Annotated in this window: 63 protein-coding genes and 1 pseudogene (2 of these 64 running past the window's edge); 32 read left to right on the top strand and 32 right to left on the bottom strand. The window is 65.2% G+C overall.

What is annotated here, in order from left to right:
* The 4 genes in view from ABIC51_RS01330 to ABIC51_RS01315 are tightly spaced (at most 18 nt apart) and all read right to left on the bottom strand, a layout consistent with a single transcriptional unit that may run on beyond the window.
* Positions 1-32, bottom strand: the beginning of a protein-coding gene (locus tag ABIC51_RS01330; protein ID WP_027790116.1) for an SDR family NAD(P)-dependent oxidoreductase. Its footprint begins 691 nt before the window's first position; the window shows 32 of its 723 coding nt (coding positions 1-32); its start codon is at positions 30-32; its stop codon lies off the left edge, out of view.
* Positions 10-1,131, bottom strand: coding sequence for a 2,3-butanediol dehydrogenase (locus tag ABIC51_RS01325; RefSeq protein ID WP_146254238.1), 1,122 nt, complete (start codon positions 1,129-1,131; stop codon positions 10-12). Before ABIC51_RS01325 ends, ABIC51_RS01330 begins: the two co-directional genes overlap by 23 nt.
* 1 nt (position 1,132) lies before the next feature.
* A complete protein-coding gene (locus ABIC51_RS01320) occupies positions 1,133-2,437 on the bottom strand; it encodes an MFS transporter (RefSeq protein WP_027790114.1) in 1,305 nt (434 codons plus the stop codon).
* An 18-nt stretch (positions 2,438-2,455) separates the two neighbouring features.
* A complete protein-coding gene (locus tag ABIC51_RS01315; RefSeq protein WP_060193141.1) occupies positions 2,456-2,989 on the bottom strand; it encodes a 2,4'-dihydroxyacetophenone dioxygenase family protein in 534 nt (177 codons plus the stop codon).
* Positions 2,990-3,173: 184 nt separating this feature from the next.
* Here ABIC51_RS01315 and ABIC51_RS01310 point away from each other — a divergent pair, with 184 nt between their 5' ends.
* Positions 3,174-4,154 (top strand): helix-turn-helix domain-containing protein, encoded by a 981-nt coding sequence (locus tag ABIC51_RS01310; protein ID WP_021157569.1) that lies wholly within the window; start codon positions 3,174-3,176, stop codon positions 4,152-4,154.
* Positions 4,155-4,245: 91 nt separating this feature from the next.
* Here the strand turns inward: ABIC51_RS01310 and ABIC51_RS01305 are convergent, their stop codons facing one another.
* From ABIC51_RS01305 to ABIC51_RS01290, 4 genes are all read right to left on the bottom strand, one after another.
* Positions 4,246-5,811 (bottom strand): GMC family oxidoreductase, encoded by a 1,566-nt coding sequence (locus tag ABIC51_RS01305; protein WP_226128274.1) that lies wholly within the window; start codon positions 5,809-5,811, stop codon positions 4,246-4,248.
* Positions 5,812-5,956: 145 nt separating this feature from the next.
* The gene (locus tag ABIC51_RS01300) at positions 5,957-6,937 is read right to left on the bottom strand and encodes a helix-turn-helix domain-containing protein (protein WP_027790110.1); all 981 of its coding nucleotides are present in this window, start codon (positions 6,935-6,937) and stop codon (positions 5,957-5,959) included.
* Between the two features lie 203 nt (positions 6,938-7,140).
* Positions 7,141-7,929 carry a hypothetical protein gene (locus ABIC51_RS01295; protein WP_146254235.1) on the bottom strand — a complete coding sequence of 263 codons (789 nt, stop codon included), beginning with the start codon at positions 7,927-7,929 and terminating at the stop codon, positions 7,141-7,143.
* Positions 7,930-8,149: 220 nt separating this feature from the next.
* A complete protein-coding gene (locus ABIC51_RS01290; protein ID WP_060175074.1) occupies positions 8,150-9,097 on the bottom strand; it encodes an aldo/keto reductase in 948 nt (315 codons plus the stop codon).
* A 409-nt stretch (positions 9,098-9,506) separates the two neighbouring features.
* Between ABIC51_RS01290 and ABIC51_RS01285 the strand changes: the two genes are divergently transcribed.
* The 4 genes from ABIC51_RS01285 to ABIC51_RS01270 are packed head-to-tail and all read left to right on the top strand — an operon-like array spanning position 9,507 to position 15,371.
* Positions 9,507-11,957: a type VI secretion system Vgr family protein gene (locus ABIC51_RS01285; protein WP_226128272.1), complete on the top strand. Its 2,451-nt coding sequence runs from the start codon at positions 9,507-9,509 to the stop codon at positions 11,955-11,957.
* Between the two features lie 13 nt (positions 11,958-11,970).
* On the top strand, positions 11,971-12,876 hold the full coding sequence (locus ABIC51_RS01280) for a DUF4123 domain-containing protein (RefSeq protein ID WP_059699212.1): 906 nt from the start codon (positions 11,971-11,973) through the stop codon (positions 12,874-12,876).
* A gap of 56 nt (positions 12,877-12,932) precedes the next feature.
* On the top strand, positions 12,933-13,610 hold the full coding sequence (locus ABIC51_RS01275; RefSeq protein WP_146254232.1) for a DUF3304 domain-containing protein: 678 nt from the start codon (positions 12,933-12,935) through the stop codon (positions 13,608-13,610).
* A 36-nt stretch (positions 13,611-13,646) separates the two neighbouring features.
* On the top strand, positions 13,647-15,371 hold the full coding sequence (locus ABIC51_RS01270; RefSeq protein WP_027790105.1) for a T6SS phospholipase effector Tle1-like catalytic domain-containing protein: 1,725 nt from the start codon (positions 13,647-13,649) through the stop codon (positions 15,369-15,371).
* A gap of 63 nt (positions 15,372-15,434) precedes the next feature.
* On the opposite strand, the gene ABIC51_RS01265 is transcribed toward ABIC51_RS01270, so the two are convergent.
* Positions 15,435-16,055, bottom strand: coding sequence for a LysE/ArgO family amino acid transporter (locus ABIC51_RS01265; protein ID WP_175898565.1), 621 nt, complete (start codon positions 16,053-16,055; stop codon positions 15,435-15,437).
* A gap of 110 nt (positions 16,056-16,165) precedes the next feature.
* Between ABIC51_RS01265 and ABIC51_RS01260 the strand changes: the two genes are divergently transcribed.
* Positions 16,166-17,059, top strand: a complete 894-nt coding sequence (locus ABIC51_RS01260) for a LysR family transcriptional regulator ArgP (RefSeq protein ID WP_039344521.1) — start codon at positions 16,166-16,168, stop codon at positions 17,057-17,059.
* A gap of 56 nt (positions 17,060-17,115) precedes the next feature.
* Here the strand turns inward: ABIC51_RS01260 and fnr are convergent, their stop codons facing one another.
* The 3 genes from fnr to ABIC51_RS01245 all read right to left on the bottom strand — a co-directional run bounded on the left by fnr (position 17,116) and on the right by ABIC51_RS01245 (position 19,427).
* Positions 17,116-17,862, bottom strand: coding sequence for a fumarate/nitrate reduction transcriptional regulator Fnr (fnr, locus tag ABIC51_RS01255; RefSeq protein ID WP_059523493.1), 747 nt, complete (start codon positions 17,860-17,862; stop codon positions 17,116-17,118).
* 103 nt (positions 17,863-17,965) lie between these two features.
* Complete coding sequence (locus tag ABIC51_RS01250; protein WP_060193157.1) at positions 17,966-18,433, bottom strand: universal stress protein; 468 nt, start codon at positions 18,431-18,433, stop codon at positions 17,966-17,968.
* Positions 18,434-19,016: 583 nt separating this feature from the next.
* Positions 19,017-19,427: a DUF3005 domain-containing protein gene (locus tag ABIC51_RS01245; RefSeq protein ID WP_059684808.1), complete on the bottom strand. Its 411-nt coding sequence runs from the start codon at positions 19,425-19,427 to the stop codon at positions 19,017-19,019.
* Between the two features lie 278 nt (positions 19,428-19,705).
* Here ABIC51_RS01245 and ABIC51_RS01240 point away from each other — a divergent pair, with 278 nt between their 5' ends.
* Positions 19,706-19,939 carry a hypothetical protein gene (locus ABIC51_RS01240; protein WP_011356723.1) on the top strand — a complete coding sequence of 78 codons (234 nt, stop codon included), beginning with the start codon at positions 19,706-19,708 and terminating at the stop codon, positions 19,937-19,939.
* 137 nt (positions 19,940-20,076) lie between these two features.
* A complete protein-coding gene (epsC, locus tag ABIC51_RS01235) occupies positions 20,077-20,997 on the top strand; it encodes a serine O-acetyltransferase EpsC (RefSeq protein WP_021157582.1) in 921 nt (306 codons plus the stop codon).
* A gap of 42 nt (positions 20,998-21,039) precedes the next feature.
* On the opposite strand, the gene ABIC51_RS01230 is transcribed toward epsC, so the two are convergent.
* The 3 genes from ABIC51_RS01230 to ABIC51_RS01220 form a co-directional block, all read right to left on the bottom strand.
* Positions 21,040-21,843 (bottom strand): SDR family oxidoreductase, encoded by an 804-nt coding sequence (locus tag ABIC51_RS01230; RefSeq protein ID WP_060083160.1) that lies wholly within the window; start codon positions 21,841-21,843, stop codon positions 21,040-21,042.
* On the bottom strand, positions 21,843-22,475 hold the full coding sequence (gene folE, locus ABIC51_RS01225; protein WP_021157584.1) for a GTP cyclohydrolase I FolE: 633 nt from the start codon (positions 22,473-22,475) through the stop codon (positions 21,843-21,845). The genes ABIC51_RS01230 and folE overlap by 1 nt, the downstream gene beginning before the upstream one ends.
* Before the next feature lie 89 nt (positions 22,476-22,564).
* Positions 22,565-23,491: a LysR family transcriptional regulator gene (locus ABIC51_RS01220; RefSeq protein WP_059489708.1), complete on the bottom strand. Its 927-nt coding sequence runs from the start codon at positions 23,489-23,491 to the stop codon at positions 22,565-22,567.
* A 116-nt stretch (positions 23,492-23,607) separates the two neighbouring features.
* Here ABIC51_RS01220 and pobA point away from each other — a divergent pair, with 116 nt between their 5' ends.
* From pobA to ABIC51_RS01185, 7 genes are all read left to right on the top strand, one after another.
* Positions 23,608-24,840, top strand: coding sequence for a 4-hydroxybenzoate 3-monooxygenase (gene pobA, locus ABIC51_RS01215; RefSeq protein WP_060206197.1), 1,233 nt, complete (start codon positions 23,608-23,610; stop codon positions 24,838-24,840).
* 143 nt (positions 24,841-24,983) lie between these two features.
* Positions 24,984-25,700 carry a 3-oxoacid CoA-transferase subunit A gene (locus ABIC51_RS01210; protein WP_021157587.1) on the top strand — a complete coding sequence of 239 codons (717 nt, stop codon included), beginning with the start codon at positions 24,984-24,986 and terminating at the stop codon, positions 25,698-25,700.
* A gap of 13 nt (positions 25,701-25,713) precedes the next feature.
* Positions 25,714-26,370, top strand: coding sequence for a CoA transferase subunit B (locus ABIC51_RS01205; RefSeq protein ID WP_006482308.1), 657 nt, complete (start codon positions 25,714-25,716; stop codon positions 26,368-26,370).
* 88 nt (positions 26,371-26,458) lie between these two features.
* Complete coding sequence (locus ABIC51_RS01200; RefSeq protein ID WP_027790096.1) at positions 26,459-27,817, top strand: 3-carboxy-cis,cis-muconate cycloisomerase; 1,359 nt, start codon at positions 26,459-26,461, stop codon at positions 27,815-27,817.
* A 14-nt stretch (positions 27,818-27,831) separates the two neighbouring features.
* Entirely contained in the window at positions 27,832-28,617 is a 786-nt protein-coding gene (gene pcaD / locus ABIC51_RS01195; RefSeq protein WP_027790095.1) for a 3-oxoadipate enol-lactonase, read from the top strand.
* 10 nt (positions 28,618-28,627) lie between these two features.
* Positions 28,628-29,014, top strand: coding sequence for a 4-carboxymuconolactone decarboxylase (pcaC, locus tag ABIC51_RS01190; RefSeq protein WP_021157590.1), 387 nt, complete (start codon positions 28,628-28,630; stop codon positions 29,012-29,014).
* A gap of 299 nt (positions 29,015-29,313) precedes the next feature.
* Positions 29,314-30,672 (top strand): MFS transporter, encoded by a 1,359-nt coding sequence (locus ABIC51_RS01185; RefSeq protein WP_354006310.1) that lies wholly within the window; start codon positions 29,314-29,316, stop codon positions 30,670-30,672.
* Positions 30,673-30,732: 60 nt separating this feature from the next.
* On the opposite strand, the gene ABIC51_RS01180 is transcribed toward ABIC51_RS01185, so the two are convergent.
* On the bottom strand, positions 30,733-30,981 hold the full coding sequence (locus tag ABIC51_RS01180; RefSeq protein WP_027790093.1) for a hypothetical protein: 249 nt from the start codon (positions 30,979-30,981) through the stop codon (positions 30,733-30,735).
* Positions 30,982-31,088: 107 nt separating this feature from the next.
* On the bottom strand, positions 31,089-31,706 hold the full coding sequence (locus ABIC51_RS01175; protein ID WP_091923880.1) for a LysE family translocator: 618 nt from the start codon (positions 31,704-31,706) through the stop codon (positions 31,089-31,091).
* Between the two features lie 457 nt (positions 31,707-32,163).
* Here ABIC51_RS01175 and ABIC51_RS01170 point away from each other — a divergent pair, with 457 nt between their 5' ends.
* The 4 genes from ABIC51_RS01170 to ABIC51_RS01155 all read left to right on the top strand — a co-directional run bounded on the left by ABIC51_RS01170 (position 32,164) and on the right by ABIC51_RS01155 (position 34,359).
* On the top strand, positions 32,164-32,349 hold the full coding sequence (locus tag ABIC51_RS01170) for a hypothetical protein (RefSeq protein WP_027790092.1): 186 nt from the start codon (positions 32,164-32,166) through the stop codon (positions 32,347-32,349).
* Positions 32,350-32,616 carry a DUF1488 family protein gene (locus tag ABIC51_RS01165; RefSeq protein WP_034195990.1) on the top strand — a complete coding sequence of 89 codons (267 nt, stop codon included), beginning with the start codon at positions 32,350-32,352 and terminating at the stop codon, positions 32,614-32,616. It begins immediately after the preceding gene.
* A gap of 572 nt (positions 32,617-33,188) precedes the next feature.
* Positions 33,189-33,920: a Crp/Fnr family transcriptional regulator gene (locus ABIC51_RS01160; RefSeq protein WP_006480091.1), complete on the top strand. Its 732-nt coding sequence runs from the start codon at positions 33,189-33,191 to the stop codon at positions 33,918-33,920.
* 229 nt (positions 33,921-34,149) lie between these two features.
* Positions 34,150-34,359 (top strand): hypothetical protein, encoded by a 210-nt coding sequence (locus tag ABIC51_RS01155; protein ID WP_226113257.1) that lies wholly within the window; start codon positions 34,150-34,152, stop codon positions 34,357-34,359.
* A 536-nt stretch (positions 34,360-34,895) separates the two neighbouring features.
* On the opposite strand, the gene ABIC51_RS01150 is transcribed toward ABIC51_RS01155, so the two are convergent.
* The 3 genes from ABIC51_RS01150 to ABIC51_RS01140 all read right to left on the bottom strand — a co-directional run bounded on the left by ABIC51_RS01150 (position 34,896) and on the right by ABIC51_RS01140 (position 35,866).
* Positions 34,896-35,180 (bottom strand): hypothetical protein, encoded by a 285-nt coding sequence (locus ABIC51_RS01150; protein ID WP_059699230.1) that lies wholly within the window; start codon positions 35,178-35,180, stop codon positions 34,896-34,898.
* A 77-nt stretch (positions 35,181-35,257) separates the two neighbouring features.
* Complete coding sequence (locus ABIC51_RS01145) at positions 35,258-35,545, bottom strand: hypothetical protein (RefSeq protein WP_027790089.1); 288 nt, start codon at positions 35,543-35,545, stop codon at positions 35,258-35,260.
* Positions 35,546-35,593: 48 nt separating this feature from the next.
* On the bottom strand, positions 35,594-35,866 hold the full coding sequence (locus ABIC51_RS01140) for a hypothetical protein (RefSeq protein WP_027790088.1): 273 nt from the start codon (positions 35,864-35,866) through the stop codon (positions 35,594-35,596).
* A 798-nt stretch (positions 35,867-36,664) separates the two neighbouring features.
* Between ABIC51_RS01140 and ABIC51_RS01135 the strand changes: the two genes are divergently transcribed.
* The 3 genes from ABIC51_RS01135 (at position 36,665) to ABIC51_RS01125 (ending at position 37,630) form a co-directional block, all read left to right on the top strand.
* Positions 36,665-36,982, top strand: coding sequence for a hypothetical protein (locus tag ABIC51_RS01135; RefSeq protein ID WP_060083184.1), 318 nt, complete (start codon positions 36,665-36,667; stop codon positions 36,980-36,982).
* 147 nt (positions 36,983-37,129) lie between these two features.
* Positions 37,130-37,390 carry a hypothetical protein gene (locus ABIC51_RS01130; protein WP_027790085.1) on the top strand — a complete coding sequence of 87 codons (261 nt, stop codon included), beginning with the start codon at positions 37,130-37,132 and terminating at the stop codon, positions 37,388-37,390.
* Positions 37,391-37,465: 75 nt separating this feature from the next.
* A complete protein-coding gene (locus tag ABIC51_RS01125) occupies positions 37,466-37,630 on the top strand; it encodes a hypothetical protein (RefSeq protein ID WP_155253141.1) in 165 nt (54 codons plus the stop codon).
* Positions 37,631-37,661: 31 nt separating this feature from the next.
* Here the strand turns inward: ABIC51_RS01125 and ABIC51_RS01120 are convergent, their stop codons facing one another.
* A complete protein-coding gene (locus ABIC51_RS01120) occupies positions 37,662-37,901 on the bottom strand; it encodes a hypothetical protein (RefSeq protein ID WP_175898569.1) in 240 nt (79 codons plus the stop codon).
* 68 nt (positions 37,902-37,969) lie between these two features.
* Positions 37,970-38,119: a hypothetical protein gene (locus ABIC51_RS01115; protein WP_226128268.1), complete on the bottom strand. Its 150-nt coding sequence runs from the start codon at positions 38,117-38,119 to the stop codon at positions 37,970-37,972.
* Between ABIC51_RS01115 and ABIC51_RS01110 the strand changes: the two genes are divergently transcribed.
* On the top strand, positions 38,109-38,258 hold the full coding sequence (locus tag ABIC51_RS01110) for a hypothetical protein (RefSeq protein ID WP_226128266.1): 150 nt from the start codon (positions 38,109-38,111) through the stop codon (positions 38,256-38,258). The genes ABIC51_RS01115 and ABIC51_RS01110 overlap by 11 nt on opposite strands.
* A 676-nt stretch (positions 38,259-38,934) precedes the next feature.
* Positions 38,935-39,138 (top strand): cold-shock protein, encoded by a 204-nt coding sequence (locus ABIC51_RS01105; protein ID WP_011548695.1) that lies wholly within the window; start codon positions 38,935-38,937, stop codon positions 39,136-39,138.
* A gap of 230 nt (positions 39,139-39,368) precedes the next feature.
* Here ABIC51_RS01105 and ABIC51_RS01100 read toward each other — a convergent pair whose 3' ends face one another.
* Entirely contained in the window at positions 39,369-39,524 is a 156-nt protein-coding gene (locus ABIC51_RS01100) for a hypothetical protein (RefSeq protein WP_175898571.1), read from the bottom strand.
* Between the two features lie 156 nt (positions 39,525-39,680).
* On the opposite strand from ABIC51_RS01100, the gene infA reads away from it, so the two are divergent.
* On the top strand, positions 39,681-39,947 hold the full coding sequence (infA, locus tag ABIC51_RS01095) for a translation initiation factor IF-1 (protein WP_027790083.1): 267 nt from the start codon (positions 39,681-39,683) through the stop codon (positions 39,945-39,947).
* A 73-nt stretch (positions 39,948-40,020) separates the two neighbouring features.
* Positions 40,021-40,305 carry a hypothetical protein gene (locus ABIC51_RS01090; RefSeq protein ID WP_027790082.1) on the top strand — a complete coding sequence of 95 codons (285 nt, stop codon included), beginning with the start codon at positions 40,021-40,023 and terminating at the stop codon, positions 40,303-40,305.
* A 636-nt stretch (positions 40,306-40,941) separates the two neighbouring features.
* On the opposite strand, the gene ABIC51_RS01085 is transcribed toward ABIC51_RS01090, so the two are convergent.
* Positions 40,942-41,130: a hypothetical protein gene (locus tag ABIC51_RS01085; RefSeq protein WP_034195989.1), complete on the bottom strand. Its 189-nt coding sequence runs from the start codon at positions 41,128-41,130 to the stop codon at positions 40,942-40,944.
* Positions 41,131-41,622: 492 nt separating this feature from the next.
* Between ABIC51_RS01085 and ABIC51_RS01080 the strand changes: the two genes are divergently transcribed.
* Positions 41,623-41,778 carry a transposase domain-containing protein gene (locus tag ABIC51_RS01080; protein ID WP_226128264.1) on the top strand — a complete coding sequence of 52 codons (156 nt, stop codon included), beginning with the start codon at positions 41,623-41,625 and terminating at the stop codon, positions 41,776-41,778.
* A 278-nt stretch (positions 41,779-42,056) separates the two neighbouring features.
* Positions 42,057-42,956, top strand: a complete 900-nt coding sequence (locus tag ABIC51_RS01075) for an MBL fold metallo-hydrolase (protein ID WP_175860543.1) — start codon at positions 42,057-42,059, stop codon at positions 42,954-42,956.
* A 156-nt stretch (positions 42,957-43,112) separates the two neighbouring features.
* Here ABIC51_RS01075 and ABIC51_RS01070 read toward each other — a convergent pair whose 3' ends face one another.
* The 5 genes and pseudogenes from ABIC51_RS01070 to ABIC51_RS01050 all read right to left on the bottom strand — a co-directional run bounded on the left by ABIC51_RS01070 (position 43,113) and on the right by ABIC51_RS01050 (position 46,875).
* Positions 43,113-43,427 (bottom strand): hypothetical protein, encoded by a 315-nt coding sequence (locus ABIC51_RS01070; RefSeq protein ID WP_060172440.1) that lies wholly within the window; start codon positions 43,425-43,427, stop codon positions 43,113-43,115.
* A gap of 108 nt (positions 43,428-43,535) precedes the next feature.
* On the bottom strand, positions 43,536-44,714 hold the full coding sequence (locus ABIC51_RS01065; protein WP_060172438.1) for a chromate transporter: 1,179 nt from the start codon (positions 44,712-44,714) through the stop codon (positions 43,536-43,538).
* The gene (locus ABIC51_RS01060; RefSeq protein WP_091924843.1) at positions 44,711-45,688 is read right to left on the bottom strand and encodes a chromate resistance protein ChrB domain-containing protein; all 978 of its coding nucleotides are present in this window, start codon (positions 45,686-45,688) and stop codon (positions 44,711-44,713) included. The genes ABIC51_RS01065 and ABIC51_RS01060 overlap by 4 nt, the downstream gene beginning before the upstream one ends.
* Before the next feature lie 236 nt (positions 45,689-45,924).
* A pseudogene (locus tag ABIC51_RS01055) lies at positions 45,925-46,154 on the bottom strand (hypothetical protein); the annotation flags it as partial.
* Positions 46,155-46,269: 115 nt separating this feature from the next.
* Positions 46,270-46,875 (bottom strand): TetR/AcrR family transcriptional regulator, encoded by a 606-nt coding sequence (locus ABIC51_RS01050; RefSeq protein WP_146254223.1) that lies wholly within the window; start codon positions 46,873-46,875, stop codon positions 46,270-46,272.
* A 110-nt stretch (positions 46,876-46,985) separates the two neighbouring features.
* Between ABIC51_RS01050 and ABIC51_RS01045 the strand changes: the two genes are divergently transcribed.
* Genes ABIC51_RS01045 through ABIC51_RS01035 form a run of 3 tightly spaced genes read left to right on the top strand, consistent with a single transcriptional unit; the run spans position 46,986 to position 49,899 of the window.
* On the top strand, positions 46,986-48,041 hold the full coding sequence (locus ABIC51_RS01045) for a sugar phosphate isomerase/epimerase family protein (protein WP_059695217.1): 1,056 nt from the start codon (positions 46,986-46,988) through the stop codon (positions 48,039-48,041).
* 32 nt (positions 48,042-48,073) lie between these two features.
* Positions 48,074-48,958 carry an alpha/beta fold hydrolase gene (locus ABIC51_RS01040; RefSeq protein WP_175898573.1) on the top strand — a complete coding sequence of 295 codons (885 nt, stop codon included), beginning with the start codon at positions 48,074-48,076 and terminating at the stop codon, positions 48,956-48,958.
* Positions 48,959-48,960: 2 nt separating this feature from the next.
* Positions 48,961-49,899: an alpha/beta hydrolase gene (locus ABIC51_RS01035; RefSeq protein WP_175898575.1), complete on the top strand. Its 939-nt coding sequence runs from the start codon at positions 48,961-48,963 to the stop codon at positions 49,897-49,899.
* Between the two features lie 72 nt (positions 49,900-49,971).
* Here the strand turns inward: ABIC51_RS01035 and ABIC51_RS01030 are convergent, their stop codons facing one another.
* Genes ABIC51_RS01030 through ABIC51_RS01020 form a run of 3 tightly spaced genes read right to left on the bottom strand, consistent with a single transcriptional unit; the run spans position 49,972 to position 52,441 of the window.
* The gene (locus tag ABIC51_RS01030; RefSeq protein WP_146254220.1) at positions 49,972-50,706 is read right to left on the bottom strand and encodes a polysaccharide deacetylase family protein; all 735 of its coding nucleotides are present in this window, start codon (positions 50,704-50,706) and stop codon (positions 49,972-49,974) included.
* 23 nt (positions 50,707-50,729) lie between these two features.
* Positions 50,730-51,296 (bottom strand): hypothetical protein, encoded by a 567-nt coding sequence (locus tag ABIC51_RS01025; protein ID WP_226113248.1) that lies wholly within the window; start codon positions 51,294-51,296, stop codon positions 50,730-50,732.
* A complete protein-coding gene (locus ABIC51_RS01020) occupies positions 51,296-52,441 on the bottom strand; it encodes a glycosyltransferase (RefSeq protein ID WP_027790071.1) in 1,146 nt (381 codons plus the stop codon). Before ABIC51_RS01020 ends, ABIC51_RS01025 begins: the two co-directional genes overlap by 1 nt.
* Before the next feature lie 613 nt (positions 52,442-53,054).
* On the opposite strand from ABIC51_RS01020, the gene ABIC51_RS01015 reads away from it, so the two are divergent.
* Positions 53,055-53,181, top strand: partial view of a dicarboxylate/amino acid:cation symporter gene (locus ABIC51_RS01015; RefSeq protein WP_027790070.1) — the 5' end (the start) only. Its footprint extends 1,178 nt past the window's final position; 127 of the gene's 1,305 nt are visible here — the first part of the coding sequence; its start codon is at positions 53,055-53,057; the stop codon falls past the right edge of the window.

The following is a 53,181-nucleotide window of genomic DNA, read 5'->3' as shown; positions in this document are numbered from 1 at the left end:
GTCCTTCCCTCAAATAACCACTGGCGACTCATGTTCGACACTCTCGACGGCGTGGGCGGAGCGCGCATGCCGCTGCGCGGGGGAAACCAGGATCTTGATCTGCGTACGATCGGCGAGCAGCGCGTCGAAGCCGTCGGCGACGGCGTCCTCCAGCGACACGGTGCGCGTGACGATCGACGTGAGATCGAGCGCACCCGACGCGACGATGCGCAGCAGGTCCTCGTACGCATGCCGGTAGCCGACGCTCGCCGTGAAGGTCAGCTCGTCGTTGACCGCGCGGAACGCGTCGAAGCCCGCCTGCGGCATCAGGCCGACCATCACGACGCGGCCGCCCTTACGCAGCGCCTGCATCGCCGCCTCGAACGTGGCCGGCAAGCCGGCCGCCTCGAAGCTCGCGTCGACGCCGAGCCCGCCCGAAGCCTCGTGAATCGCATCGCGCAGCACGGACGCGTCGAGCGTGCGCGCATTGAACGTGTGCGTCGCGCCGAAGCGCGCGGCGGCCGCGAGGCGCTCGGTCGACACGTCGACCGCGACGAGGGTCGTCGCACCCTGCAGCTTCGCGAGCTGGATCAGCAGCAGGCCGATCGGCCCGAGCCCGAATACCGCGCACGTGTCGCCGAGCCGGAGCTCGGCGCGGCGCAGCGCGTGCAGCGCGACGGCCGCGGGTTCCATCACGGCGGCCTGCTCGAGACTCACGCCGTCGGGCAGCCGGTGCAGCATGTAGGCGGGCACGACCGCGAAATCGGCCATCCCGCCGTCGCCCATCAGCCCGGCAAAGCCCATCGACACGCACAGGTTGTACGACCCCGAGCGGCAGTACGCGCACTGGTGGCAGCGATATTCGGGCTCGACGGCGACACAATCGCCCGGATTCAGCGTCGTCACGCCTTCGCCGACTTCGACGACGGTGCCGCAGAATTCGTGGCCGAGCGTCAGCGGCGCGGTACGGCGCGACAGCGGATGCGGCGTGTCGACCGGAATCGCGTGCGGGCCGTCCGCGTATTCGTGCAGGTCGCTGCCGCAGATGCCGCAATACGCGACCGCGATGCGCACCTCGCCCGGCCCGGGGCGCGGCGTATCGATTTCCACGAGACGGACGTCGCGCGGGCCATGCCATTGAAGTGCACGCATGTCAGCGTCCTCCGAGGTTCTGCGTATCGAGACGGTTCGCGGCCGTGCCGGCGAGCGCGCGCTTGCGCAGCACGGCGGGCGCGGTTTCGACGAGGCCGAACGACAGCACGCACGCGAGGATCGCGCCGGTGGCCGACGTCCACATCGCGAACTGCAGGCCGTACTTGTCCGCGGCGAAGCCGGCGACGGTCGGCGCGACGAAGCCGCCGATCAGCTCGCCGGCGCCCATGATCAGCCCGAGCGCGCTGGCGATTGCGCGCGGCGGCACCGTTTCCGCCGGGATCGTCGCCATGAACAGCGTGAAACAGCCGAGGCCCGTGTAGGTCGCGAGCACGAGCGCGCAGAGCGCCCACAGCGAATTCGCGTGAATCATCGCGACGGGGCACGCGGCGGCGACCAGCGCGAACACGATCATCGTCGGCTTGCGGCCGATCCGGTCGGAGATCGCGGGCACCGCGAAACCCCAGAACACCCACGCGGCGCCGAGGCAGGTCATCACCACGCCCATGTCGGCAGGGGACAGGTGGCGGCTGTCGACGAGGAACACCGGCGCAAACGAGATGATCACGATGAACCACGTGAGGAAGAAGCAGCTGATCAGCACGCAAAGCAGGATGTTGCGTTCCTTCAGCAGCGCCCAGCGGCTGATCGCCGCGCCGCCCGCGGCCGGTGCGCCGACGGTGTCGGCCTGCGCATGCCGTGCGCCGCCGGGCGGCACCTCGCGCACCCAGCGCCAGATGCAGAACGCGATCAGGAAGCCGGGAATGCACGATACGAAGAACGCGTGGCGCCAGCCGTGCGCGGTCGCGATGCCGATCACGACCGGCGGGCCGATCATCGCGCCGAGCAGGCCGGCGGCGGAGCCTTGCAGCAGGCCCATGTTCAGCCCGCGGCGGCTCGGCGTCGAACTTTCGACCATCAGCGACTGCGAGAGCGGCAGCACCGGGCCTTCGGCGATGCCCATCAGCGCGCGGAACGCGATCAGGCTCGCGAAACCGCCGACGAGCCCCGACAGCGCCGAGCACACGGAAAAGCCGATCACGGCGGCGATCAGCAGCGGCTTGCGCGTGCCGCGCGCGTCGGACCACGCGCCGGTCGCGGCGCCCGACAGCGCCCACGTGAGCGCGAGCGCGGACGACACCATGCCGAGCTGCGCATTCGTCAGGTGCAGCTCGGCGGACATGAACGGGAACAGGAACGACAGCGCGAGGCGGTCGAAGAACACGAAGCCGAACGTCATGAACAGGATCAGCAGCAGCCTGTTCTCGTACGTCCAGGCGGGCCTGGAGGAGGAAGGGGATGTCATGGTGAGCCTCGCCGCGCGTCAGCGGAACAGCTTCTCGATCGCTTGCGCGCCGAGGCCGACCTTCTCGTAGTGCGCCTTGCACATCGCGATGTACGAGTGCACGTCGAAGTAGCCGTCGGGCTGGCCTTCGTCGTCGAGCCAGATCAGCGGCCCCTTGACGATGAAGAACGCGCGCATCGGCTCGGGGTGATCGAATGCGACGAGCGTGTGGCCTTCGCCCGGCGTCTCGTAGACGAAATCGCCGCGCGTCGCGGTCCATTCATGCTCCAGGTAACCCCACTTGCCCGACAGCGTGTAAGCGAACACCTCGTGCGGGTGATAGTGCCGGTTCACGAGCCCGGCTTCCTTCGCCATCAGGATGTCGCACCATTTGTTCTGCGACGGCGAGATCCACAGCGGCCGCGACGAAACCGTTTCGGTGAACGGAACGTAATAGCGCTCGTCCTCGGTGGCCGCGTTCGCGATGTAGGCTTCCGGAAGCGCATCGGGCTTGAACGGATTGGCGATCGGCGGGATGTTTTGCCAGAATTCGGCTACGGCTTGGTCGACCACGGTTCGTCTCCTTGTGTTTGGATGTCGTGGGCTCGACTTTAGCCAGCAGGTGCGCGCCGCTCTTGACTGGGCTGGACGAATTGCTTGATCGGGCCGGACATCGCACCGCACGACGTTTGAACGATCCATCCCCCAATTTCGCAATGCATGGCGCTCCGCACGACGGGCGCCAGCAGGAGGCGACGTGACGAATTCGACCGTTTTTTCACGCACGCGAGGCTCGACGGCCGACGTGCCGGTGCGCGACCGGATGGCGTACTGGGACGCGTTCAATGCAGAGACGCTGGTCGGCCTGCGCTGCTCGTCGCTGTCGCCGGCCGGGCTCGAGGTCGAGAAGACCGACATCGCGCTGCCGGGCCTCGGCATCGCCGACATCAGCGGCCAGGATCACGTGATCGAACGCAGCCCCGCGCTGGTGCGCCAGTTGCCGAAGGAGTCGTTGTTCGCGTGCCAGATCCTGAGCGGGCGTGCGTATTTCATCCAGCACGACCGGTGCCTGCTCGCGGAAGCCGGCGATGTCGTCGTCTACGACACGCGTGTGCCTTATCTGTTCGGATTCCTGACACCGATGCGGCAGTTGCTGATCGATATCCCGGTCACGACGCTCGACGACCGGCTCGACGCGGAACTGGCGGCGCTGCCGCTGCGGATCGCGCCGAAGCCGGGCGCGGGCGCGATGCTCGGCGCAACGTTGCGCGCGAGCGTCGAGCGGTTCATGAAGGACCCGGTCGAGCGCGATGCCGCGCGATTCGCCGAGCACACGCGCACGCTGATCGCGGAACTCGTCGACGCGGAAGTGAACGGCGCGGGCGCGTCGCGCGCGTCGCTGTCGTACCTGCTGACCGCGAAGCAGTACGTCGCGACGCACCTGGGCGACCCGGAACTCGGGCCGCAGGCGGTTGCCGACGCGGTCGGGCTGTCGCTGCGCCACCTGAGCCGGCTCTTTGCGGCCGAAGGCGAGTCGATCACGCAGCACATCTGGTCGGAGCGGCTGGCGCACGCGCATCGCGAGCTGACCGATGCGCGGCTGCGCAAGACGAGCATCGGCGAGATCGCGTTTCGCTGGGGTTTCTCGAGCCAGGCGCACTTCAGCCGGGCGATTCGCGAGCGCTACGGCGCGTCGCCGATGGCGTTGCGCGACGCGGCGCACGCGGCCGGCCGCTGATACCGGCAGTCGATGCGGATGGAGCGGCGGCGCGTGTCCCACGCGCCGTTTTTTCGTGCAGCGAACGACGGCGCAAATGCGCCGCGCCGCGTCATTCCGCCAGCATGAATTCGGCGCAGCGCTCCGCGATCATGATCGTCGGCGCGTTCGTGTTGCCGGACACGATCCGCGGCATCACCGACGCATCGCAGATCCGCAGGCCGTCGACGCCCTGCACCGAAAGGCGCGGCGTCACGACCGCGTGTTCGTCGTTGCCCATGCGGCAGGTGCCGGCCGGGTGATAGACGGTTTTCGCGCGGCGCCGCACGTAGTCGGCGAGTGCCGTCTCGGTCAGCGTCTCGGCTTCGCGCACGATGCGCGCGAGCGACGGCGCGCGGATGATCCGCCGTGCGAGCGCGACGCCGCGCACGAGACCGTCGACATCGGCCGGGTCGGACAGCGCGCTGCTGTCGAACAGGATCGGTGCGGCCGGATCGTTGCCGCGCAGTTGCACCGAGCCGCGCGAGCGCGGCCTGAGCAGGCACGGGTTGATCGACAGGCCGTGGCCGGGCAGCGGCTCGCGATCGACGTCGCCGACGAGCGTCGGCAGCACGTGGAACTGGATGTCGGCGCGGCCGCTGCCGGTCGTGTCGACGAACGCGCCGGATTCGACGACGTTCGACGTCAGCAGGCCCGTGCGGCACAGCATCCACTGCAGCCCGTGCCGCAATGCCTTCAGCCCGCGATCCTCGCCCAGCAGGCTCACGGGCGCGTGGCTGCGGCCGTAGATCGAGACTTCGAGATGATCCTGGTAATTCGCGCCGACGTCGCGGCTGTCGTGCAGCACGTCGATGCCGTGCGTGTGCAGGTGCGCGCCGGGCCCGATGCCCGACAGCATCAGCAGCTTCGGCGTGCTCAGCGCACCGGCTGCGAGCACGACGTCGGCGCGCGCGGCGGCCGAACCCGTCGCGCCGCTTGCCGTCCGCCATTCGACGCCGGTCGCACGCCGGCCGTCGAACAGGATGCGCGTCACGCGGCAGCCGGTCAGCACGCGCAGGTTCGGATGCCGCAGCGCGTCGGCGAGATAGGTGGCCGCGGTACTGCCGCGCCGGCCGTCGAAGATCGTCGTGTGGTAGAACCCGACGCCCTGTTGCGCGGCGCCGTTGAAATCGTCGTTGTAGGCGATGCCGGTTTCCTGCGCGGCTTTCACGAACGCGAGGCTCAGCGGATGCCTGAAGCGCGTGTCGCCGACCTTCAGCGGCCCGTCGGTGCCGTGAAACGGCTCGGAGAGCCGCAGGTGCGATTCGGCGCGCCTGAACACGGGCAGCACGTCGTCCCAGCCCCAGCCCGTGCAGCCGAGCGCGGCCCAGTCGTCGTAGTCGTCGCGCGTGCCGCGCACGTACAGCATCGCGTTGACCGAACTGCCGCCCCCGAGCGTGCGGCCCTGCGGCACGTAGGTCCTGCGTCCCGCCGCACCGGCTTGCGGCTCGCTCTCGAACGTGACCGTGCGGCGCGTGCCGAGCACGCGGATGAACGTCGCCGGTATCCGGATGAACAGGCTGTCGTCCTTCGGGCCGTCCTCGAGCAGCAGCACGCGCCTGCCGGCCTTCACCAGCCGGTGCGCGACCGTGCAGCCGGCCGAGCCGCCGCCGACGACGATATGGTCGTACGTCTCCATCCCGCTTCTTCTCCTTGCTGTCGGGCGGCGAAACGAGTGCCGCCGCGCAGGAAGCCAGCTTAGCGGCCGCCATGCGGCCCCGTTTGACCGGGACGGACGTGGTGTTTGCCTCGCAGGGACACGGCGGCGGGTGGACGGTGGCGGGCTACCGCGCGTCGGCCGGCGCCGGCGCCGACGCGCGCGACTCGCTCGGCGTCTCGCCGAAGCGCGCGCGATAGCTGCGGCTGAAGTGCGCGCTGTTGTTGAAGCCCCAGCGGAACGCGATTTCGCTGACCGTCAGGTGCTTCAGCGACCGGTCGCGCAAGTCGGCGCGGCAGCGTTCGAGCCGCCGCGCAAGGATGTAGCGCGTGAGCGGCGTTCCTTCGATCTCGAAGACGCGCGCGAGCTGGCGCGGCGACAGGTTGATCGCGCGGCTCACCGACTGGCTGTCGAGATCGTCGTCGGCGAGATGGCTGTCGATGAACGCTTTTGCGCGCGACAGCGTGTGGACGGTCGACTTGGTCGGCGACGCGTCGCCGTCGCGCAGCCGCAGCATCGACTGCACGAGATCGAGGATCGCGGCGGCGCGCCGTTCGCGCGCACCGGGCGTCGGCTCCTGCGGCGCGGCGAGCAGCGCATACACCTGCCGCACGGCCCACGATGCGACGCCGTCGTCACGGTCGATCTTGACGAGGCTGCGGTAGCGCCACGGGCCGACGCGCGCCTCGAACACGTCGCGCGGCACGTCGAGCACGGTCATCGCCATGTCGGCGGGAAAACCGTGACCGTACGGCATCGACGTGTCGTAGAGCACGAGGTCGCCGGGTCCGTGCTGCATGCAGTCGACGTCCTGGAACGTATAGCCTTGCCCTGCGTGCATCAGGCAGATGAACACGGCATCGCGCTGGTCCGCATGGATGTTGTGCGGCGTGCGCACGACCGCGTGCCGGTTCGCGACGATGTCGCAGGCGCCGAACAGCCCGAGATCGCGCTTGCGCAGCGTCGCGTCGATGCCTTCCGACGACTTGCCGCTGCATTCGATCCGCACGAGCGTGCGCGCGACATGGTCGACCCAGAAGTCGACGCGTTCGTGGCCGCGCACGGCGCGCGTCGAGATCGTGGCGATCTCCGTGCTGGTGTCCGGCATGACGTTCTCCCGATGACCGCCTGAGCGGCGCAGTCTCGGGTACGTCGGAGCGCGTGGTCAATCCGTGAAAGACCCGGGACACGCCTGTGACGCCCTTGCAGCGGGGCATGGCGGGCGCAGGCGCGATCGATGTCCGGCCGAGTCAAGGGAAGCGGCCGCGTGAGTCAAGACACGTGTGCGATTTCGGGTTAGGTCGTGCCGGGTTACTTCTTCGAAGACGACGGCAGCCCGAGCGACACGTCCTGCTCGTAGCCCATCTTGCCGCCGCGATACTCGACACTGACGTAGCCGGCCCGCCGCGCGTCGGTGACGTTCGCGTAGATCGACGTCATCACCATTCCGGCGTCGCAGTCGAGCGCGATCGTGCGGTCGATGCGGCCCGTCGCGATGTTCACGGCCCGCAGCGACTGCATCGCGAGGCCGCACTTGTCGGACAGCGCATAGACGCCGACCAGCATGTGCGTCTTCGTGCGATACCACATCGGAATATCGACGGCGCCGTCGAGCCGGATGTGATCCTGATCGTTGTCGTTCAGTCGCCCGACTTCATTCAGCGTGACCGGCAATGTCTTGCGGCCGTCGTCCCAGGTGCCGGTTGCCGTTTGACCGGCGACGTTCAGCGCGATCGGGCAGGGCTTCGGCCGCGACGGCGATGCGGCTGGCACGACCGGCGAGTCGGCGTTCGATGCCGGCGGCGATGCTTCGCACAGCGTCATGCGGCCATCGGGCTCACGGCGGCCCTGCAACGGGATCGGCTTGCGATGCGCATCGTAGTAGTAGCTGCCGTCGACGCGCCAGCGGCCCGCGTCGTTGCGGTTGATTGCGTCGTAGGTCTGCAGCGACACGTGGACCGGCGCGGTGCCGATCGTGCCGGTGTAGTTGACGACCTCGTACCAGCCTGCATAAGACGCGGCCGGCGCGCAGGCGAGCGGCACGGCGAGCATGGCGGCGAACGGGCAGGCGTAGCGGGCGCGACGGGTGTTCCGGGGCATGGGCGTTTTTTGTGCGTGGTGTGGGTCCGGGCGTCACGGATTTCGGTCCGGCCGTGTCGAGCCGTGCGGCGGGCCGCCCGTGCGCCGCCATTGTATCCATCCGCCTCACCCGAATGCCCTGCCTCCGCGCAGGCGGTGACAAGGGCGCGCACGCGACACGCGCCGGTCGCGGAACCGCGCAGGCCGCGCGATCCGATCGACCGGCCCGCTGCCGACGACTTCAGGCCGCGCTGGCCTCGTCGATCCGGCGGATGTCGTCCTGATCGAGCGTGACGCGGATCGCGTCGCCGAGCGATTCCAGCTGCGCCAGCGACGTCGCGCTCGCGATCGGTGCGGTGATTGTCGGCCGCGCGATCTGCCAGGCGAGCGCGATCGCGGCCGGCTGCGTGCCGTGTTTCGCGGCTACCGCATCGAGTGCCGCGAGGATGCGCAGCCCGCGTTCATTCAGGTAGCCGGCGACGCGGTCGCCGCGCACGCTCTTCTTCAGGTCGGCCTCGCTGCGGTACTTGCCCGACAGGAAGCCGCTCGCGAGCGCGTAGTAATTGACGACACCGAGCTTCAGGTCGCGCACGACCGGTTCGAGATCGCGTTCGTAGTCGGCACGATCGAACAGGTTGTATTCGGGCTGGATGACCTGGTACGCGGGCAGGCCGTCGCGCTGGCTGATGTCGGCGGCTTCGCGCAGCCGCGCGCCGCTGTAGTTCGATGCGCCGATGATCCGCACCTTGCCCGCTTCGATCAGCGTTTGATACGCGCCGAGCGTTTCCTCGAGCGGGGCCGTATCGGCGAGATCGCTGTGCGAGAAATACAGGTCGATGTAGTCGGTCTGCAGGCGGCGCAGCGAATCGTCGGCGGCTTTCAGGATGTTGTCTTTCGTCAGCCCCGCGCGCGCGGCCAGCAGGCCGACCTTGGTCGAGATCACGACCTGTTCGCGCTTGCCGGAGCGTTTGAGCCACTTGCCGATGATCGTTTCCGATTCGCCGCCGCTGTTGCCGGGGGCCCAGGCCGAGTAGACATCGGCCGTGTCGATGAAGTTGATGCCGGTGTCGGCGAGCGCGTCGAGCAGCGCAAACGACGTGTTCTCGTCGACGGTCCAGCCGAAGACGTTGCCGCCGAACGCGAGCGGCGAAACCTGGATGTTCGATGTGCCGAGGGGGCGGTGTGCCATGTTTCTCTCCGGGTGCTGCGGGATTAGGGGATTGGACTGCGGGAGATGAAGCCGGTCGCGTTGAGACGGCGAAGCGCAGCACGAGGTTCCTCCTGCAGCACGCAAACCGACGTGTTCGGAGGCCGTGTGTCGGGATGCCGGATCAAGCGGCATCATCATGGATGCGCCATCCGTTCGAGCGTCGCCCGGTACGCCGCAAGATATTGTATTTGTTACCGATTTCTTTCGAGAGGCGAAGAAATTACCGGGTCGTGTCAGCGTTGTCGCTGGTCGCGCTCTACGATATCCTTTCATCCCAAAAATAGGGAGGCAGCGCGCCGCTGCCATTCGAACGAAAGATCATTCTGAGGCGGTCATGGCTGACCTTGCAGCATTTATTCGCCCTCCGTTTTTCCTGCAAGACAAGCGCTTGCTCACGCTGTCTTTCCCCCACGACGACGCGCCTTCGGTCACCGACTCGTACGGCCGGCATCGTCCGGCGCGGCTGGTTGTCGAGCGGCTCGTCGCGCACGAGGGGCTCGGGATCGACTTCACGTTCGAACTGACGCTGCTGTCCGGCGAGGCCGGCGTCACGCTGGACGACATGCTGGGCAAGCTGCTCGCGGTGTCGATGGTGCGCCCCGATGGCGGCCTGCGTTATTTCACCGGTTACTGCACCGAGTTTTCGCTGGTCCGCAACGACGATTCGATTGCGGAATATCGCGCGGTGCTGCGCCCGTGGAGCCATTTCCTGCGGACCCGCGTGAACAACCGCCTGTTCCTCGGCCAATCGCTTCAGCAGCAGATCGGCACGCTGCTCGCCGATTACCAGGGGCTCGCGCCGTCGTGGGAGTGGCGCGTGCGCGGCGACGATCCCGCGCGCACGATGAACGTCCAGGGCGGTGGGCTCGGCGAAAGCGACTGGAACTACATCGTCCGCCATCTGGAAGCCGTCGGGTGCCTGTACTGGTGGGAGCACGACGAGAAAGGCCTGAAGCTGATCGTCGGCGACGACAGCACGGTGCAGTGCCCGGCCGTCGACGGTCGCTCGCCCGTGATCCGTTTCCAGACGCACGACGGTCCGATGGCCGCCGACGCCATTTCGCAATGGTCCGCGGTGCGGTTGCTGTCCGCCGGCAGTTACAGCGCGACCGCGTTCGATTTCAAGGCGCCGCATGCGGCCAATGCGCAGATTCCGACGCTGCATCCGCCGGGCGTCGCGCCGCAGGTCGAGCATCACGAATACGTGGGGCACTACGGTTTCGCGAAACAGACGCGCGCCGGCGATGCGCTCGCACGCGTGCGGATGGAGGAGATCGAGGCGGCCGCGACGCGTTTCGACGCGGCCGGCAACCATCACGGCATCCTGCCCGGACGCTGGTTCCAGCTGTCCGATCACTTCAGCGCGGCGTCGGGCAGCCCGCAGGATCACGAGTACCTGATTCTCGAAGCCCGTCACGAAGCAGCGAACAACTACCTGCAGGCGGACGGCAAGCCCGAGTATCGCAACCGCTTCGTCGCGGGCCATCGGCATACGCCCTGGCGCCCGGGCCGTGGCTTCAACAGCGAACCCGTGCGCGTGCTGGCGCCGCAAACCGCGACCGTCGCGGGCGCGAAGGGCGCCGGCAGCGTTGACGTCGACGAATACGGTCGGGTCTGCATCGTCTACCACTGGGATCGTGCAGCGCAGACCAGCGCACGGATTCGCGTGGCTGCCGGCTGGGCCGGCGGCGAGAAGGGCATGATCGCGCATCCCCGCGTGGGCAGCGAGGTGGTCGTGATGTGCCTCGACGGCAATCCCGACCGGCCGATCGTGGCGGGTACCACATACAACGCGGAACGGATGCCGCCATGGGCGCTGCCCGACCAGCAGGTGTTGACGGGGCTGCGCAGCCGCGAGCTGTCGGGCGACGCCGGTAACGCGGCGGGCGGCCGCTCGAACCACGTGCTGCTCGACGACACGCCGCAGCAGCTTCAGTTGAAGCTGCGCAGCGATACCGACGCCAGCGAACTGACCCTGGGACACAACGTCCGCATCGACAATACGCAGGGGCGCACCGATCAGCGCGCGCGCGGGTTCGAGTTGCGGACCGACGCGCACGGTGCGGTTCGGGCGGCCAAGGGCCTGTTGGTGACCAGCGAAGCGCGCTACGACGCGCGCGCCCATGCGACGGACATCGACGAAACCGTCGCGCGCCTCGACAGGGCGCACGACCTGCACGAATCGTTGTCGGGTTCCGCGCACGACGTGAAGGCGCAGGAGTCCGGCGACCAGGATGCCGTCCATCAGGCGCTCCGCATGCAGAACGACGGCCTGAGAGGCACCGGCGGCAATCCTCAGCAAGGCGAGTTTCCGGAATTCGCGCAGCCGTTTCTCGCGCTCGCCAGCCCGGCCGGGATCCTGGCCACGACGACGGGGTCGACCCATGTCGCAAGCGACCAGCACGTCGCGTTGACGAGCGGCGCCCATACGAGCATCGGCGCGGGCAAGAGCATGCTGGTCAGCGCGCAGGAGGCCGTGCGCGTCGCCGCGTTCGAAAAAGGCATCCGGCTCGTGGCCGCCGCCGCCGACATCGACATCCAGGCGCTGAAGGACAGCATCAACGTGCTGGCCAAGCTGGACGTGAAGGTCGATGCGAACCGCATCACCATCACCGCGAAGGAAGAAGTCCTGATCAACGGCGGCACCAGCTATACGCGCTGGAACGGCAGCGGCATCGTGCACGGGACCAAGGGCGGATTCACCGCGCATGCCGCGTCGCATACGTTCATCGGGCCGGACAGCCTGCCGGTGCCCGCGCGCGCGTTCCCGGGCACGGCGTGCGCGCCGTGCATGGTCAACGCGGCATCGATGGCGTCGCCGTTCGCGGCCAAGGTGTGAGGCAGGGCAGCGCATGACGAATGACCTGATTGCCGCGCAGGCGGCCGACGCGCTGCAGGCGGCGCTGTCGTCGCAGGACGGGCTGCGCGCTTACGTCCTGATCGATGGCGCATTGCTCGATACCTTGCCGGACGATGACAAGGCGTCGTGGCCCGCGTTCGTCGCGGCCTCGTTGCTCGACGACGCCGCCGACGACGAGGCGAGAATCGTCGGGCCGCTGCTGTTCGAATGGCAGCCCGGCGCCGACGGTGCCGATGCCGCGGACGCGATCGAGCCGCGCAGCATTCCGTGGCCGGCAGCGAGCGTGCTCGTGTCGCCGCTGTCGCTCGAGCGACTGGCCGCGCATCTGGCGCCGATGGTGGACGTCCAGCTCGAGCAGATGGAGAGCGTGATGCTGATGCGCTTCTTCGATCCGCGCGTGCTGCCGTTCTGGCTCGACATGCTGCCCGCCGCGCATCGCGCGTATCTGGCGCAGGGCGTGCGGCACTGGATTCACCGCGATACCTCGCTGCAGCTCCGGACGGCGGACATCGCCGCGCCCGCCAACGTCAGGCAGGCCGCCGAATTTCCGCTGCAGTTGACCCAGGCTCAGGAAGACGATCTGCTCGCCGCCTGCTATCCGTACACGATGCTCGAGCGGCTGCGTACCGAAAAGCCCGCGCTGCTCGCGTCGTTGCCGGCCGCACAGCACTACGGCTTCGTGCGCGATCAACTGGCGCGCTGCCGCGCGCACGGCGCCGACAGCGCGGCGTCGCTGCTGATCTATTGCGAACTGGCGTTGCGGTACGGCGCGCGCTTCGACGAGGATCCGGCGATGGCCGCCGTGTTCGACGCGGTGGCGCAGGGGCAGGCGTTTCCGGAGGCGCTGGCGCTGGTGCCGGCGGAAGACTGGCGGCGAATGCAGGAAGCGGCCGCGTGATGGCGCGTGCGCGACGCGACTCGAATGAAATCGACTGGAAGAGAAGGAAGTTCAATATGAACCGCTGCTGGATCACCTTGCTGTCCGTGATGGTCTTTTCCACGGCTGCGTGCAGCAAAACCACGGGCGATGCTGAAAAGGAAAGCCTGGCCCCCGGCGACGCGAGCAAGTGGAATGACCCGAATTACGACGTCATAACGGCGGGGTCTTTCAACTATACGGATTACGATATCTACGGCGTTTACCTCCTGCCGCCGGACAAGAACAGCCTCGACGATGCGGCGAGCGCCGATGGGAAGAGCGCGACGCCGCGGAGCGCGACACGCTGGACAGGCGGCGGCGGGCAAAGACCGAGCCTCGCATGGGATTTGCGATGGGCCACGCCTCGCAAGTTCAAAGTGTGGTGGGAGCGCGTGGTCGACAAGCGCGCATTGGAAGCTTCGTCCCCCGATTACGACGAGTACACGCATCGAGAAACCCGACCCGGGATGGCATGGTGTGAAGGCGAGATCACGATCACGCGCCCGCCCGTGAAGGGCAAGAGCGGCGGTATCGTGTTGCACTTCTTCCCCGATGGCCGTGTGGAAGGTGATATGGACTTCCACGTCGATGGCCCAGTCCCGAAGGTGGCGCTTTCTATGCGCGACGAGCAGCGCAAGCTGACCGGTCGTGCCTGCCTGAAGGAAATTCCCAATCCGTTCTATGGGCGCAAGAAGCCGGCCCAATGGAACTGACGCTGGGCACATTGCCGAAACAGGAGCGAAACTGCCGTGAGCAATCCCCCCATTGTCAGACGCATCTCGGATCTCACCCCCGCCGAGGACGCCATCCGCAGTGCCCAGCGAGAAATTCTTGATCCGCTGCTGATCGAGCAATGCAAGGAGTGCCCGAAGCCCGTGTGGTTCACGGCATTCTTCGACGGAACGGGCAACAACTTCGACCTGGACGGCCGTGGTTTGAAGGATGTCAAGCTGACCAAGTACAGCAATATCGCGAAGCTCTGGCGGTTTGCGCATGCTGAAGACAACGCGTTCCCCCGGACCGTTGCACGCTATGTCGAAGGTGTCGGCACGCCGTGCGACAAAGTAGGAGATACCGGAAAAGGTCTCGACAACGCACTCGGTATGGCTGCCGCGAGAAAAGGCGAGTTGCGCATCCGATGGATGCTCAACGAACTCGACAGGCATGTCACCGGTCACATGCCCGCTGTGAGCCAGATCAACCTGGCCGTATTCGGTTTCTCGCGGGGCGCGACGGAAGCGCGTGCCTTCGTTCGCATGCTGACCGAGCAACTCGCCGAGAATATCGGCGGGAGGCTTTGGTGGAACAAGAAGAACATGAAGGGGCATCGCCCCGAAGTGGTCGTTTATTTCCTTGGAATTCTTGATACGGTTTCGTCAACGGGCTTCGGCGGCAGCCGCGTCGAGGCTGCGGGACCGGCCATCGCTACCATTTTTTTCGGACCGCTCGCCGGCGGTTACCTCTACTACATCGACAAAGGCGGTCACGCGGAATGGGCGAACGATATTCGCATTCCGGGCTACGTGCGGCAATGTGTTCACTATGTGGCGTCGCAGGAGGTGCGGGAAAAATTCCCCGGTGACTCGGTGCGGGAAGACCAGAAGATTCCCGCGAACTGCCGCGAGGTGTACTACCCTGGCATGCACTCGGACGTGGGCGGTGGTTACGAGCACAACTACCAGGAAGGTCGAACCAACGAGTTGGCCAACGTTGCGCTGAACAATCTCTATATCGAAGCATGGAAGGCCGGCGTCCCGTTTCGTTCACCAAAGGAACTGCTTGCGGACGCAGGGCAACAGTTCGAGATTTCCAAGGAGCTGGAGGCCGCATGGAATGTCTACATGGGTCAGGGGGGCGGCAAAAGTGCGGGCGTGGCGCCGAACAGCGACAGGCTCGAGGCGCAGGTCATTTGGCACATGAACCGCTATTATCAGTGGCGCGCCAGCAGAAGCCGACGCCTGAAGGACGGCCGTCTGAAGCCACCCGGTGGCGTGGACGATCATATGGTCATTACCGATCGCGAGTGGAATGAAGATACGGATCGCTTGCGTCATGCAAACGGCGGATACCTGACTGTCTCTGTTTCGGAACAGGAAAAAGCCATCGACGCGGCCGTCCGGGTTGCCGGCAACTGGCTGGGTAGCCTCGATCCAGCGACGCGCGCGGCGTTCGACAAGTTCTTCGACCACTATGTGCACGATTCGATTGCAGGTTTCAAGAAGCAGATGGAAGACGGCTACGTCGGCGCTGCGGAATTGAGCCGCTGGACGGTCAACCGCCAGTACTTCATGGGCAAGCGCGGCAAGAAGTTCCTGTACTGGCGCTACGAGGGCGACAAGGCCGAGCAGGCCGCCACGCAACTCGCCAAGGCCGATCCGCCCAAGCAGCAGGATCCGATGGCCGCCGACGAACCCCAGCTGGCCAGCAACCAGCCCATCGGCGGCACGCTGCCCGACACGACATCGACGGCCTGACGCCGATCGCGACCGGCTGGCCTCACGTCGCGGCAGACCGCATCTGCCGCGACGCTCCCCTCCCTACCGCAACTGCACGGCCGCGAGAAACAGCACCATGCTGCCGATCGCGCCGTCCAGCACGCGCCACGCAACGGCCTTGCGGAACCACGGCGCGAGCAATCGTGCCCCGTAGCCGAGCCCGAGGAACCACACGACGCTGACCGACATCGCGCCGATCGCGAACGCGAGCCGCGCGCCTTCCGGTTCACGCGCGCCGGCCGTGCCGATCAGCAGGAACGTGTCGAGATACACGTGCGGGTTGAGCCACGTGAACGCGAGCGTCATCAGCACGATCGCGAGCCCGCTCTGCGGCGCCGGGGCGACCGCATCGCCGCGCACGTCGAGCGTTTCATGGCCCGGCTTGAACGCGCGGCGCAGCGCGTTGATGCCGAACCACGCGAGATAGGCGAGGCCCACATACAGCACCGCATGGACGAAGGTCGGATAGCGTTCGACGAGCGCCGATGCGCCGCCGACGCCCGCGCCGATCAGGATCATGTCGGACAGTGCGCACAGCAGCACGATCTTGCCGACATGCGAGCGCATGATGCCCTGCCGCAGCACGAATGCGTTCTGTGCGCCGATGGTGACGATGAGCGACCCGCAGAGTGCGGCGCCGTGGGAAAAAGCGAGCCAGTTCATGATGGATGACAGCAGGAGAAGCAGTAGACGGATGAATCAGGTAGCGCTAGTCTGCGGTCAGCATGAAAATAAGAGAAGCTAAATCACCTAATGCAGATTAAGGAAATCTAATGCTCGACTACGCGTTGCTCGATGCCCTCGCGGCGGTGATCCGGCACGGTTCGTTCGAGCGTGCGGCCAAGGAGCTGAATGTCACGCCGTCGGCCGTGTCGCAGCGCGTGAAATTGCTGGAGGAGCGGGTCGGCAGCGTGCTCGTCAAGCGCGGGCAGCCGTGCGTCGCGACGACGTCGGGTGCGCTGCTGTGCCGTCACACCGAGCGCGTGCAGCTGCTCGAGGCCGAGCTGGGCGGGCGGATGCCGGCACTCCCGGGCCAGATCGCGAGCGCATGGCCGACGTTGCGCGTGGCCGTCAACGACGACAGCGTCGCGACGTGGTTCATCGACGCGGTCGGGCCGTTCTGCACGGAGCGCGAAACGTTGCTCGATCTCGTGATCGACGATCAGGATTACACGGCTTCGCGTATTCGCGACGGCAGCGTGCAGGGCGCCGTGACCGCGCAGGCCGAACCGATCCAGGGGTGCCGATCGGAGCGGCTCGGGCGGATCCGCTATCGCGCGGTATGCTCGCCGGCGTTTTATGAACGCTACTTCGGCGCGGGCATTACCCGCGATGCGCTGCGTCGCGCGCCGTGTGTGATGTTCAATCCGAAGGACGGGCTGCAGGCGCGTTTCATCCGGCGCGTGACGCGCGCGGATCTCGATCCGCCGCAGCACTGGATACCGCACGTCGCGGGCTATCTGCGCGCATGCGAGACGGGATTGGGATGGGGGATGTGTCCGGACCGGATGGTCGATCGCCAGCTGGCGGCGGGTGAACTGGTCGACATGTCGCGCGGGCGAACGATCGATATCGACCTTTACTGGCAGAGCTGGCGTTTGTCGATCGGCTGGCTCGACGATTTCAGCGCGGCGCTGAAGGCGCGCGCCGCGCTGTTCCTCGATTGACCGGTCGCGTGACGCAGGCGGCGCGGCGCGCGAGATGCGCGCCGTGCGGGATCACGTCAGACGTGGTGCAGGCCGTCGAAATCGACGATCTGGACGTGGCGGCCCTGCATTTCGATCAGACCGCGCTTCTGGAATTTCGACAGCGTGCGGCTGACCGTTTCGAGCGTCATGCCGAGGTAGCTGCCGATGTCTTCGCGCGTCATCCGCAGGTTGAATTCCGACGGCGAGTAGCCGCGCTTCAGGTAACGCGACGATACGTCGAGCAGGAACGCGGCGACGCGCTCTTCGGCGTTCAGCGAACCGAGCAGCATCGTTTGCGACGTTTCGCGCACGATCTGTTCGCTCATCAGCTTGTGCATGCGCAACTGCATCGAACCGGCTTCCGAGCACAATGCCTTGAGCGCGCTGTACGGAATCACGCAGACGGAGCTGTCTTCCAGCGCGACCGCGGTGCGCGGATGCGTGTCGTCGCAGATGCCGTCGAGGCCGAGCGCTTCGCCGGCGAGATGCAGGCCGGTGACCTGCTCGCGGCCGTCGTGGCGCGTCGCGACGGTTTTCAGCGAACCCGAGCGCACCGCGTACAGGTTGTCGAACGCGTCGCCTTCGCGGAACAACGCTTCGCCGCGCTTGACGGGACGCGCCGCGCAGATGACCGATTCGAGGCGACTGAGCGCTTCGGGCGCCAGCCCCTGCGGCATGCACAGGTGCCGCATCGCGCACGTCGAGCAGTGGGCGGCCTGGCGAGGCGCCCAGCTACCGGCATGAGGCGTGGCGGCGGGACGTGTGGCGACGGGCGTCAGCATGATCGTTTACTCCGGCGTTGAATCGACGGAATCATTGTCCCACCGCAACTTGCCGCTGTCGGGTGACAAAACGTCGCGACCGGCCGCGTATGCCGAACGCCGTTCACGCGGCCGTCTCGTCGACGTTGGCGGCCGCCGGAATCAGCAGCACGGGCAGCGTCGCGTGGCGCACGCATTGCTCGGCGATGCTGCCGAGCACGAGACGGCGGAACCCGCGGCGGCCGTGCGTGCCGAGCACCAGCAGATCGGCGCCGAACGCTTTCGCGCCGTCCAGGATCAGCGACGATACGTCGTTGAGCGACGTCGCTTCGCTCCGACGCGTCTCGCCCTTCACGCCCGCTGCCTGCATCAGCGTCGCGAAATCCTTCGCGAGTGCGTCGCCCTGCGCGACGAGTTGGTCGCGCAGCACGGACGGATCGTAGCCGGGCACGTTGTAGTAGATCGCGGCGTTCTCGACGACGTAGAACGGTTGCAGCTCGGCGCCGTGCGATTTCGCGAGCGCCAGCGCGGCATCGAACGCATGGCGGGACGTGTCGCTGCCGTCGACGGCAACCAGAATACGCTTGTACATAGTGTCTCCGAGTGGCGGGTTGAAACGAAGTCGGCCGGATGGCCGATCGGGCGGGGCGATGCGCGATGCTGCGAGGCAGGGTAAACCAATGGCCGGGACTTTGCAGCGAGGTGCCGGTCGTGCCGCGCGGCGGTGCCGCCTCCGATTTTGCGGCGGACGCCATGCACAGGGTGCATGCAGTGACGTGCGGGACGTGTCGTGCGGCGTGGCCGCCGCCGTCGTCCGCATCGTCGGTGGAAACGCATGCGCGGGCAGCGTTGTCGCGCGCGGCACATGCGCATGCATGTGCATCGCCACGCGCGCCGATCGAAGCGACACCGCGCGACGGTCACGCGGATGCATCGCCCGCATCGCCATTCAATCGCAATCGCGCCGTTTCGACATGACTTCGATCAACGCATCTGCATCGGCGCGATTCACGGCGTGCATGAGACCGCCGGCGCCATCGCGCGGAATCGTTCGTTCCTGCATCGCGCAGTTGCCGGCCCATGGTCGGCGCACCGTCGCGTGCGCCGATCCTCGGCCATCGGCTGTCGGCCGATACCGGTTGGCAAACGAACGATCGATTCAAACGCCGCGCCGGCTATCTCGGGACGGCCGTCAGTTCGAATACGCGCTCCGGCCGCCGCTGGTGGCCGGGCCAGTACGTGCTGCCGTACATCCGGTGGACGGGGCCGAACGGCGCATCGCTCATCGCCGGCGGTGCGTCGAAGCCTTTCTCGATCACCATGTATCCGGCACGCAGCGCGAACGCCGGATGGTTGCCGCCGGGGCGGCTGTCGAACCCGGCGAAGCCGTCGCCGGCTTCCGGCATCGCATTGACGAGCGACGCGTTGCTGCGCGTGATCTGGTCGGGCGAGATCGGCCCGCCGCCGGCGAGACGCGACGCCTCGCGGTTCTTGCCGTCGGTGTCGACCGTGCTGTCGTGCGTGTCGTCGTTGTCGAGCTCGATGCTGCGTGGGCGCAAGCGCTCGGTTTGACCGGATGATTCCATCGCGGCTCTCCTCGCGGCGAAGCGTTCCGGATCGAAGCAAATCCCGTTCCGGACATGACGGGAAAAGGCGCGCGGGCGATCGCCGCGGTCGCGCGACGCGCACTGATTTGTCGTGATTTATTTCAGCTAGAAGACGCGTTTTCTACAGAGTATGATTCTTTTCCTGCGAAGCGGCGACAGGGGATTGAGTCGCGCCGCCTCTGCCCGCGCCGGGGCGCTGCAGCACCCTTAAAGACGGGTAGTGAACAACAAAGCAAGGGACTAGAGGTGGCGGATTCATGCAAGCGACTACTGCCTTCACGCACCGCGGTTATCTGTTGAACTGTGCGCCCGCGCGTGCCAGCGACGGTTCGTTCAAGCCCTACGTCGTGATCTCCCGATCGAGCGACGGAGAGCTCGTTGCGAACCGCTTTTTCCCGATCGAGCTCCAGTTCAACGACGAAGGCGACGCCATCGCGCACGCGCGCGACTGGGCCGTGCGATGGATCGACGCCAGCAGCATCACGATCTGACGCCGCCGCGATTCGGTGCCCTCGGCCGTCCGGCCGATCCCCGGCGTGCCGCTGCCGGGCACAAAACGCGGTAATCTTGCGGAACCCGTCACTTTATTAGCGGCCGTGCGACCGAGCGCGGCCGCCTGCATTGATATATGTCGACATCACCCGCCCGTCAGTGGGGCCTGGAAGAAATCGTCGCCGGCTTGCGTGAGTCGCGCGAGGAACTCCATCGCACGCGCCATCCGCGCGGCATCCGCGAACTGCCGTCACGCGATGCGATCTGCAAGATTGTGACCGGCCTGCGCGCGTCGATGTTTCCGACGCACTATGGCGCACCGGATCTGACCGACGAAAGCGTCGATTTCTACGTCGGCCACACGCTCGAAAGCACGCTGCGCATCCTGTCCGAACAGATCCGCCGCGCGCTGCCGTTCCTGCCCGAGCATGCCGATACGCCGTTCGCCGAGCTCGACGAACGCGCGTTCGAGATCGCGCGCGAATTTGGCCGGCAGTTGCCGGCGGTTCGCGCGCTGCTCGTCAGCGATATCCAGGCCGCCTATGCGGGTGATCCGGCCGCGCAGCACATCACCGAGATCCTGCTGTGCTACCCCGGCGTGCTGGCGATGATGCACCACCGGCTCGCACACGCGCTGCACCAGCTTGGCGTACCGCTGCTTGCGCGATTCATCAATGAAATCGCGCACTCGGCCACCGGCATCGACATCCACCCGGGTGCGCAGATCGGCCCGAGCTTCTTCATCGACCACGGCACGGGTGTCGTGATCGGCGAGACGGCGATCATCGGCGAGCGCGTGCGCGTGTACCAGGCCGTCACGCTCGGCGCGAAAAGCTTCCCGGCCGATGGCGACGGTGCGCTGGTCAAGGGCAACGCGCGGCACCCGATCGTCGAGGACGACGTGGTGATCTACGCGGGCGCGACGATTCTCGGCCGCGTGACGATCGGGCGCGGTTCGGTGATCGGCGGCAACGTGTGGCTCACGCACAGCGTGCCGCCCGGCACGAGCGTCGCGCAGGGCAAGGTTCGCGAAGGCGGGAGCACCGAGAAGCCGTAACGCGGCGCGCGGGCACCGGTTGCCTGCTGCCGCGCGCGTCGGTCAGTGCTTGCTGTCGGGCGCGCGGTGCTTGTACAGCACGTCCTGGTCGACGCGGATCAGGTTCTGCCCCGCATCGACGACGAAATCCACGCCGTTGTACGCGTTGCCCGTCAGCATCAGGATCGCGCTCGCGACGTCGTCGGGGCCCGCGATGCGCGCGAGCGGCGTCGATGCGCGGCTCGCGTGTTCGAAGTCGGCCTGCGTCTGGTCGTCGCTCGGCAGCATCAGCCCGGGGAACACCGCGTTCACGCGCAGCACCGGCGCGGACGACAGTGCGAGCATCTGCGTAAGGTTGCCGAGCGCGGCCTTCGCGACCGTATAGCTGAAATGGTCGCGGTGAAAGTTTTCCTTGATCTTCTGGTCGACCACGTTCACGACGACACCCTGCGTGCCGGCCGCGCGGGCCCGTTCGTAGAACGCGCGCGTGAGCAGGATCGGCGCGCGGCAGTTGACGGCCCACGCCTGGTCGAACGCCGCGAGGTCGAAGCTCGGGAAATGATCCTGCCAGAATACCGACGCGTTGTTGACGAGCACGTCGAGGCGCCCGAAGCGCGCATACACCTGGTCGATCAGCGCGGTGATCTGTTCGGCATCCGACAGGTCAGCCTGCAACGCAACCGAATCGTGCCCGCGTTCGGCGATCGCGCGGGCCGCGGCCTGCGCCGCATCGGCCGAACGGTCGTAGTGCACCGCGGTGCGATAGCCGTGCGCGGCGAAATACTCGGCGAACGCGCGCCCGGCCCGGCGCGCGGCGCCGGTCACGAGCACGACGGGCGCGTGCGCCGTTTGCTTCGTCGACTCCATTACGTATTCGTCAGGTTGACTGAAGAAGGATTCGCGACGATCGACAGGAATTCGCGCCGCGTCGACGGATCGGTGCGGAACGTGCCGAGCATGCGCGACGTCACCATCTCGACGCCCGGCTTGTGCACGCCGCGCGTCGAGATGCACTGGTGCGCGGCTTCGAGGATCACGCCGACGCCCTTCGGCTGCAGCACGTCGAACAGCGTGTCGGCGATCTGCACGGTCATCTTTTCCTGGATCTGCAGGCGCTTCGCGAACGCGTCGACGAGGCGCGCGAGTTTCGAGATGCCGACCACGCGATGGTTCGGCAGATACGCGACGTGCGCGCGGCCGATGATCGGCACCATGTGGTGCTCGCAGTAGCTCTCGAAGCGGATGTCCTTCAGCACGATCATTTCGTCGTAGCCGTCGACTTCGCTGAATGTGCGCGCGAGGATGTCGCGCGGCTCCAGCGCGTAACCGGCGAAGAACTGCTCGTAGGCGCGCACGACGCGCGCGGGCGTGTCGATCAGGCCTTCGCGTGCGGGATCGTCGCCGGCCCAGCGCAACAGCACGCGAACGGCGTCTTCCGCTTCTTCGCGGCTCGGACGGGATGCGGCCGGCTCGGGCCGCGCGGACTTCTTTTTAGCCATCTATCTGCTCCATCGAATGCCGCCGCCGGGGCGGCGCGGAATCCGGGCATTGTTTCATGCTTTCGCAGGTCGCGTGCGCGGCCCGGCACTCACTTCGGCCATTCGTCCTGCTCGTCGTTGAACAGCGACGCGACGACGCCGCGCAGCCACGCCGTGCGCGGATCGTTGTGGTACTTGCGATGCCAGTGCTGCTTCAGGTCGAAGCGCGGCAGGGCGAGCGGCGGCTCGACGGGCACGATGAACGCGTGCTCGGCCGCATACGCATAGCCGATCGCATGCGGCACCGTCGCGATCAGGTCGGTGCGGCTCAGGATGAACGGCAGGCTCATGAAGTGCGGTGTCTCGAGCACCGCGCGGCGCTGCATGCGCTGCTTCGCGAGATATTTCTCGAGCACCTCCTGGCTGCGCCCTTCGGCACGCACCACCGCGTGCCCGCAGGTGAGGAACTGTTCGACCGTGAACGGCGGCGCCTGTTCGAACGGATGGCCGCGCCGCATCAGGCAGACGAACCGGTGCGTGAACAGCCGCTGCTGGAAGAAGTTGTTGCCGTCGAGATCGGGGAAGTAGCCGACCGCGAGATCGATCGACCCGGCTTCGAGGCCGCGACCGACTTCGTCGTGCGCGAGCGAGACCGAGCGCAGGTTCGCGTGCGGCGCACGCATCGCGAACGCCTGCAGCAGCTTCGGCAGGAACACGATCTCGCCCACGTCCGACAGCGCGATCGAGAACGTATGCGTGCTCGCGGCCGGGTCGAAGTCGTGCGGCGCGACGAGGCCGCGCTCGATCTGCGCGAGCGCGTCGCGGGCGGCCGGCAGCAGCGCGAGCGCGCGCGGCGTCGGTTCCATCCCGCGCGACGTGCGCACGAACAGCGGATCGCCGAAGTACTCGCGCAGCCGGCCGAGCGCCGTGCTCACGCGCGGCTGGCTGACGCCGAGCAGGTCGCCGGCACGGCTCACGTTGCGCGTGTCGTCGAGCGCGACGAGGTAGGGAATGAGGTTCAGATCGAGCGCTTCCATCGCCAGGCCAGTATCTTGAAAACGTATACAACATATCTCCTGAATCGCGTTGCCGCATAGTCGGGAAAGCGCTCAAATGTGTTCGACGATTCGAATTAATGTTCAGGAGACGAACAATGCGCACCCAGGTCGCCATCATCGGCGCCGGCCCGTCCGGCCTTTTGCTTTCCCATCTGCTGCGCCTGCAAGGCGTCGATTCCATCCTCGTCGAAGCGCGTTCGCGCGAATACTGCGAGAACCGCATCCGCGCGGGCGTGCTGGAACAGGGCACGGTCGACACGCTGAACGAGGCCGGCCTCGGCGAGCGGATGCGCCGCGAGGGGCTCGAACATCACGGCATCGAGCTGCTGTTCTCCGGGCAGCGCCATCGCATCGACCTGTCCGAATTGACCGGCGGGCGCGCGATCACCGTCTACAGCCAGCATGAAGTCGTGCGCGACCTGATCGCGGCGGGCGTCGAGCATGGCCACCAGATGCATTTCGAAGTCAGCGACGTCGCGCTGCACGACGTCGAAGGCGAACACCCGTTCGTCACGTTCAAGCATGCGGACGGCCGCGAAGACCGCATCGACTGCGACTACATCGCCGGCTGCGACGGCTTCCACGGCATCGCGCGCCAGACGATCCCGGCCGAGCGGCTGAACACGTTCGAGCGCGTGTATCCGTTCGCGTGGCTCGGCATCCTCGCCGACGCGGCACCGTCGCTCGACGAACTCGTCTACGCGCATCACGACAACGGTTTCGCCCTCTTCTCGATGCGCTCGCCGACGGTCACGCGCTTGTACCTGCAGTGCAAGCCCGACGAGGACCTCACCGAATGGTCCGATGCGCGGATCTGGGACGAACTGCACACGCGCTTCTCGAACGACACGGGCTGGACGCCGACCGAGGGCCGGATCACGCAGAAAAGCGTGACCCCGATGCGCAGCTTCGTGTCGGAGACGATGCAGCACGGGCGCCTCTTCCTCGCCGGCGACGCCGCGCACATCGTGCCGCCGACCGGCGCGAAGGGGATGAACCTGGCGGTGGCCGACGTCCGCGCGCTGTCCCGCGCGCTCGGCGCGCGCTACCGCAACGGCGACGCGACGCTGCTCGACGCGTATTCGGCGACCTGCCTCGAACGCGTGTGGCGGGCCGAGCACTTCTCGTACTTCATGACGAACATGCTGCACTCGTCGCCGGAAGACTCGCCGTTCGTCAATCGCCTGAAGTTTGCCGAGCTGAAATACGTGACGCGCTCGCGGGCCGCCGCGCAGTCGCTCGCCGAAAACTACGTCGGGCTGCCGTTCGACGACGCGACGCCCCCCGAGGGAACCCGCCTTGACAACGCGCTGTGCGCGACTCTATGATCGGCCCATCGTTCGCTAATCGAATCTAGGTTCGATTGGCGAACAAATACCGGGATCGAGATCGGCCCCGGCGCGACACGCGGCACGCGCGTGTCCCCTCGACAGGCCGCGCATCGAGCCGCGGGTTCGTATCAGGAAGAGACATGGTCAACAAGATTTTCGAATCGCTTCAGTCGGCGGTGGCCGACATCCACGACGGCGCGACAATCATGATCGGCGGCTTCGGCACGGCCGGCATGCCGTCCGAGCTGATCGACGCGCTGATCGAACAGGGTGCGCGCGACCTGACGATCGTCAACAACAACGCGGGCAACGGCGAGACGGGCCTCGCGGCGCTGCTGAAGGCGAAGCAGGTGCGCAAGATCATCTGCTCGTTCCCGCGCCAGAGCGATTCGCAGGTGTTCGACGGGCTGTACCGCGCCGGCGAGATCGAGCTGGAACTCGTGCCGCAGGGCAACCTTGCGGAGCGTATCCGCGCGGCGGGCGCCGGCATCGGCGGCTTCTTCACGCCGACGGGTTACGGCACCAAGCTCGCGGAAGGCAAGGAAACGCGCGTGATCGACGGCAAGCCGTATGTGTTCGAGACGCCGATCCACGCCGATTTCGCGCTCGTGAAGGCGTACAAGGGCGATCGCTGGGGCAATCTCGTGTATCGCAAGACCGCGCGCAACTTCGGGCCGATCATGGCCAGCGCCGCGAAGGTCGCGATCGTGCAGGTGTCGGAAGTCGTGCCGCTCGGCGCGCTGAACCCGGAACACATCGTGACGCCGGGCATTTTCGTCCAGCGCGTCGTCGAGGTGCCGCAGGCCGCGCATGCGGCCGAGCTGGCTGCCGAACATGCTGCATCGCAAGCCGCTTGAGGGAGATATTCAGATGAAACGACTGACCCGCGATGAAATGGCCAAGCGCGTCGCCCAGGACATCCCCGAAGGCGCGTACGTGAACCTCGGCATCGGCGTGCCGACGCTGGTGGCGAACCACCTCGATCCGAGCAAGGAGATCTTCCTGCACAGCGAGAACGGCCTGCTCGGCATGGGCCCCGCGCCCGCGCCCGGCGAGGAAGACGACGAACTGATCAACGCCGGCAAGCAGCATGTGACGCTGCTCACCGGCGGCGCATATTTCCACCATTCGGATTCGTTCGCGATGATGCGCGGCGGCCACCTCGATTACTGCGTGCTCGGCGCGTTCCAGGTATCGGCGAACGGCGACCTCGCGAACTGGCATACGGGCGCGCCCGATGCGATTCCGGCGGTCGGCGGCGCGATGGACCTCGCGATCGGCGCGAAGCAGGTGTTCGTGATGATGGAGCACCTGACGAAGCAGGGCGAAAGCAAGATCGTCGCGCAGTGCTCGTATCCGGTCACCGGCGTGCAATGCGTGAGCCGTATCTATACGGATCTCGCCGTGCTCGACGTGACGGCCGACGGGCTGGCCGTGAGCGAGATCTTCACCGACCTGTCGTTCGACGAACTGCAGAAGCTGACCGGCGTGCCGCTGATCGACGCGACGCAAAAGGCGGCTGCCTGAACCGCAGGCGTGCCGGCGCGTCCGTTTGCGCGCATGCCGGCACGCTTGGGTGGACAATAGGCGCACGCCGTTTCCCCAATCTGATGCCATGCTCGAAGACAGCGCCCGCCTGACCTCCCTCATCTGCGGCACCGAGCCGCTCAACCGGATCTGGTCGCCCCGCGCGACGATCCAGCGGATGCTCGACGTCGAGGCCGCGCTCGCGCGTGCGCTCGCCGCGCAGCAGGTGATTCCCGCCGCCGCGGTCGCGCCGATCGAGCGCGCGTGCGACGCAAGCCGGCTCGACGCCGACGCGCTCGCGCACGGCGCGGCGCTCGGCGGCAATCTCGCGATTCCGCTCGTCAAGCAGCTCACCGCGCAGGTGAAGGCCGACGACCCCGAGGCCGCGAAGTTCGTGCACTGGGGGGCGACGAGCCAGGACATCATCGATACCGCGACCGTCCTGCAGCTACGCGACACGCTCGACGTGCTCGAGCCGATGCTCGACGAAGCGTGTGCGTCGCTCGCGGCGCTCGCGCGCACGCATCGCGCGACGCCGATGATCGGCCGCACGTGGCTGCAGCAGGCGCTGCCGATCACGCTCGGCCTGAAATTCGCGCAATGGCTCGACGCGCTGCTGCGCCATCGCGCGCGTTTCGCCGAATTGCGCGAACGCGCGCTGGTGCTGCAGTTCGGCGGCGCGGCCGGCACGCTCGCGAGCCTGCGCGAGCACGCGGCCGGCGTCACGGCCGCGCTGGCGGCGGACCTGAAGCTCGCCGCACCGGCCGTGCCGTGGCACACGCAGCGCGACCGCATCGCGGAAGCCGCGTCCTGCTTCGGGATGCTGACGGGTACGCTCGGCAAGATCGCGCGCGACGTGTCGCTGCAGATGCAGACCGAAGTCGGCGAGCTTGGCGAACCGGCCGCCGCCGGCAAGGGCGGCTCGTCGACGATGCCGCACAAGCGCAACCCGGTCGGTTGCGCGGCGGTGCTCACCGCCGCGGTGCGCGCACCGAACCTCGTCGCGACGGTGTTCGCGGGCATGGTCCAGGAACATGAACGTGCGCTCGGCGGCTGGCAGGCCGAATGGGAAGCGCTGCCCGATCTCGCGCGCCTGACCGGCGGCGCGCTTGCGCAGATCGCGCAGATCGTCGCGGGCCTCGACGTGAACACCGAGCGCCTTGCCGCGAATCTCGAACTGACGCGCGGGCTGATTCTCGGCGAAGCGGTGATGCTCGCGCTCGGCGACAAGATCGGCCGGCTCGACGCGCATCACGTCGTCGAGCATGCGTCGAAGGAAGCCGTGCGCACGGGCTCGACGCTGTTCGATGTGCTCGCCGCCGATGCGACCGTGTCGGCGCACCTGTCGCGCGACGCGCTCGCGCGGCTGCTTGATCCCGCTCATTACGTCGGCGAGGCGCAGGCCTGCGTCGACGCCGTGCTCGCGCTGCACGCGGGCACGCAATAACCAGGAGAACCTCGATGCCTTTCGCCACTGTCAACGGCGTGAAACTGCATTACCGGATCGACCGTGCCGCGCGTGACGACGCGCCGTGGCTCGTCTTCTCGAACTCGCTCGGCGCCGACCTGCAGATGTGGGCACCGCAGATCCGTCCGCTCACGCAGCACTTCAACATCCTGCGCTACGACACGCGCGGCCACGGCCATTCCGATGCACCGGCCGGTTCGTACACGATCGAGCAGCTCGCCGGCGACGTGATCGGCCTGCTCGACCACGTCGGCATCGATCGCGCGCATTTCTGCGGAATCTCGATGGGCGGGCTGACGGGCGCGGCGCTGGCCGCGCGCTTCCCGTCGCGCATTGTGCGCGCGGTGCTGTCGAACACCGCGGCAAAGATCGGTTCGCCGGAAGTGTGGGCGCCGCGCGCGCAGAAGGCGCGCGCCGAAGGGATGGCCGCGCTCGCCGACGCCGTGCTGCCGCGCTGGTTCACCGACGCATTCGTCGAGCGTGAGCCGCGCCTGTTCGATGCGATCCGCGACACCTTCGTCCATACCGACAAGGACGGTTATGCGGCGAACTGCGACGCGCTGAATGCCGCCGACCTGCGCGAAGAGGTGAAAGGCATCGCGCTGCCGGTGCTCGTCGTGACCGGCGCGAAGGATATGTCGACGCCGCCCGACCAGGGCCGCGCGCTCGCCGCCGCGATTCCGGGTGCGCAGCACGTCGAATTCGACGCCGCGCATATTTCGAACATCGAGTGCACCGACGGCTTCAACCGCGCGCTGCTCGATTTCCTGACCGCGTGAGGCACCGGCGATGAACGACCAGGAACGTTACGAAGCAGGGATGACGGTGCGTCGCGCGGTGCTCGGCGACGCGCACGTCGATCGTTCGATCGAGAACCGTACCGAGGTGACCGACGAATTCCAGAACCTGATCACGCGTTATGCATGGGGCGAGATCTGGACGCGCGACGGCCTGCCGCGCCATACGCGCAGCCTGCTGACCATCGCGATGATGGTGGCGCTCAATCGCGGCGAGGAGCTTGCGCTCCATCTGCGCGCCGCGCGCAACAACGGCGTGACCCGCGACGAGATCAAGGAAGTGCTGCTGCAGACCGCGATCTATTGCGGCGTGCCGGCCGCGAATTCCGCGTTCCATCTCGCGGACAAGATCTTCAAGGAACAGGACGCGGCCGCGTAAGACGGTCGGTCAGGCGCGGCCGGTTGAGGGCGGCCGCAACCGATCGCGTGGCCCGCTGTCGCAAGCGGGCCGTCGACGACGGAATCGATGAACGCGCCGGCAGAGCATCGGCGCACGGCACACCGGATGATTGGTGGACGAACAAAGGAAGGGCGCGGCTGCCATGCCGTATTGCTCATACATTATTAGCGTTGCATGGGACCGGAGTAAGCGCTGACGCGCCAATGCCGGTCGACCACGACGCATGAGATCCAGGTAGGCGCTGAGGCGTCAGCTTGGATCGACACAGGAGACTAGCGATGAATCGCGCACCCGTGGTCGATGTCCAGACCTTCATCAACGAGCAGCCGTTCGGCGGCTTTCAATGGCTCGTGTTCCTCATGTGTTTCGTGATCGTGCTGCTCGACGGCTTCGATACGGCCGCGATCGGCTTCATCGCGCCGTCGCTGCTCGGCGAATGGAACCTCACCAAGCCCGATCTCGCACCGGTACTCAGCGCCGCGCTGTTCGGCCTCGCGTGCGGCGCGCTCGTGTCGGGCCCGCTGTCCGACCGGCTCGGCCGCCGTTCGCTGCTGCTCGGCTCGGTATTCCTGTTCGGCGTCGCATGCCTGATGTCCGCATTCTCGACGACCATCGGGCACCTGACGATCCTGCGTTTCATCACCGGCGTCGGGCTGGGCGCGGCGATGCCGAACGCGGTCACGATGATGGGCGAGTTCTGCCCGGACAAGCGCCGCGCGACCGTGATCAACCTGATGTTCTGCGGCTTCCCGCTCGGCGCCGCGTTCGGCGGTTTCCTGGCCGCGTGGATGATTCCGCATTTCGGCTGGCGCAGCGTGCTGATCCTCGGCGGCGTGACGCCGCTGCTGCTCGGCGTGCTGTTGCTGCTGAAGATGCCGGAATCGGTGCGCTTCATGGTCGCGAGCGGCCAGCATGTCGACAAGATCCGCGCAACGCTTGCGCGCATCTCGCGCGAAGCGCTGAACGCCGGTTCGTTCGCGATGACCGAAGCCGCGCCGCAGACCGGCAGCAAGGGCCTCGGCGTCGTGCTGTCGCGCTCGTACATCGTCGGCTCGGTGATGCTGTGGCTCGCGTACTTCATGGGGCTCGTGATCTTCTACGCGTCGATCAACTGGATGCCGATCCTGCTGAAGGATGCCGGGCTGACGCCGAAGAGCGCGACGCTGATCTCCGCGCTGTTCCCGCTCGGCGGTGTGGGTGCCGTGCTGTGCGGCGTGCTGATGGACCGCTTCAACGCGAACCGCGTGATCGCCGTGTGCTACGCGCTGACGGCCGTCAGCGTGTATGCGATCGGGCAGGCGGCCGGCAACGTCGGGCTGCTCGTGCTGGTCGTGTTCGTGGCCGGCGTGCTGATGAACACCGCGCAATCGTCGATGCCGGCGCTCGCCGCCGCGTTCTATCCGACCGAGGGGCGCGGCACGGGTGTCGCGTGGATGCTCGGCGTCGGCCGCTTCGGCGGGATTGCGGGATCGTTCCTCGTCGCCGAGCTGACGCGCCGGCATTTCTTGTTCGCGGGCGTGTTTGCGACGATCGCCGTCGCGGGCTTGCTCGCGTGTGTCGCGCTGCTGATCAAGCAGATGGCGCGGCCGCATGGCGTGACGCAGCCGGCAGGCAAGATCGAATCGCTCGGGCATTGAGCGACGCGCGGGCCGGTGCGATGCGCCGGCCCGCCGATACGGCGGCCGTCGGGCCGCCGGTTATTCTTCCGCGTCGTGTTCCTTCACGAAGTTGCGCAGATACGCGCGCAGCGCGGCCTCCCGGCTGCGATGATCGGAGAGGTTCGCGGCGCCCATGTCTTCCTCTTCGCCGAACATCGTCGGCGGCGCGCAATAGATGCCGATCTCGATGTCTTCGCGCAACACACGAATCTCGTGCGTGAGCGGGCGATACTCGGCGATCCAGTGCATCCCCTCGATGTGTTCACCCGCCCTCAGCAGTGGCTTCATCGGCACTCTCCCGGCAGCAGCGGCGCAACCGGCGAAGCGGTTGCGCGCGCTCGTACCAAAAGGGTACGCCTGCATGGCACGAATCTCAACGGGCGCGCCGTGAGCGCTCACTGCGGCAGCAGGTGCGCGATCAGGGGGTACAGCGACAGGATCAGCAGCACGGCCATCGTCATGTTGAAGAGGCGCAGCGCGCGGGGATTCGACAGGAAGCGGCGCAGGCCGAGCCCGAACGCGGCCCACAGGCTGATGCACGGAAAGCCGATCAGAATGAATACGACGGCCATCCACGCGGCGTTCATCCCGTAGTCGCCGGACAGGCGGATCGTCGTCGCGGCGGTCAGCACCATCATCCATGCCTTCGGATTGATCCACTGGAAAGCGGCGGCTTCGATGAACGTCATCGGCCGCGGCTTGCCGCCGTGCGCCTTCACTTCGCCCGACGTGCCGATGCGCCACGCGAGGTACAGCAGGTACGCGACGCTCGCGACTTCGAGGATCGTATAGAGCAGCGGCAGGCGCTTGAATGCTTCGCCGAGGCCGAAGCCGACACAGAGCATCAGGATCGCGACGCCGGTGCTGATGCCGAACAGGTGCGGCATGGTGCGGCGGAAACCGAAGTTGACGCCGGATGCGAGCAGCATCGTGTTGTTCGGGCCGGGCGTGATCGACGTGACGAGCGCAAACAGCATGCCGGCGGGCAGCGCGCTCAGGGTGAGGAATTCCATCGCGGATTCTCCATTCTGTTCTGGACTGGGATGGAGGTCAGTTTAGCGACGGTTTTCTGTACAGTACCGGCACAGTTTAATTGACGATTGCCGGTACGGGGTTTGATCGCCCGTGCGCTGATGCGAGATAGCGCTTGCATGGCCGTGGTATAGCGCGCATTCTCATGACGTTCGATGTGCGTGACAGATGGTTTTGCTCTGACTCCTTACGCTTCCCCCTGTCCGCACAGCTAAGCAGAAGGCTCACCACGACGATCCTGCGCGCGAACGTCGAAGCTGCGAACTTCGCGCGTCAACCGAGCCTCCCTCCGAGGTTTGATCCGCCAGTTCCGTGCGCGAGAGATGCCGTCGGCGGCAAGCCTGCGGGTCGTCGTCCGGTCCTCGTATAGGGCGGCCGACGATGAAATTCAGTCACCGCGACGGTCCTGAAATTTGAAATTCTCTTTTGGGAACCGGCATGCCTAAGCAAACCGCACTGAAGCCAGCCACGCCCGCCAGCCACAGCGATTACGTTGACGTGAAAAAGGCGCGTGCCTTGGCACTGAAGCGCGCGGACAGCGAGCGTGCCGAGAAGCGGCGTGAAAATGACGCCCGCATCGATGTCAATGCGAGCAAGTGGCGTTACATCTGTCAGGAGAGTTAGATGGCGAATAACACCGTGACGCTCAACTTTCCGAATCCCAGTCGCTCCTACGACGCTTCCAGACACTGTGTGTGTTTCTGGGGCTACGACAATTCTCGCGAGATTACCTTTCTGGTCGACGATGCGATGCTGGCGAAACTGAACTTCGACATGGATTCTGGCGAGCCCGCCTTGCTTGCGGCCTTCGACCGCAATCGCGACCGGATTCTGGGACTCGCCCGAGACCTTTACAAGGGGGGACCTCAGAACCGGTACACGATCTCGTGAGGTCGGCCCCCGTTTGCACGCGTACCCTACGTGCGTCTTCTTTCTGACCTGCACTCGCCGCGTGTGCGAGTATTCCGGGGCTGAGGGGGCATGGATCGGTCGAAGGATGCGCTGCTTGATTGTCACGAACGCAGCAAGCACCGTCTCGACTTCTGCACTCCTGGCCCTGGGGGGGCTCGACTCGACAACCCAGCCGGATCATCCGTTTCGGGTATTTCACGGCGCACCGCGTGTTGCTCTGCCGTTAGCCGCGGACGCTCTGGCCACGCGCTACAACGCGTTACGCTGCGGCACCTTGCCGCCCACGCAGGGATTCGATCTGTCCCATCCGGCAATCCTGTTCGAACGCTCACTCTGCCTGTCGGCGTGGAAATCAGATGGCGCCCAGCGGTGGGCACTGCGCTGCAACCCTTCGAGCGGAAATCTGCATCCGACCGAAGGCTATCTTCTATATCCGGCTCTGCCCGGCTTCTCGCGTAACGTCTGCTTCGCGCGTTCGAGTCTCAAGCCGATGACGCTTCGTGTCGTTGGGGCGTCTTGGGTAGAGGCTGCAGCCACTGGAGGAGTGACATATGTCGGGTCAGCCATCCATGATCGAAAATCATCTGCTGGCAGCATTACCGGTAGAAGATCTGGCGCATATTTCGCCGCAGCTCGTGCTGGTCGACATGCCGTTGGGAAAGGTGCTGTACGAGTCGGGTGGTGCGCTCAGTCACGTCTATTTTCCGACGACGTCCATCGTGTCGCTGTTGTACGTGATGGAAGACGGTTCGTCAGCCGAAATTGCCATCGTCGGCAACGACGGGTTGATCGGCATCGCGCTATTCATGGGGGGCGAAACAACCCCGAGCCGCGCGATCGTCCAAAGCGCGGGACACGCTTACCGACTCGATGCGCGCATCCTGAAAGACGAGTTCCGTCGAGGCGGTTCGATGCAGCGGCTGTTGCTACGCTACACCCAGGCGCTCATCACACAGATGGCGCAAACAGCCGTATGCAATCGCCATCACTCGATCGATCAGCAGCTCTGTCGGTGGCTCCTGCTCAGCCTTGATCGCCTGCCATCGAGCGAACTGAAAATGACGCAGGAACTGATCGCCAACATGCTCGGTGTCCGCCGGTCGGGCGTGACGGAAGCTGCACTGAAACTTCAGGATGCCGGGTTGATCCGGTACAACTATGGGCACATCGAGGTATTGGATCGCTCCGGGCTCGAGAAGCGCGTGTGCGAATGCTACGGCGTGGTCAGGCGGGAATTCGACCGCCTGCTCCCTGATTTGAAGCGCCTTGAGAAACGGCGCTGATGCTATCCCGCATCCATGCCATCCCGCCCGTACGGCAGCGTACCGACTTCAGACGCTCGCACGCGCAGGCTGACACATGACGCACGGACTGCAGATCGGCCGCAGACTTCATCGAGATGTAAACGCCGTGATCGAAGTGGGCCGTCGCGATCCGTATCGCTTGCGCAGTTTTATCTCGACTCGGGCGGCGCGAGCCAATCAATGACGAAACCGGGGTTGTGGAGGGAGCATGTTGATGAACGATTGCCCGAAATGGGAAAAAAACGTGAAGGACGAGCAACAAGAACAGGCGGAGGCACGCGCGACCGACGATGGCATGCCCGTGGTTCACCCGGAGCGGCAGAGAAGCCGTGCCCATTCGTGGAAAGCCGTTACACCCAGGCAGCGTATTTCCGATGCAAGGAAGCGTCTGGGCATGGGTTTTCTGCCGAACCTATAGCGTATGTGTAGCAAAACTCCTCGCTCTCAAACAGAACGTGGAGCCGCCCCAGCAAGGCGGAACTCGAAGCCGGCCAAACGCCGGCTTTTTACTTTGGCGTGTCGCTCGTGACGACAAACGGCGCATGCATCACTTTCCCGCGTCGGTGAAGCGACGCAACCCGGGCAGATGAATTCGCCGAGTCGCGTTCGGCCGCTACGCCAGGACAAGTTCGTGGCAGGAGGACCGCAACGCCGGGTCGCCAATTCCTTCCGTACACTCGGCTACCAACGCTTCGCGGCTCATATGGCGCGATTTCGCCACTGCATCGATCTTTTCGACGAGTTGCGTGGGGAGGCATGGCAAGACCAGCACCGAACACGATGTCGGCCGGGCGATATCAATGAGCCTCCAGATGCAAAATTGGTGCCGCTGCGCGGAGCAAAGCGATGTCACCGCCATCGACGATTATTCGGACTGGATGCCTTCGCAAACAGACCTCGTTTCGAATAGGCTGCTGAGCTCGCCGTCTGCAAGGAATGCGCACGTTGGTGCAGTCAGAGAGTAGCCAGTATCCGGAGTTGATGTTCGCTTTCGGCCCCGCGAACCAGTGCGTAGGCCCGCATCTCCGTGCGCTCAAGGAGCGAAATGGATTCCGAGCCGGAAAAGTCGCTCCATGCGTCGTCCGCGATCGAGGTCGGCGCGCCGCGGGCTCTCGCGAACGCTCGCAGGAGAGGGCTTGCCGCGCGGCGCAGCACGAGGCGGTCAGCGTTCAGAACATACGGTGGGCAGTCAGTCCGTAAGACGAGGTAGTACGGAATCGCATTGCGATCACTTTGCATGGTGGCGATACCGGTGAGGAAGAATGCGTGCGTTCAGCTTCTCGTGTCGTCGTGGCCGACCGCTGCGTTTGACCGAACTACATGTCGATGACCGAAGCTCCACTCACCTTTCCATCGATGATGTCCTTTCCCTGCTGCCGGGCGGCACGCCTTGCCATACCAAAGTCGGAGTATGTATGCGGTTGGCCCAGCCTGAAAATACGGCTCGCTGCGGAGGTTGCTATCGCGCCCGGGCGGCATATCCGTACCGCGATGTCATACCCTTCGGCGTAACGGGAATGCCCGTCAAAGCGACTGAATGTACGGGCGAAGACGAGGGGATGAAGTTCGTACCCCTTGTAGAGAAGAAGCAGGTGTGTCGACATGATGGCCACTCCGCAGGGGGCGACTTGCTATACGCTCGAACGAGCTTTTCATTTCCGCCGCCGCAGCCGGCTTAGCAGGTCAAGCGCCACTGTGTCAGCGTCGTTGTTGATCATTTCCGCTCGCAACAGCAGACCGCCAACACGGACGGCTGCATCCCAACTGTCTTCCGTCATTGCCTGATGGTTGCGTGCAAGCTGCTCCGCAAGAGCCTGGAGCGCCGCCATCCTTGCCGATTCGCCGGAAGTCCGGCGCTCCTCCCTCCCGGCAATGAGCCGGAACAGGCCCAGGACCGACTCGGCGGTAACGGAGGGGATAGTCATTCGAACTTTATACGCCCTTTCGGTCCGCTCCGCCCATATATTCGCGCTGGCCCCGAGCCTGCCTAGTACCGCCTCGCATACCCCTCGCGATACAGCGAGGCGCCGATCGACGTCAGAACTGCGATCTCATCCTCACTTAATCGACTCCATGCCTCCGCCAACCAGCCGGCGAGTCCGGCACAAGCATGATCCAGATCGGCGGCCGCCTTTCCCTCTGCGTTCCTACGCTCGAAAATCATCATCACATCATGTGGCGTCATAGTCGGCTCCTCGTGAGCTTCCAGCATAGGTGATCGGTGGCGTCTGCCCCTACTCCTTCGCACGCTCGATGTTCGCTCTCCGGCGTGCCCGCAGCAACGAGCCGAAGCCAGCCGGTAGCGGTTCGACCTGGTGTCCTGTTCCGTTGACGTCAACATGCTACGCACGTATGGATCGGTTAAGGCCTGCGTGCGCCATGTCATCGCCCGCATCGCCGATGCATCCCGTGAACCGCGTCGGTCAGTTGCAGCCATGGGCCGTCGCTGGTCAGCTTCGCTTCAATATCGTCTGAATGCGTGTTCATATCAATTCGTATTCCTTCATGATCGGTCGGTCATGGACGGACGGAATGTCATTTGACTGAGGTGGATTCAATCGATCAAATGTCATGGCGACGTAGGCAGCCAACGACAGCCGATGGCCGGCTGTTGCCTGCCGCGGCGACGCACGGCATTTGATTCGACGAATGAGCGCTTCGGCCACGACTCTCATGGTCGCAATGGGACTACACTGAAGACGCTATAGCAGTAGGAGACAGCGATGACGGACTCCGACCCCCAAAGCACCTTCCGGGGCCTGCCGCTAACCGCGGAGCAGGACGCGGAAGTGAAACACTACATAAAGGTCCGAACCCGGCGTGGCCTGCCATGGGACACGCCGGAGCTAAGCGCGATGCTCAAGGACATGCTGCTACCCCCGGGTGACGGCAACAGCGATGTCGACTCCGCGGAGGACGAAACCAAAGCGGCCGCCGAGCGCGCAACGGCTTCGGTCGACGAAGCGATGGACCCTATCGAGGCGAGCGAGGAGTGGAATGCGGCCATGGAGTCGGAAAGCATGAAAGGACCCAGACGATAAAACTGCAGGCGATGACGCCTGTTTCCCGGTAGCGCCGTATGTGGGGGATCGTGAGGTATTCCACATGAGTTCGGTATGCATGATTTCAACGCTCGAACGCGTGCCGTCGGCCTCGCGACATCTCCGCTGAACACGAGGGGGCCGGATATGCGGCTGATCGAACCGGATGAACACAGAGACTTTCTGGCGACCTTGGAGAGCCGTGGCTTGGCAGAGGGCGATTTCGATCTTCAGGAAACGGATACGACCGACCCGAAGGGTGATGAGAACCTCGGTCTGCAGGGCTATGTCACCATCACCAGGCTCTCGACGCAGATTACGAAGGAATACGTGATCGGCGACGAAAGCGACTGGCTACAGCATTTCAGGAAAGATCTCGAAGCGGGTGCCTTCGACGGGCTGGAATGATATCCCGACGCGACGGGCCGCACTTGGGAGGAAGTTCGGCTCACGAGAGTCGCGGACTTCGAGGATGCGGAACGCATGCGGCCCGATCTGGCGGTGATGAATCCGTTGGAGGGCGTGCTTGCTGCCTTGGTCTGCGGCCCTCCAGGGATGGCCATCCTCTCGACCGACCTTCGACACCGCGTCAACCTGCCTTGGCAGCAGCATGTATTGCCGTCGGCCTCGATCCCGGCGACGCCCTGATTGCTCGGGCGGCTGGCGTGCCACCCGAATTTCAATTTGTCAACACGGGGAGATCGTTGGCCAAATGCGCATCGAGCCATTCGTGCGCCCAGTTTTTCGCAAAGGCAATCGCATCCTCGCGCACGTCGAAGCCAGCCAGATCTCCGCTCAGTTGAACGTCGCACTTACTGCCGTCTGCACGATCGATGCTGATCCGCGCGTGTGCCATGTATTCCCCGTCGGCCCTGCGCGGTGTCGGGTCGATATGGAATCGGGTTGAGTCGAGTTGCATTTTCCTTCCTCCTTCAGTTGCCGCGGGGCCCGTGGCCACCGCGAAGCGTATCGTCGCGACCAGAACAGTCAAAGCTTGAGGCGTGCCATGATCCGGCCTGCTTCCTGGTCCGGTTCGCGGCTCACCGTTTCGCCTTTGCGCAACAGCGCGCGGATCGAGAAAAACATCGGAAAGGCATCCTCATCGATTTCATGACGACGATCGAGAATGATCGCCATCCATCTCGGCGCGAGCGTCATACGGCAGGAACTGTTCGATGACACCGGAACCATCGCGCCGAATCCACTTCAACAGGTCATTCCTGTTCATATCCAGCCTCCCGACGTTGCCGGCGCGCCATGCGCCAGGCGTGTTTGAGTCTGTGGCGCCGCCGCGGACGCAGAAACAGGATGGACCGAGGAAGGGATCAGGACGCGTTATCCAACACGCTCGTGTCCTGCAGACAGGCATCGATCAGGCGCTTCGCATACGCAGCCGATACGCGGCGCGCTCGTCCGCATTGCGCGGTTTAGATGAGAGGCCCAATCACGTTCGGAGGGAGGGCGCCTTGAGTGGCGCGGGAATCGGTAGTGAGTCAGTCAACGACCCCATCCTACGCCCATTGGCGAACTTGTACAGCGAAAGTTCTGCGCGAACCGCCGCATGGCATGCCGCCCCGATCGGGCGCGGGACGGACCGGCTCAGCTGCGTGTGAACAATCGCCGATACGCGGGGAGATGGGGCCACGACGGTATCATCGAAATTTCAATTAGACATTCGAAGCAAATCGAAGCCACGGCGCCAAGGGTATACAACCGGGGCGAGCCTCGCCGGCCGCGGCGTGTCCTGCGCTGCCACCCGAAATGCGCCGACCGAAACAGCTTGACACGGTGTTGGGCCCCGCGTAGGGTGGGTGTCCGAAGCCTTCAAGAAGCGCGATTGCTGCTCATCACTGACCGCGGAACGCGGTATTCGTTGTCCTCTCCCTCCTTGATCCTTTTTCGTGCCCCCGCTATCGGGGCGCATACATTTGTCCAATATCAGGAGAATTTCCATGGATACCGGTACCGTCAAGTGGTTCAACGACAACAAGGGTTTTGGCTTCATCACGCCTGACAGCGGCGGCGATGATCTGTTCGCGCACTTCTCGGAGATTCGCGGCGATGGCTTCAAGACGCTGGCCGAAGGTCAAAAGGTCAGCTACGAGACGAAGAACGGGCCCAAGGGGCTGCAGGCTTCGAACATCGTTCCTCAGTAATCCACATCATTCGTCGGTCCCGCGTGCAGGATCGGCCGCGCAGTCAACGTCGGGGATCTTTCGCATCCGCGCGCAGGCGCCCACAGTCCTGCTGAGGCTACCGTTTCGCCTCGAGACGTACACCCCAAGGAAGAAAGTGGGGGATGCCGCGCATCCGGTGGCGAACGATCGGACGGCTCATTCATCGTGAGATCGCGATCGACGCATACAGAGGCAACTTTGACCAAGAGTCAATCGCGCAACAAAAGATCACTCGCGAGACCACGGCGCGCCAGGGATTTGCCGGTGCTCGGCACGGCGCTGAACTGGGTGCCACCGAATGCACCCTCTGCGCCCATCAAATCGAGCGGCAAGAAGCGCTCCACCGAGACGCGATAACGAGACACGTTAACGCCCGGACGAGGTGCGGCCCGCATGTCGCGTTGGTACGCGCCCCACGCATGAGCGTTTTCGATATTTGCACGGAAACCGCTCCCTGTCGGGAACCGGATATCCGCACGCCGCTGCGATTGCGGCGCGTCACATTGATTGGAGAAATTGATTTGGCAAAGGAAGAATTGCTGGAATTGGACGGCGTCGTGGATGAGGTGCTTCCGGACAGCAGGTTTCGCGTCACCCTGGAAAACGGCGCGGTCGTTGCGGCGTACGCATCGGGCCGCATGCGCAAACACCGCATCCGTATTCTCGCTGGCGACCGGGTCAAGCTGGAATTGTCGGTCTATGACCTCACCAAAGGACGTATCAATTTTCGGCACAAAGACGAACGGGCTTCGCCCGGTGTGCCTCGGAACCGATTTGTTCGACGTTAACCATGTAGCGCCGATACAGGATTGATTGCGCTCGTCTACGCAATTCGTCGCCATCAATCACCAGGAGTTCATCATGAGTATGCGTACCTATCGCGGATTCGAAATATATCCGCTGATTTATCCTCACTTTCACACAGGCTCTGGCCGTGCTCACAACTACGAAGCCGGTTTCGACGCGGCGGTCAAGGTCTGCCTGCGCGGCACTGACGCCACGCTGACCCGGAGCCAGACCTTCAAGCTTGTCGACGGTTCGCCGTTTGCCAGTGCCGGTGACGCACGCCGGGCTTCGCAACGTTACGCAGAAGACATCATCGATCAGAACCGAGGCGAACATGGGATGTTCGGCGCAGTTCTTTGACACGGCTCGCTGTTGAACAGCAATGCATCGGAGCGCGCATCAATCGGAGACACGCGTCCCGATCTGAAATTGCGCGAGCCGACGCCATGCTGCCGGTCAAAGGGAAACTCGCGTCGTAACACCGACATTCCTTGCTGTCCCGTGTTCTCAAGGCAGATCACCGGGCGAGCGGCCGCATCGTGCGGCTGGCGCGCTACGCGCTAATGGACGTGGCGTTGCCGATTAACGTTGCGTAACGACCAGGCCCCCGACGCAGATTCGATCGATGCCTCGCGCCTTTTCGTACCCCTGGATTCGCTCTTCGAGCAATCTGCGTGCGAGCGTTCGTGCGGCGTCACGCGCCTCCACATCCGATGCAAAATCCCCTTCGGTATCGTGTTGCTCAGAGGTGCCGGGATCCTCTCCGATGCGGTGCAAGTGGACGATTCCGCGGTAGCGCCCAGACGTGGTCTGCATTACGCGAAGGCGTGCCACGTGCGTGTGGGTCGTACACACTTCATCATCCATGATGCCTTCCTTGCCAGGACCCCTGGCGAGACAACGACATGGCAGACTTCACCCGCCTGCCTGCATCCGTGTGTTCGGCTCCCGGTAAACTTCGGCAAGGCGGGGCTTATCGCCGCCAGCGCCGAGAGGTCAATGTTTGCGGTGCATCCACCCCAAGTGATGGGAGTCCAGCCACTGAACGACTTCCTTACTTGAATGTTCGCTCTGGTAACGGCGCGCCAACGCGACTGCAACCACCGCGACCACCGCAAGACCAACCACCCAACCAATCATCGACTGAGTCATGACAGCCTCCTTGTGGATGTGGAATGCAGCCATGATTGAATTCTAGGCGTCTTGGGGGAAGGATTCACAAGTTTTGCGCCACGCTGCGCGGACGAATCGGCTCCACATGCACGATCCCTGGGGGAGGTACGCTCGGCCTTCACCTGATCGGTCTTGCCCCATATCCAAGGATCTGGGGCGCAAGCGATTTAGCAGGTCGTACACTGGAAAATGGTCGCGCCGGAAAGCGAACCTCTGCTATCTCGGCACCAGGATTTCGGCAAACGCGCGCTCAGGCGTCTTGCGACAGGCTACGTTTGATCAGCCGCCGGGCCAACAGGCGCCATCCGATCGCTTCGACGCGGCCGACATCCAGAACGGATCGCTGCTCTCAGGTCGCCCGGGTGATAGGGGCACATGCTCGGTCGAATCCGAGATATCTGTCGCCATGCGTCAGGTGTCGAGGCGGAAATCCTGTTGACGTACGAGCCGCGGTGAGGCCTGACCGTCAAAATCGCCGGCGCGCACACCAGCGCCAACCTCTACTTGCTCGTCGAGACCTGCAAGGCGAACGGGATCGGCCCGTGCAACCATCTGATCCGGTTGCTTCAATGTCTCCCGCTCGCGCAGACGGTCGACGGTTACGCCAGGCTACTACCCTGGAATATGCGCTCCAATCCTCACGAATCGACCGAAGCGTAAGTGTTGCAGCCTGCTTCCAATGAAGGCAACGCGCATGCTTGCCATCTCCAGTCCGCTTGCGGCGTAGTCGATCGCTCTTGCTTCCGGATTACCGGGAGTTGTGTTCCGGGCGCGACACAAAGATACTCTCTGGCGCGATATCCATCGCGGCGGCCGTGCCGAGCGTGAGGCGAATGAGCGTCACATTGAAGATCCTGCCTTTGAGAACCGCATACGCGGTATGGGCCGGAGCGTCCGACCAATATAAAGCAACAGCTTCTTGACGAGAGCACTTTCAAATGATCGATTTCAACGGGCCTGAAATCAATGTGGTGACGTGCACGTCCGGTGCACGCACCTTTCTCACCAACGCCTTTCTGGTCGAATTGCCGAACGGTGTCGTGGCCATCGACGCCATGATGACCGTATCGGATGCGCGCGAGGTGCGTCACCGGCTGGATGCCCTGCGCAAACCCTTGCTCGCGGTGCTGATCACGCACGGGCATCCCGATCACTACAACGGCATCGGCGAGCTGATCCGCGATCTTGATGATGTGCCGGTCATCACTACGCGGGGCGTCGACGAGGCGATGCGCCGTGTCGACGATGCCAAGGCAGTCCAGTGGCAGTCGGTGTTCGGCGACGATTGGCCGGCACGGCGCACCTTCCCGAATCGCCTCGTGCATGACGGCGACGTGCTGCATTTCGATGGCGTGCCGTTCGAGGCAAGAGAGTTCGGCCCTGGCGAATCGAACTGGGATCTGGTCTGGGCCGTGGGAAACCACCAGCGTGTCGCCTTCGTCGGTGACATGGTATTCAACGGCGTCCATTCCTTCATGAACGACGGCCATACGGCGGACTGGCTGCGCAGCCTCGATGCGCTCGAACGTCGGTCCGGCGACATCGCACTGTTCTATACGGGCCACGGTCAGGCGGGCAAGCCGCTCGACATGATTGCCGCACAGCGTGCTTATATCGGGTGCTATCGCGCGGCGGTGGCCCGTCTCGCCAACGGCAATCGCAGCCTGGACGATGCCGGAAAGGCCGAACTGGAGGCGATCATGAAGCGCTTCCTGCCCACGGCCGATCTCGACGTGTTCATCAAGGCCGGGGCGAATGCCGTTGCGGCCGAACTGGCGTTGGAGGAATCGGACAAGGCCATTTCCGCTGACCCGCACGCTCACTTCGACGCAAGGTGAGCAGGTCGCCGATGAAATGCAACGCATGTCGACCGTGAGCGGATGGCACTACGCGGTCGCTTGCACGCGTGGTTCATTGAAGGCCGAAGCCGGCCGGCAGCCGCAGCATCGTGGGCATGATGCGCGAACAAGGTACGGTGCTTGGCCGCGTCGAGGTCAGTCGTCGTCCTCTTCGTCGTCGCCAGCGGGGCGGCTGCTGATGAGCCGGCCGTCCTCGGTCAGGCTCAGGCGTTGCTCCTGGCCACCCTGCACGATGGTGACGACATAGCGTGCCTTGCCGTTCTTCACACGCCGTTGAATCACGCCGACATTGCCGCCTTGCCGTTGACGCTCGATCATTGCTCTCACCGCTTCCGGCGCGTGCTCGAGCGTCACGATCTCGCCGGCCCCCTGATCGGGCGCAGTCTTGTCGCAACCGGGCAGCGCGACGGACAGCGCGATCGCCAGCGCAATCACGCAACACGTTCGCATCGCTTGCTCCTTGCCCGGTCGCTCGCGTCGTCTTCTCGAACATGAGAACGACGATCGCACGGCAACGTCCTGGCCTGGTACGTCATGTTCGTTTCCCGGTGACCCAAGTCAGTGGCGGAGAAGCGGGAAAACCACGAGTCCGATGACGGCGGCCGCCGTCACGATCACCGGTTCCTGGAGCTTCTTGAAGCGCCACAGCAGCAGCACGGTCGTGACGGCGAGCAGGGCGGTCGGGACGTCGACGATCGATCGCTTCGCGATGACGAGGACGGAGCCCGTGATCGCGCCGACTGCCGCAGCCGTAATGCCATCGACGAATGCCTTGACGCCTGGACGGTGCCCATACTTCTTCACGTAGGGCGCGGGAATGACCGTGAACAGGTAACACGGCAGGAATGTCCCGAGCGCGGCGACGCATGCGCCAGGCAGGCCCGCCACGAGGTACCCGATGAAGCCGACGGTGATCACGACCGGGCCGGGCGTGATCATCGCGACCGCGACGGCATCCACGAACTGCTTGTCGTTCAGCCAGTGATGTTCGGTAACGACGCCGCCATAGAGGAACGGCACGATCGCGAGTCCGGAGCCGAACACGAACGCGCCGGCCTTCATGAAGAAGGCACCGATCTGGACGAGCTGCGGCAGGTCGATGCCACTCAGTAGCCCGCTGGCTGCCGGCAAGTTGGCGGCGGCAACCGCATTCAGCCCGCCCCGCTGCAGCCACCTGGGCGGCGCGCGCCACAGCCAGCCGATCAGGCCTGCGGCAACGAAAAGCCATGCGATTTCCGATTCCGTGACGAAGGTCACGGCAGCCAGCGTCAGGAAGATCGCCCAGAGGAGCTTGTCGTTGCCGACGGTCTTGGTCGTGAGCTTGTAAGCGCTCATCGCGATGATGCCGACCACCGCGGCACCGACGCCGTAGAAGACGGCCTGCATCCACGACAGCCCGCCAAAATGCGCGTACGCGAACCCGAGCGCGAGCACCATCAGGAACGACGGCAGCACGAACGCGATCCCGACGAGTGTCGCCCCTAGAAGGCGGTAGTGGACGAACCCGAGATAGATCGCGAGCTGGGCCGCCATCGGCCCCGGTGCGAGCTGGGCCAGCGTGAGCCCTTCCTTGTAGTCGGCCTCGGTTATCCAGCCGCGTCGCTCGACCAGGTCGCGACGCATATAGCCAGCGAGCGCGACCGGTCCGCCGAAACCGAACGTACCGAGACGCAGCATGTAGGCGACCAGCTCGCCAAGCGAGTAGGTCGGTTCGGTCGTGGCGATGGTCGTCGTCATGATTTGGCCGGGGTTTCGCTCTTGCCGTCCGATGTGAAGTGCGCATACAGGGAGTCGAGTACGGCGCCCATCTGCTCGAGCAACTGATCGTCGTTCTCCGTCCGTTGGCGCGTGCCGGCCATCACGGCCTCGAAGCCCACTGCTTCAGGCGCGGCGGGACCGCCCACGTCGAGTGCATGCACGATCTCGCCGAGACGCATTAGGGCCGGGTCCTTGTCGAGTCCGAAGCTGGCCAGCAGAACTTCGAATGTCACTCGCTCGCCCACGTGCGTAAAAGTCGCGCCGTCGAAATCGAAGCCCAGCGCGTCAGCCGGGCAATCCGCCGGCGACGCGAGCCAGATGAAGCGCGCTTGCGCGTCGATGAACCGGCGGATCAGCCACGCACTGGCGACGCGATCGACCCACATCCGCTGCCGCGTCGCCCAGGCGCGGCCCTGGTACTCGCCGATCGCGAGCGGACGAATGACGCGGTCCGCGGCATGCGGCTCGCCCGGCGACAGCACCGTGTCGACCAGCGCACCGAAATCCTGCAGGGCGACTTCGGCGCGGGTGGCCGAATCACCCGGGAAATAGTCGATCGCCCGGATGGCGTCGAGATCCTTGCGCGCGCGACGCAACAGGCGAGTGAGTTCGGCGGCTGATTGCCCGTCAAGCGTCTTGCGCACGTCGGCGAGCGCGCGTGTGAAGGTCGCGTAATCGTCGGCCCGGTCGAACAGCGCCCGGAATTCCTGTTCCTGGGACCGGTCGAGGCTCGGTGCGCGCAACAGGTGAGCTGCGCCGCCGCTCTCGGCAATCGCGCCCGCGAGTTCGCGCAGCGTCTCTTCATGCGCTTCGGTGTGGGGCAGCAGGTAAACGCCGTCGCGCAGCACCGCACAGCCTTTCGCCTTGAGCGCGCGCCAGAACCGCATGCGGGCCGTCGCGTTTTCCGTCGGAAGGGTCAGAACAAGCAGCGACCATGTAGAAATGGATTTCATGTAGCGAAGTCTACGTCTTGGTTATTTTTTCTACAAAATTTATTCGAGTGATCGCGTGTAGTCCCGCACGCCCTCCCGGCAGGTAGCCAGGGTGTGACAGGTATCCGCTCGCACGAGGCGCGCCAAGAAAGCGCTGCGCCTCGCTCGGGTGAGCGTGGGATGGGTGATCGCGTAATGCGGAACGAGGTGGACGACGCCCGGGTGCTTCGGGCCGGATTTCGGTCCGGCGGAACGATCTACGGCGTCACGACAAGTGCCGTATGCATCCCCGCTTCATAGCGGCCCGGCTTGTTGCAGATCAGCGCGTCGTGACCCCGGCGTGAGCTTGAATGACATGCGCTTGCGCTTGCCGGGCGCGATATCTTCCGCTTCCCCGATTGTTTTCAGGGGGTGCTCCATCCCCTGTCCTTTGCCGACAGGGAGCGCATCGTCGGGGGAGATCTGTCCTGAAGACGACGAACTCGTGGTTCGTTGCGGTCATGCACCGGATTGTCGACGGGCATCGCGTCGTCCGCCGAGTTGCTTTTCCGGTCGATCTGCCCGAGCTTGAAACGGCCGTCCTGTCGGTTGACCGGGCCGGGTTACGCGCCGTCACGCACAGCCGTCACGAGCGGCATCATCGCCGGCCCGATGGACGCGAGCAGGCGCTCTTTCGATACCCCGTCGCGGGATTGAACGGAAATGCCGTGCAACTGCGTCGCATAGAAATCGGCCAGCGCCTTGATGTCGGTGCCTCGCGCGAGCTGCCCCTGCTCGGCCGCGAGCTGCAAGCGTTCGGCGATCGATTGCGTGCGTGCGCGCCGGTGGGCGGCCAGCCATTCCATGACACCTTCGTTTTCGGCCGAGTAGTTGGTCGCGGCGGACACCACCATGCAGCCGTGCGGCTGGCCGCGCCTGGTATAAGCGGCGACGGCATCGCGCAGCATCCGTTCGACGGCCGCGCGGACATCGGTTTCCTCGCCGAGCGCACGATCGGCGAAGCCGCCTTCGCCTTGCTCGTAGAGTGCCACGGCCTCGTGGAACAGGGCTTCCTTGCTGCCGAACGCGGCATAGATGCGCGCTGACGCGATGCCCATCGCTTCGACCAGGTCGGACATCGACGTGCCTTCGTAGCCGCGCCGCCAGAACGCGAGCATCGCGCGTTTCAGCGCCGTGCCGCGATCAAATTCTCTCGGTCGTCCCGCCATATCCCTTTCGCCCGTCGTCACATCGTGCACGGATTTTATCGCGCGCCGTGTTGACACGTGCCGTTCCAGCACTCTATTCTTTGTCAATCGACAAACAATTGGAATCGATCATGCGTACTCTCAAGGGCCCCAGTCTTCATCTCGCGCAGTTCGCCGACGATGCGGCGCCGTTCGACAGCCTGCCGAATATCGCGCGATGGGCGGCCGGCGTCGGCTTCAAGGCGCTGCAGATTCCCGCGTGGGACGGTCGGCTGTTCGACGTGGAGACCGCCGCGGACAGTCAGGCCTATTGCGATGACATGAAGGGCATGCTGGCCGAACATGGGCTGGAGATCAGCGAACTGACCACGCATATCTTCGGGCAGCTGGTTGCCGTGCATCCGGCGTACGACGCCATGTGCGACAACTTCGCGCCCGAGGCCGTGCGCGGCAACCCGGCCGCGCGCACCGCATGGGCGCTGGATCGGCTCGAGCTGGCGGCACGGGCTTCACGCCGCCTGGGGCTGACCGACATGGGCACCTTTTCGGGCTCGTTCGCGTGGCCTTACCTGTTTCCGTTCCCGCAACGGCCCGCCGGCCTGATCGAGACGGCCTTCGACGAACTGGCGCGTCGCTGGCGGCCGATTCTCGACGCCTGCGACGAAAACGGCGTCAACCTCTGCTATGAGATTCACCCCAGCGAAGACCTGCACGACGGCGTCAGTTTCGAGCGCTTCCATGCGCTGGTCGGCCAGCACGCGCGCTGCAAGATGCTGTTCGATCCCAGCCATTTCGTGCTGCAGCAACTGGACTATCTGGCGTACATCGATATCTACCGCGACCACATCCGCATGTTCCATGTGAAGGACGCGGAGTTCCTGCCTTCGGGACGCCAGGGCATCTACGGCGGCTACAGTTCGTGGCTGGAGCGCGCCGGCCGTTTCCGTTCGCTTGGCGACGGTCAGGTCGACTTCAAGGCGATTTTTTCGAAATTTGCTCAGTACGACTACACAGGATGGGCCACCCTCGAATGGGAGTGCTGCCTGAAGAATCAGGAGGACGGCGCGCGCGAAGGCGTCGCGTTCATCAATGACCACATCATCCGGGTGACGGAGCGCATCTTCGACGACTTCGCCGGTGCCGCGGTCGATCAACGGCAAATCCACGACATGCTCGGCATCGCTTGAGCCGTTTCCCCCCACTGCCAGGAATCATCGATATGTCCGCTCAACTTCAGTCGTCGTCTGCCGACGCTCAAGGCTTTGCTCATCAATACGTACGCATCGACGGCCAGCGCATCCATTGCGTCACGGCCGGCGCCGGTACCCCGGTCCTGCTGATTCCGGGATGGCCGCAAACCTGGTACGCGTGGCGTCACGTGATGCAGGCGCTCGCCGCGCGCGGCTTCATGGCCGTCGCGGTCGATCCGCCAGGTACCGGCTATTCCGATCGGCCGCATGCGGGTTACGACACGGGGCACACGGCGGCGACGTTGCATCGCGTGATGGCGCAGCTCGGCTTCGATGTTTACCAGGTGGCCGGCCACGACGTCGGCATGTGGGTGGCCTATGCGCTGGCGAGCGACCGGCCCGACGCCGTGAAGTCGCTGGCGCTCACGGAGGCGGTGATCCCCGGGCTGGCGCCCGCGCCGTCGATCTTCGCCCCGCCGGAAGAAAACATCTTCCTGTGGCATTTCATGTTCAACCAGCTGGCCGACCTGCCCGAGACGCTGATTGCGGGCCGTGAGCGGGCGTATCTGGAGTTCATGTTCAACCGCTGGTCGTTCCGGCGCGATCGTGTGGCCGTCGATGTGTACATCGATGCCTATGCGGCACCGGGCGGCTTGCGCGGCGGCTTCTCCTATTACCGTGCGATTCCGGAGACGATCCGGCAGAACCAGGCGCGGGCGCAGCGCAAGCTGACGATGCCGGTGCTCGCCATCGGTGCCGAACATGCCACCGGCGATGCGCCGCTGGTCACGATGCGCGACAACGCGACCGATCTGCAGGGTACGGTGGTCCCGGCTTGCGGCCACTTCATCATGGAAGAGGCCCCCGACGCATTCATCGGCCATCTGTTGCCTTTCCTGGAGCGGAGCCGCTGATCATGCCGATCGACACCGACATCGCATCACTGCTGGAGCGACTGGCCGTGACCGAGGCGCCTGCTTCGCTGGACGCGTTGCGACGGGCGACCGATACGACACTGCGGGGCTGGCATGGACCGCTGGAAGCGGTCGACCATACGGAAACCTTCGCGGTGCCCACGCGCGACGGGCAGCAGATTCGCGTGCGGGCTTATTGGCCATCGGTCGCTTCGGAAAGCGCGGCACGCCGGCCGGCGCTCGTTTATGCGCACGGCGGCGGGTGGTGCCTCGGCACGCTCGATCTATACGACAATCCATGCCGCGCGCTGGCCAACGCGACGCAATGCGTCGTGCTGTCTGTCGATTACCGGCTTGCGCCGGAGCACCGGTTTCCGGTGCCGCTGGAGGATTTCTGCGATGCGCTGGACTGGGTGGTGCGCGAGGCGGCCGGCCTGGGGCTGGACCCGGCGCGCATCGCCGTCGGCGGCGACAGTGCGGGAGGAAACCTTGCGGCGGCTGCCTGTCTGGTCGCACGTGGGCGGGGCGGCCCGTCGATCGCGCATCAGCTGTTGCTGTATCCGCCGCTGGATGCGTCGATGAGCACGACGTCCTATCGGACTTGCGGGCAGGGCTACTACCTGACGCAAGATGTCATGCGGTATTGCTTCGACATGTACCTGACCGATCCGGCCGACGGCCGGTCACCCTGCGTGTCGCCGCTGCAGGCGGCTTCGCTCGAGGGCTTGCCACCGGCCACGTTGCTGGCCTGCGAGTACGATCCGGTGCGCGACGACGCGCACGCGTACGCGGAGCGATTGCGGGAGGCCGGCGTGGCGGCCGATTTCGCCGTGCTGCCGGGGATGATCCATGCGTGCATCCATATGGCCGGCGTGACGTCGGCAGCCCGCCAGGTGTTCGACGTGGCCGGCGCGCAGATGCGCAGGGCTTTCCAGCGGTGAGCGTATGGCCGAAGGGGGCGGCGCGAACTGCGTGGAGGGTTGTAGGGTTCGGCGGCAGTCGACCAGCGCGAGCTACCTGCGCCTCCGAACCCGCGCCTTCACACACTTGAACCAAAGCCGCATCGCACCGACCCCGCCCGCCACCGGAACTCGCGGCAACAGGAACGCATCGTCGGACGCCCCGGCGCAACCGCGCCGGGTCGTCGTCGCGTTGCGGTAGCCGGCGGCGGCGACCTGGTCGCGCACGCGCGGGTCGAGATCGCCGTACGGGTAGCAGAACGATTCGACAGGCTGGCCGCTCAACGCTTCGAGCCGCCGCTTCGATTCGATGATCTGGACTTCCGACACGTGGGCCGGCATGTGCGACAGCGCGACGTGATCGAGCGTATGCGAGCCGATTTCGTGGCCGCGATCGCGCCATGCGAGCATGTCCGCGCACGTCATGAGTGGCGAGCGCGCCGTATCGGCCCCCGCATCCCAGTCGTTCTCGCCGCCGAACCGGCCGGCGACGAAGTAGCAGGTCGCGGTGAAGCCGAGCTCGTCCAGCACGGGCATCGCATGCGTGAGCACGTTGAGAAAGCCGTCGTCGAACGAAATGCCGAAGACCTTCCCGCTGCGCTCGCCGCGCAGGTACGGCTGCAGTTCGCGCACGCTCAGGCCGCGGTAGCCGAGCCGCCTGAACAGCGTCATCTGGCGGCGGAACGCGTCGGGGGCGACGCTCAGGCTGCGCAGCCGGTCGGACGGCGGCGGCAGCGTGCGGATCTGGTGATACATCAGGATCGGGTAGCGCGTGGCGGACAGCAGCATGAGCGGGTCGCGGGAACGGGGAATTACGCGGCCTTGCGGAAAATCCGCAAGGTCTTGAAGTCGCCGACTTCGGTGAAATCGGCATTCGCCGCCCATTGCTCGATGATCGGCTCGGCCTTCCGGTATGCCGACGAGCCCTTGTAGAACAGCAGGTGGCCGTCGCGCGCGGTATGGCGTGCGAACAGGTCGAGCACTTCGGCGTCGGTCTTCGCGCCGTAGCGGCTGTTCGTTTCGTCGCGGAATTCGCACAGATGGAACAGCGTGACGACGTCGAACGCCGGCAGCAGGTCCGTATTGCTCGTGTAGATGTCGCCGAAATAGGCCAGGTAGGTCTTGCTCACCTCCGGTTGCCGCGTGACGAGATCGACGTACGACTTGTATTCCTTCGGCGACGCCGTCACGCCGAAGACGGTGTTGTTCAGGTGCGGCCGTGCGCATTCCACGCCGACGTGGTGGTGGCCGCCGGTGCCGAAGTGATAGATGCGGATGCCGTTGAGACGAGCGGATTCCAGCCATTCGACGAAGTGCACGTCGCACGGGCACTCCTGCGTGCGCAGGTCCCAGTACTTCTTCCAGATGTTCATTGCCATTAAACGGACCTCATGGATGTCACCCAACGATAGGGGTTGTGTCGAATCGATTTCTGATAGACGGACAACGTCGCATCGACAAACCGGTCGAACGAGAACTCGCGCTTGCCCTTCAGCCGCGCGCTGCGTCCCATCGCCCGCACGCACGCGGGCTCGCGCACGATCGCGCGCAGGATGGCCTCGATCGCCTCGGGCTCGCGCGGCGGGACGACCCAGCCGTCCACGCCCGGCTCGACGTTCTCGGGCAGCCCGCCCACGCGCGTCACGATCGCGGGGCAGCCGAGCGACATTGCCTCGCGGCACGCATACGACAGGCTCTCGTGGTACGACAGCACGAACGACACGTCGATGATCGAGAACGGCGCGCGCACATCGTCGAGACGCCCGGTGAAAGCGGTGCGCGACGCCATGTGGTGCCGCTCGATCTGCTCGCGTTGCTCGCCGGACGGTTCCGCGCCGACCAGCAGCACGCGAAACCGCTCGCGCTCGTGTTCGGGCAGGCGGCCCAGCGCCGCGATCAGGTCCATCCAGCCTTTCTCGGGCGCGGTGCCGGCGCTGCTGCCCAGCACGATCGCATCCGCGCCGGACGGCCCGAACAGCGCGATCTTGCGGCGGCGGATTTCGTCGGCGGCCAGCTGTTCCGCGGCCTGCCGGCGCACGCCGTGCTTGACGACCGTGACGTTGCCGTACGGCGACCGGAGCGCGAGCATGCTCGCCACGTAGTCGCTGACCGCGATGGTGTGGTCGGTTGCCAGCCGGGCGCGCAGCACGTTGCCGAAGCTGTCGGCGCGATAGGTGTTGTGCTTGGTGAGCACGACCGCGGGCCGGTACCGGCAGCCGAGCAGCGCGAGCATCACCTGCCGGTGATCGGCGGACCCGTTGACGTGGATGATGTCGAAGCGCTCGGCGCGGATCCGCTGGCGCAGCCGGACGATTTCCTGGCAGAGCCGGTTCCAGCGCGGCTTGAATTCCATGTCGAAGATCGCCACGTCGGGACTGTCCTTCAGCAGTCGCGACAAGCGGCTGCCTTCCGGCGACGCGACGGTCACACGATGGTGCCGGCTCATCGCGGCGGCGAGGTCGCGGACGTAGGTGTCCTGGCCGCCGCCGTAGTCGCCGTGGAAGTTGGTATACAGAATGTTCATCACGATGCTGCCTTTCCTCGATCATTCATTTGGCAGGACTGCTGAGAAAATGAATGCCTCAACGTGTTGAAAGCAATGACTCGAACCCGGTTCCGCATTGCCGATGCGTGATTGCACACCGATGCCCGGACGGGCGCCGCGAAACGTTTCGAAATATTACAGACGCATTACGTGCCGTAGTGTCGAGGTCTGCGCATCTTTGTGAGGATGTGTCGCGATCGATTGCAGTGTCGTCACATCGTGCGATGCCGCGGTGGGGGAGGGGGAATTCCGGCGCGAACGGTGGTGTGGCCCGGTTACCCTCGCCGACCGGGCCGTAAAAACAGGCCCGAAGCGGGCAGGAAGCGGGCCAGAAGCAGGCAGGAAGCGATCAGGAAGCGGGCAGGATCGCGACAAAACCCGATTTTTCGACGACATCCGGACGCAAATCAAGCCGGCAGACTTTCAGATTTGAAAGCCAGGGGGCCATTTGCGTTAGAATGCCCCCCCTGTCCGCCATGGCGACCGCCAAAGGCGGACTCGTCGCACCCAGAGAGACGTGGGTTTCGATTCGTAGCCGGGCGCGAAAGTTAGCCAGCCGTTAGCAACATACGCTTTGTGATTTGGATTACTAATGAAGAAGAAGCACAACATCACCAAGTACATCGTTGTCGCGATGATTCTTGGTATCGCCGTGGGTTACGCCTGCCATAGCGCATTTCCCGACCCGGCCATGGCGAAGGAAGTCGCCGGGTACGTGT

This window comes from Burkholderia sp. 572 (assembly GCF_040545135.1).
Taxonomy (GTDB): Bacteria; Pseudomonadota; Gammaproteobacteria; order Burkholderiales; family Burkholderiaceae; genus Burkholderia; species Burkholderia cepacia.
The sequence above is the reverse complement of the archived record's forward strand: the minus strand, read 5'-3'. Positions and strand labels throughout refer to the sequence as shown.

Bases quoted from the DNA above. Each gene is read 5' to 3' on its own strand.
- ABIC51_RS01325 (WP_146254238.1), bottom strand. From the start codon at position 1,131: ATGCGTGCACTTCAATGGCATGGCCCGCGCGACGTCCGTCTCGTGGAA.
- ABIC51_RS01320 (WP_027790114.1), bottom strand. From the start codon at position 2,437: ATGACATCCCCTTCCTCCTCCAGGCCCGCCTGGACGTACGAGAACAGG.
- ABIC51_RS01305 (WP_226128274.1), bottom strand. From the start codon at position 5,811: ATGGAGACGTACGACCATATCGTCGTCGGCGGCGGCTCGGCCGGCTGC.
- ABIC51_RS01300 (WP_027790110.1), bottom strand. From the start codon at position 6,937: ATGCCGGACACCAGCACGGAGATCGCCACGATCTCGACGCGCGCCGTG.
- ABIC51_RS01295 (WP_146254235.1), bottom strand. From the start codon at position 7,929: ATGCCCCGGAACACCCGTCGCGCCCGCTACGCCTGCCCGTTCGCCGCC.
- ABIC51_RS01290 (WP_060175074.1), bottom strand. From the start codon at position 9,097: ATGGCACACCGCCCCCTCGGCACATCGAACATCCAGGTTTCGCCGCTC.
- ABIC51_RS01280 (WP_059699212.1), top strand. From the start codon at position 11,971: ATGACGAATGACCTGATTGCCGCGCAGGCGGCCGACGCGCTGCAGGCG.
- ABIC51_RS01275 (WP_146254232.1), top strand. From the start codon at position 12,933: ATGAACCGCTGCTGGATCACCTTGCTGTCCGTGATGGTCTTTTCCACG.
- ABIC51_RS01265 (WP_175898565.1), bottom strand. From the start codon at position 16,055: ATGAACTGGCTCGCTTTTTCCCACGGCGCCGCACTCTGCGGGTCGCTC.
- ABIC51_RS01260 (WP_039344521.1), top strand. From the start codon at position 16,166: ATGCTCGACTACGCGTTGCTCGATGCCCTCGCGGCGGTGATCCGGCAC.
- fnr (WP_059523493.1), bottom strand. From the start codon at position 17,862: ATGCTGACGCCCGTCGCCACACGTCCCGCCGCCACGCCTCATGCCGGT.
- ABIC51_RS01250 (WP_060193157.1), bottom strand. From the start codon at position 18,433: ATGTACAAGCGTATTCTGGTTGCCGTCGACGGCAGCGACACGTCCCGC.
- ABIC51_RS01245 (WP_059684808.1), bottom strand. From the start codon at position 19,427: ATGGAATCATCCGGTCAAACCGAGCGCTTGCGCCCACGCAGCATCGAG.
- ABIC51_RS01240 (WP_011356723.1), top strand. From the start codon at position 19,706: ATGCAAGCGACTACTGCCTTCACGCACCGCGGTTATCTGTTGAACTGT.
- epsC (WP_021157582.1), top strand. From the start codon at position 20,077: ATGTCGACATCACCCGCCCGTCAGTGGGGCCTGGAAGAAATCGTCGCC.
- ABIC51_RS01230 (WP_060083160.1), bottom strand. From the start codon at position 21,843: ATGGAGTCGACGAAGCAAACGGCGCACGCGCCCGTCGTGCTCGTGACC.
- folE (WP_021157584.1), bottom strand. From the start codon at position 22,475: ATGGCTAAAAAGAAGTCCGCGCGGCCCGAGCCGGCCGCATCCCGTCCG.
- ABIC51_RS01220 (WP_059489708.1), bottom strand. From the start codon at position 23,491: ATGGAAGCGCTCGATCTGAACCTCATTCCCTACCTCGTCGCGCTCGAC.
- pobA (WP_060206197.1), top strand. From the start codon at position 23,608: ATGCGCACCCAGGTCGCCATCATCGGCGCCGGCCCGTCCGGCCTTTTG.
- ABIC51_RS01210 (WP_021157587.1), top strand. From the start codon at position 24,984: ATGGTCAACAAGATTTTCGAATCGCTTCAGTCGGCGGTGGCCGACATC.
- ABIC51_RS01205 (WP_006482308.1), top strand. From the start codon at position 25,714: ATGAAACGACTGACCCGCGATGAAATGGCCAAGCGCGTCGCCCAGGAC.
- ABIC51_RS01200 (WP_027790096.1), top strand. From the start codon at position 26,459: ATGCTCGAAGACAGCGCCCGCCTGACCTCCCTCATCTGCGGCACCGAG.
- pcaD (WP_027790095.1), top strand. From the start codon at position 27,832: ATGCCTTTCGCCACTGTCAACGGCGTGAAACTGCATTACCGGATCGAC.
- pcaC (WP_021157590.1), top strand. From the start codon at position 28,628: ATGAACGACCAGGAACGTTACGAAGCAGGGATGACGGTGCGTCGCGCG.
- ABIC51_RS01185 (WP_354006310.1), top strand. From the start codon at position 29,314: ATGAATCGCGCACCCGTGGTCGATGTCCAGACCTTCATCAACGAGCAG.
- ABIC51_RS01180 (WP_027790093.1), bottom strand. From the start codon at position 30,981: ATGAAGCCACTGCTGAGGGCGGGTGAACACATCGAGGGGATGCACTGG.
- ABIC51_RS01175 (WP_091923880.1), bottom strand. From the start codon at position 31,706: ATGGAATTCCTCACCCTGAGCGCGCTGCCCGCCGGCATGCTGTTTGCG.
- ABIC51_RS01170 (WP_027790092.1), top strand. From the start codon at position 32,164: ATGCCTAAGCAAACCGCACTGAAGCCAGCCACGCCCGCCAGCCACAGC.
- ABIC51_RS01165 (WP_034195990.1), top strand. From the start codon at position 32,350: ATGGCGAATAACACCGTGACGCTCAACTTTCCGAATCCCAGTCGCTCC.
- ABIC51_RS01160 (WP_006480091.1), top strand. From the start codon at position 33,189: ATGTCGGGTCAGCCATCCATGATCGAAAATCATCTGCTGGCAGCATTA.
- ABIC51_RS01155 (WP_226113257.1), top strand. From the start codon at position 34,150: ATGTTGATGAACGATTGCCCGAAATGGGAAAAAAACGTGAAGGACGAG.
- ABIC51_RS01150 (WP_059699230.1), bottom strand. From the start codon at position 35,180: ATGCAAAGTGATCGCAATGCGATTCCGTACTACCTCGTCTTACGGACT.
- ABIC51_RS01145 (WP_027790089.1), bottom strand. From the start codon at position 35,545: ATGTCGACACACCTGCTTCTTCTCTACAAGGGGTACGAACTTCATCCC.
- ABIC51_RS01140 (WP_027790088.1), bottom strand. From the start codon at position 35,866: ATGACTATCCCCTCCGTTACCGCCGAGTCGGTCCTGGGCCTGTTCCGG.
- ABIC51_RS01135 (WP_060083184.1), top strand. From the start codon at position 36,665: ATGACGGACTCCGACCCCCAAAGCACCTTCCGGGGCCTGCCGCTAACC.
- ABIC51_RS01130 (WP_027790085.1), top strand. From the start codon at position 37,130: ATGCGGCTGATCGAACCGGATGAACACAGAGACTTTCTGGCGACCTTG.
- ABIC51_RS01125 (WP_155253141.1), top strand. From the start codon at position 37,466: ATGCGGCCCGATCTGGCGGTGATGAATCCGTTGGAGGGCGTGCTTGCT.
- ABIC51_RS01120 (WP_175898569.1), bottom strand. From the start codon at position 37,901: ATGCAACTCGACTCAACCCGATTCCATATCGACCCGACACCGCGCAGG.
- ABIC51_RS01110 (WP_226128266.1), top strand. From the start codon at position 38,109: ATGATCGCCATCCATCTCGGCGCGAGCGTCATACGGCAGGAACTGTTC.
- ABIC51_RS01115 (WP_226128268.1), bottom strand. From the start codon at position 38,119: ATGGCGATCATTCTCGATCGTCGTCATGAAATCGATGAGGATGCCTTT.
- ABIC51_RS01105 (WP_011548695.1), top strand. From the start codon at position 38,935: ATGGATACCGGTACCGTCAAGTGGTTCAACGACAACAAGGGTTTTGGC.
- ABIC51_RS01090 (WP_027790082.1), top strand. From the start codon at position 40,021: ATGAGTATGCGTACCTATCGCGGATTCGAAATATATCCGCTGATTTAT.
- ABIC51_RS01085 (WP_034195989.1), bottom strand. From the start codon at position 41,130: ATGGCTGCATTCCACATCCACAAGGAGGCTGTCATGACTCAGTCGATG.
- ABIC51_RS01075 (WP_175860543.1), top strand. From the start codon at position 42,057: ATGATCGATTTCAACGGGCCTGAAATCAATGTGGTGACGTGCACGTCC.
- ABIC51_RS01070 (WP_060172440.1), bottom strand. From the start codon at position 43,427: ATGCGAACGTGTTGCGTGATTGCGCTGGCGATCGCGCTGTCCGTCGCG.
- ABIC51_RS01065 (WP_060172438.1), bottom strand. From the start codon at position 44,714: ATGACGACGACCATCGCCACGACCGAACCGACCTACTCGCTTGGCGAG.
- ABIC51_RS01060 (WP_091924843.1), bottom strand. From the start codon at position 45,688: ATGAAATCCATTTCTACATGGTCGCTGCTTGTTCTGACCCTTCCGACG.
- ABIC51_RS01050 (WP_146254223.1), bottom strand. From the start codon at position 46,875: ATGGCGGGACGACCGAGAGAATTTGATCGCGGCACGGCGCTGAAACGC.
- ABIC51_RS01045 (WP_059695217.1), top strand. From the start codon at position 46,986: ATGCGTACTCTCAAGGGCCCCAGTCTTCATCTCGCGCAGTTCGCCGAC.
- ABIC51_RS01040 (WP_175898573.1), top strand. From the start codon at position 48,074: ATGTCCGCTCAACTTCAGTCGTCGTCTGCCGACGCTCAAGGCTTTGCT.
- ABIC51_RS01035 (WP_175898575.1), top strand. From the start codon at position 48,961: ATGCCGATCGACACCGACATCGCATCACTGCTGGAGCGACTGGCCGTG.
- ABIC51_RS01030 (WP_146254220.1), bottom strand. From the start codon at position 50,706: ATGCTGCTGTCCGCCACGCGCTACCCGATCCTGATGTATCACCAGATC.
- ABIC51_RS01025 (WP_226113248.1), bottom strand. From the start codon at position 51,296: ATGGCAATGAACATCTGGAAGAAGTACTGGGACCTGCGCACGCAGGAG.
- ABIC51_RS01020 (WP_027790071.1), bottom strand. From the start codon at position 52,441: ATGAACATTCTGTATACCAACTTCCACGGCGACTACGGCGGCGGCCAG.